Here is a 52,195-nt window from a genome sequence, read left to right on the forward strand (position 1 = left end):
CCGGCACGCGGTGGCGAACAAGCCCGGGCAATCCAGCGAACTCAGAAAGCGTGCCGAACACTATTGGCATCTTGCCCCAGTCCGTTGAGGAGGCGTCCCGCCTCCTCTCTTCCAACCGGGGCGAGACGCCCCGGCAACGGACTGGAGCGAGACGCTCCAGCCACAACCCCACTAAACCCTCCGCAGCACGATCCCCGCGATCATGAACACGATCGCCGCCAGCCCCGCCCATGGCAGCGCGCTGGTGCGAATGCGGACCACCGGAATCCCGTCGCGAGGTGCCGCGAACGCAAAGCTCTCGACCTTCGCCAGCGTCACGTCCGGCTGGCCGGAGAGGCGATACTCGGCCGGATATCCGCGTTCCCAACGCAGCGTCTTCACCTTGCCACGCTCAGGATCGTGCAGACGCAGCGTGAGCCGTGGTGCCTCACCGGGATCGACCCGCACGCGGTAGCGGCCGATGCCGCTCTCCTCGATGCTAACAGGAAACTCCTTGCCCGTGTCATCGAGCGCGTGACCGGTCCATGGCACTGCTGAAAGCGCCCGACCCGCGTCATCGGTGGCGCGGACGTCGATGTCCCACCGCCCACGCTCGCGATGCGAGGCGGTCTCGATGCCCACCCACTCCTCTTTCCGCAGCGCGCCGCGGAAGACCTGAGCCCAGAATTTCCCGCAGCCCTGCCACGCCAGCCACTCGCTGCCCCAGCGCTCGGTCAAGTCGCCGGTGAAGGCGATGCCGGTGCCGAGGCCGAAGCGTCCCACCGCTAGCAGCGGGTCGCCCGACTCGACGGCTAAAAGCACCTGCGCCGTCGGCTTCGGACGCGCCATCACGTAGCCGAGCACCGGTGGGAAGGCGGCGCTTTCGAAGCCCGCCATGATCGGATGCTCGGTGACGCTCGCCGGCTCGTAGAGGTCCTCTTTGATCGCCGAGCGCGAGGCCTGCATCGTCTCGCGAGTGAAGATCTGCGGCACGTTCTCCGGCGTATCGGACTGATAGAAGCGACCGCGACCGGCCTCGGCCATCTGCGAGAGCAATTCGCCGGCCGCGCCCGAACCCATGGCCACGGTCGAGACGGTCATGCCGGAGTCGGACATCTCGCGGCACAGTTCGACGATGTTCATGGGATCGAACTGGCCATCCGTCAGGCCGATCACATGCTTCAGCTTCGCGCTCGCGCCGCGCAGGATGTCGCGGGCCTGCACGATGCCGGGCTGCATGTTGGTGCCGCCGCCCTCCGCGATGGAATCGATCGCCGCGGCGACCTGCGCGCGGTTGGCCGCGGAGGTAAGGTCGAGCACGAGCTGCGGCTGGTCATCGAAGGCGACCACCGCGATCTGGTCCTGATTGCCTAATAACTCCGCCGCGCTTCGTGCCGCCTGCCGGGCCAGGGCGAGCGGCGGGCCGGACATCGAGCCCGACTTGTCAATCACCAGCACCATCGCCAGCGAGGGCTTCTCCTTGTCCTTCTCGAAGCGCGAGACCAGCGGCAGCACTTCTTCCACCGGTGTCTTGAAATAGCCGCCGATGCCGAAGGTATTCTCCGAGCCGGTCATGATCAGGCCACCGCCGAAGTCGGTGACGTAGCGCTTCAGCGAAGCCATCTGCTTCGGCGACACGGCGGTCGCGGGGACGTCGGCCAGCATGATTGCATCGAACGCGAGGATCTCTTCGAAAGAATCCGGCAAGCCGCGGGCACCGCGGGTTTCGAGCGTCACATCCTGCTCGCGCATCAGGCGCTCGAAAGGCCGCATCTGGGCCGGCTTCTCGTGGATCACCAGGATGCGTGGCTTGCCGCGGACCGGCAGCGTCATCGACAGGTGGTTGTTGGCGGGGAACCAGTCGTCATCGGGAACAAGCTCCGCATCCCACACCGTGTCGCCGGAGGTCACCATCCGGACCTCGGCATGACAGGCGGTCTCTTCCTTGGCCGTCAGCTTGATCGATTGTTCAGCAACCGCCACGCCGCGATGGATCAACCGCAGCTTGGCATTCATGTCGCGATTCGACGCGACCTTCACGGTGAAGCGCACCATCTCGCCCTCGAAGGCGAGCGGCGTGCCGGCTTCGATCGAGGTGACGGCCGCCTCCGGCTTGTCGAGCGAGCCGAGCTTCACGAAGCGCAGGTCGGTCTTCTCCGCGCCGAGCCGTTCGGCGGCTTCCGCAACCGGACTCTCTAACAAACCATCCGAAAGCACCACGATGCGCCGCCCGCGATTCGCTGGCAGGTCGAAACGCGCACCAGCCAAGGCACCCGCAAGATCCGTGGAGGAGCGGAACACCGCATCGCCGCGGCCGGCCTCGCATTCGGCGATGAATTTCTCCGCCTGCTCGAAATCAGTGCGCTTCAACTCGCGGGCGAACAGGAATAGCGACCAGGTGTCACCGGCCTTCAGGCCTTCGATCGACTTCTTGATCCCCGCAACACCCCGCCGCATCTCGCCGGGATCGACCGACTCGGAGCCATCTAACAAGAACGCGACGTGCACGTCATCGCTCTTGCGGGTGAAGAAGGGCCGGCACAACGCGAGGATCAGCAGCAGCAGCGCGATGAAGCGGCACGTCGTGGCCGCCAGCTTCATGGCCGGCGGTCGGTCCACCAGCGAGCGCCGGTAGACGAGGAAGAACAGCGGCAAGGCGATCGCCAGGCCGAGCAGGGGCATCCAGGTGAGCAGTTCCATGCGGGATCAGCCGGCTTTGCGGCGATGATAGAGGAGAAATTCGAGAACCAGCAGTGCGATGGCCACGAGCAGCAGCCAGAACGAAATCGGGTAGCCACGCTCGACCGAGGTTCCGCTGTCAGCGGGGCCGGTGCCATCGAGCACGGTCTCCGAGCGCTCGAACAAGGCACCGCCGAACCAGCGCGGGCCGGCGGTGGTCGTCGCGAGATAGTGGCCGAACTTCGCGACCGTGAAATCCCCGGCGGGCACCGGATTGCCGTCGGGCTTGGTCACGGGGCCGCCGGCATTCACTCGCGATCCCGTTGGATGGGCCGAGCGAAGGACCGGCCCGCGACCGCTGAGATCGAGCGCCGCACCGTGGACCAATGCGGGAAAGGCGGGCGAGAAGAAGAACTCGCCCTTCGCTGGATCGAGATTCACCACCAGCGCGTCGCGACCTTCGACCCGCGCTTTCCAGATCAGCGGCTTGCCGGTCTCCGAGGTGGCGAGCACCAGCGCGCCTGCCACCGGTGTGAGATCGCGCGCACCTTCGAAACGCATCGATTCAAGGTCGAGGTGCTTCGTTACCGGGTGACCGGGGATCTTCGATTCGGCGGCGAGAACCTCTATCTCCCCTGCCCCGCCGGTCCAGAACGGCGACTCGCCGGTCGGTGCGAAGATGATCTGCCGCGGGTCGCTGGTCGCGCTGCCTTGGGCGATGGTCACGTCGGCGTCCTTGTCAGCGAGCGCAAGCAGACCACCCGTTAGAGAAAAGGCCTCGACGCAGCGCTGGAAGAATACTGGCTGGGGCGCGACGACCTTCACGGTCACCGGCTTGGGTTCGGCGAGGCCGAGCGCGACGGTGTTGTCGGTGGCCAAGGCATCCGGAAACCTCAGTTCGGCTGTCCAGCGGCCGGCGGTGGCATCGTCGATGTCGAGCGTGTCGCTGGTTTCCTCTCCGGGCTTGAGAGTGACCGGCACCAGACGAGCGAGGCCCATTTCATCGTGGCGGAGCTCGAGTTCGGCACTCGTCTCCTGCTTCACCGAGGAGGCAATGCGGTAGAAGAACACTGCGCCGCGGGTCGTGCCCGGCTTGCGGTCGAGATCGGCGGCGATGAAGCCGGCATTCGGCGCGGACGGCGCGAGGCGCATGATCTCCACGCCGGGATCGAGCCCCTCCCAACCGGGATTGCCGTCGGTGATGAGCAGCACACGGCCCGCACTGCCGGCACCGCGGGCACAGGAATTCAGAGCAGCGACGGTTTGCGTCTCCACCGGCACATCGGCCACTTGCAAGCGCGCGATGGCCTCGGTCAGATCCTTCGGCGAATCGCTGGCGTGGCTGAGGAAATCGAGCTCCCCCGAAGCGGTGGCCAACGCGGCGCGGCGAGTGCCATTCAGCGCGCGGACGATATCGCGGGCGCGTTCCTTTGCGGCTTCGAGACCATCCTTGCCGCCGGTCTTCGCCCGCATCGATGGCGAGGTGTCGATGACAATGAGCAGATCGCGCTTGTCCTGCGAAGCCGGTCGCGGGCCAGCGGCGGCGAGGGCGATGGCCCCGAGCGCGAGCGCCAGCATCAGCAGCGAGAACAAATCGCGCAGCCGCTGGAAGAGCGACGAGGCCTTCTTCTCCTGGAAGATCTTTTCCCAGAGGAAGAGCGCGTTCACCGGGAAGCGACGCGGCCGTACCTTCAGGAAATACGCCGCGGTCAACGGCGCAAGCGCCGCAAGCATCCACAGAAAGCTGGGGGAGATGAAGTTCATGACGCTTGGAGCGCGGAGGCTCCGCCCCGCAGAAGCACGTGGCTGGCGAGATTCGAGAATGCGGATGACCGCGGGCCTTTCGCTGAGGAAGCGAGGGACGGACTGGGCGGGGCGATTGAGCACCCACCTGAAAGCACGCCGCGAGGGACCACTCTGCGGGCCGGGGGCTCCGCGCTCCCAGTGGGGACGCTCACGCTGCGAGCCCCCCTCTCTGCAAGATCGCGCGGATCACCTCATCAAAGGCTTCGCTATCAAGCGTGCGTGTGAAGCCGATGCCACGACGCGCGCATTCGACGCGCAGTTTCTCATTCCAATCCGCCACCGCAGCGGCGTAGGCATCGAGTTCGCGGCTGGTCACCGTCACCTTGCGCCGCTTGCCGGACTCGACGCACTCCAGTTCCAAGTCGCCTTTGCGGTCGCATCTCAAGTCCTCCTCGGACAGTACTTGGATCGCATGCACGTCATGACCGAGACCGGACAAGCGCTTGAGACCTTCTTCAAAGCCGGTGGGGTAGAAGAAGTCGGAGATCACGACCACCAAACCCTTCTTGCGATGCCGCGCCTGCAAGGTCTTCACGCAAGTGGAGAAGTCCGTGTCCTTGCCGAAGCACGGCGCACTTTCCAGCGAGCGCAGGAAGGTAAGCACCTTGCCACGGCCACGCGAGGCTTCGAGAAGTGGCCGCAGCTCATCCGCCATGGCATAGCAGGCGACGCGGTCCTGGCAATTCAACCCGATATAGCCCAGCGCCGCCGCCAGCTTGCGCGCCATCGCCGTCTTCGTCTGCATCGAGCGGCTCATGTCTAACAAGAGGTAAACGGTCGCGTCTTCCTCAAGTTCAAAGAGCTTGATGACGAGCTCGTCGAAACGCGCATAGACCCGCCAGTCGATGGCGCGGTAGTCGTCGCCATGGCGGTACTCCGCGTAGTCCGCGAAGGTAATGCCTGTGCCCTTGCGGGTGCTCTTGCGGTCCGCCTGCATCGACCCGCCGAGCACGCGGCGAACGAGGAGGAAGAGTGTCTCCAGGCGACGAATGAACGCGGCGCCGGTCAGTTCGCCGGGTGGCAGGGATTCGAGGGGTTCGGGCATAAGAGAGAAACTCGAAATGCTTGAGATAAAATCTGGAAATTGGCGGCCGAGGCTCAGTTCAAATCAATCATTCCAGGACCTCTACAAAGCTGATCAATCAATTGCTCTCGCTGAGCTTCAAGCTTTGCGGCTTCTATCCCAACTTCCGCAAATCCTTCTTGGATTCCATCAAACAAGAAATTCAAGGCAGGCCGCGCGAATTCATCACCCCGCGGGATAATGTCGAAAGGTAGAAACAAGCTGAACTCAATCGATCTACTTTTTTTAAATACAGTTGGCCCCCGAACTTCAACACAGTCGATCTCCTGCTTGGCGCTAATGCGGAACATCATGCTCCAGTCGCCTCCAAACTTTCCGATGAATGATTCGGAAGCAGAAATTAGCGGACTGATCTCGTCGGAGATTTGACGTTGAAACCGAAGTGACCACGGAAACTCCACGCCTGGCTCGATGTATATTTGCCCGAAATAAACGTTCATTTCTCAGTAAGCTCCTCGGATCGCCGAGCGGACGAGGTCGGTCGGCTTGATTCCTTCGGCTTCGCCTTCGAAGGACAGGATCAGGCGGTGGCAGAGTGCAGGCGGCGCAACGGTATCGACGTCTTCGCGTGCAACGTGGAAGCGACCGTCTAACAAGGCACGCACCCGAGCGGCGGCAAGCATGGCCTGGGCAGCACGCGGGCTGGCACCGTGGCGGACGTATTTCTTCACCTTCTCCGGCGACTTGTCGTTCTCCGGATGGGTATTGCGGACGACGCGGATGAGGTGATCCTGCACATCCTTCGCCACCGGGATCTCGCGCAGCGTGCGGCCCATGCGGAGGATGTCCTCGCCGTGGGCTACCGGATTGATCTCGGGCGCGCTGTTGCCGCCGGTGCGGTTGAGGATTTCCGCGAATTCCTCGTGGTCGGGGAGGCTAACGTTGAGCTTGAAGAAGAAGCGGTCGAGCTGGGCCTCGGGCAGCGGATAGGTGCCGTCGTTCTCGATCGGGTTCTGAGTGGCGAGCACGAAGAACGGGAGCGAAAGCGGATGGCTGATGCCAGCGACGGTGACGCGCTTCTCCTGCATCGTCTCAAGCAGCGCGCTTTGCGTCTTCGGCGTGGCGCGGTTGATTTCGTCGGCGAGCAGGATGTTGCAGAAGACCGGGCCGGGCTGGAAGACGAGCTCGCGTCGACCATCGCGGTCGGAGAGCACCTGGGTGCCGACGACGTCGCTGGGCAGCAGGTCGGGCGTGAATTGGATGCGGCCGAACTTCAGGTCGAGCGCCTTGGCGAGGGTGTTGACCAGCGCGGTCTTGCCGAGACCGGGAACGCCTTCGAGCAGCACGTGACCGCCGCAGCAGATGGCGGTCAGCACGTGCTCTACGATGTCCTTCTGGCCGACGATGAACTTGCCGACTTCATCGCGAATGCGATTGAAGGTCTCGGCGAACTGAACGGTTTCGGTTTCGAGGGTGGCGGGCATGGGGAAATTGACGATTGGAAATTGTGGATTGAAAATTGCGGGTCTTGGATGCGAATCGCGAAGTGGTCGGGTCAGGCGACCGAGCACCCGAAGCCGCAGAGATCGGATTTCATTCGGTGGGAGCCTCTCCGGTTTCGTGGACACGTTCGAAGTATTCGCGGACGCCGAGCTTGAGCTCTTCCGGGATGTCGTCGCGGCGGACGAGGGATTCCATCTGACGGCGGAATTCGCGCTGTTTGTCCACCCCGGCGCGGCCCGCGATGCCGGTGCCGCTTTCGGCGGACTCGACCGAGTTGGAAGACGGGCCCTCGGCGTTCGGGTTGCCCTTGAGCTGGGCGAGGTTGTTGTTGTCCTTGAGCTCATCGCGCTCGTTGCGGCGGCTTTCGACGCTCCCCTTTCCGGCCCCCTTTCCTCCCGCATCGGGACTCTGCGCCATCGATTGACCGAGACCTAAGGTCTGGCTCTGACCTTGGGCAAACTGGCGGGCCTCGCCCATTCCGGCCCGGAGCTTGCCGAGCTTGTCCTTTGCCTTCTGGCGGGCACCGAGCTGTCCGAGGCGATCTCCCAGCTTGTCCATCTTGCCGCCGAGCTTCATCGCCATCGCCTCGGCATCGGGATCGAATTCGCCCTGCTCCATCTTCGCGCCGAGCTGGCGGGCCTCGGCGTCGATGTCCTCGAGCATTTCCTGCAGCGGCTGTTGGTTGCCCTCGGCCATCTGCGCCTGCTCGCCGTCCATCTTGTCACCGGGCTTGGGAGCCTTGCCAAAGTTCCGCTGGCGCGCGCCATCGGCCATCCGCTTGGCCATCTCCTTGGCCTTGGCTGCGTTCTTCTTGAGCTGCTCCAGTTCCTCCGGCGTCATCTTGTTCTTCGCCTCGGGCTTCATCTCGCCAAGTTCCTGCTTGGCCTTCTCGAAATCCTTCGCGTCGAGCTGCTTGCCAAGCTGGCGGGCATCGGCGAGCGACGACTTCGCAAGCTCTTCCGCGGAAAGCTTCAGCACCGCCTCATCCTGGCGGGCTTCAAGTCCCTGCATCGCTTTGGCGAGTTCCTGCTCGAATTTCGCGATCTGCTTCTCCGCCTCGCGCTGGTCCTTGGTCTCGGCGAGTTGCTTGGCGAGCTCGCGCAGCTTCGCCGGATCGAGCACCTTGCGCTCCTCCTCGCCGAGTTCCTTGATCAATTCCTCCACCGCCTCCTCGACCTGCTTCTTCACCTCCGCGCTGCGCTCGGCCGTCATCTGTTCGCGGGCGAGCTTGTCCCGCACGGCCTGGCTGTGCGGCAGAAAGGCAAGACCACCCGCGATGACGGCCAGCAGTACACCGGTGCCATACGAGCGCTTCGGATGAACCAGCGGCACGCCGGCTGGATCCAGCGAAGAAACCCTGGCCACCAGCATCTTCTCGTGGAGCTGATAGACCTCGCCCTCACTGCCCTTGGCGCGGAAGCCGAGCCACGACAGGAGACCATCTTTCAGGCCAAAGGTTTCATCGGCAGCCACGGCAGCATCCGTCGAGTTCCGGCGGGAAGCCATCAAAGCGATCACAAAGGCAAGCAGGCCGATGCCGCCGGCTATCGCATAGCCAATCCGTGGGGCGGCGTAGCCGAAGATCCGCCACGCCACCGCCCACACCAGACACGCACTGGCAGCCGCGAGCAGACACCGCGCACCGATGCGTGAGGCGACGCCACGGTCGAGCCGGTGGCGAACGGCGTCGAGGAAGGAAGCGAGCGAGGTCATGTGCGTAGGAAAAGTTAGCCGGAACTACGTGAGCGGCGTGGATGAAATGAGTGTGAAACTCGGAAGAATACGGGTGGAGCGGAATTCATACCGCACGCGGGGCGTCGGAGAATCTTCTGCGGAAACAACTCCGCGGTCCCGGTGGCATGGGCTCTCCTTGCTCATTTCTTTGGCTCCGCCTTCTTGATCAGATCCTGCATCCACTTGCGCTCTTTTTCGTCGAGGTCGTCGAGTTTGATCTCCTTGGCGATGGCCGCGGCATCGGCGGTCTTCTTCTGGCGATCGTCGAGGTACTTCGCGCGGTAGGCCCGGGCATAGGCCACCGACTTTGCATCGCCGCTCGCCTTTGCCGCGGCATCGGCGGCATCAAAACCTTTGATGGCATTATCCCGCTCATCGGTGCGCCAGCCAATGATGCCGGCCTTCTCCGTGAGGAACTTCGCCTTCATCGGATGGTCGGCCGGCAGGGCATCCACCACCACGAAAATATCGTCGCGGGTGAAAGCCTTGGAGTCCATCAGCCCGGAAAGGACGGTCGGGTGGGTGATCTCGCGCTTGAGCGTCGCGGGATCCGTCAGCATCGCGGTCAGCAGTTCCCGGCGCGGTTTCTCATACTGCGCATCGCTGAGACAGGACTCGTGGAGGGTGGGAAATGCCTGCGCGATGGTGTGCCCCTTGCGGACAGCGTCGTAGCGCTTGCGCGTATCGGGTGGCAGCCCATCCAACCAGCGGTCGAAGGCCGAGCCGTCACCACCCGCGAGCTGCGACATGATGCCGAGCGCGATCGCGTCGCGCTGCCTCTCCTTCTGATCGAAGCCCAGCAACACCTCGCAGAGCTTCAGGGCTTGCGCGGCGGCCGCCTTCTTCTTGTCGCCTTCCAGTTCATGGATGCGACGAATGAACAGCGTGGCTTGCCAGTCGAAGAAGCGGTCCATCTGCTGGCCGCCGTAGTACTCGTTGTTACCGCCGGAAGTGACCTGGAGCGACTCCACCTGCTTGATGAGACCGGATGCATCCCCGGATTTCTCCAACTGGCACCGGGTGCTGCGGCGAAGCAATGCCTCCATCACCGCCTGCTCCTCCTGGTCGATCGGGTTGCCGCCATTGTTCGAGTTGTTCATCGCCATCACCAGTGCGCCGAGATCGGTTCCCCGGGTGAGCGCCTCGAACTCCCCCTCAAGCTCCGTGGCGGAGAGTGGCTCGACAGAGATGGCGGCGAGAGACTCCATGCGCGACACCCGCGGCTTCGGCGCTTCCGCGGCGAATCGCTTCGCCAGTGCGCCGAGCCGCTCCGGGCGTTTCACGGATGGCGCGGCCGCGTCTTTCGCATCCGGCAGGCATGATAGGAGGCACTCCATGCGGAAGCGCTGTGCAGGATCCTCGACCGTCTTGAGCCACTCGGGCAGGGCCGCTTCGATCTCCTTCGAGAAAGCTGGCGGCTGCAAGTTGCCCGGCTTCTCATCGAGCACCAGTCCCCTCATTCCTTGATGGAATTCACCAGGCCGGGCGAGCAGCAGCTTGGCGGAATCGCCCAATCCGCCCTGCCAGAGCTTCACCGCCAAGTCCAGCCGCCCGCGCACCCCGGTGCCAGCCCGCGCCGCCTTGGCAATGCCCGCTGCATCTCCGGCGCGCAGCGCCAGCGACAGGTTCATCGCCGTGATCGAACCGCGTGCCTTGTCCTGGTCACCACTGCCATTGGCGAAATCGACGCGACTCTTGTCAAAGGCATCCAGCAAACGCTTCCCATCCTCCGGAGTGATGCTTTTCCACCCGGCGAAACGACCGAGGGACGGCACCGAGGAGTGGCTGGCCCACGGGCGATCCGGTGTCAGATAGCTACAGAGGAAATCCGCCATGGCCTTGGCGCAGGCCGGATCGTCGAGTTGCTCGATCGCCTTGTTTTGGAGCAAGTCCGTCATGACGTCGAATCTCAGCTCGGCGGGAATCTTCGGCTCCGTCACGAAAGCGGTGAAGCTTACCCTGAAATCCGCCTTGCCGGCATCGTCAAGCCGGTCCCCGCTTGAGGACAGCACGGCAAGCCTCACCGCATTGGCGTAGGCGGGATCGATCTTCTTCAAGTCACCACCGGTCCACGCGGTCAGCTTCTCACGCCAGCCCGCCGGATAGTTCCACGAGCTCTGGTAGCGCATCCGGGCAATCACCATCACCCCCAGGATCGGGCGCAGCTCGGCGGCGGTTTCCTTGCCAAGCAGGGCGTAGAGACCGGCATCCGGGTGCAGGCCTTCGGGCAACTTGACCTTCTTGATCTCCGCCTCGCGGCGCTTCGCCTCCTCGCGGAAAATACGGTCCGTGTAGTAGTTGAAATTGCCCTCATACTGGCCGAGCCTTGCCGCCGATGGCTGCTTGCTGAAAGCCGCGAGGAAGCCACAGAAATCCGGCAGCGAGGTCCTGCGGTTGAGCAAGAAGTTGATCATCTGCGAGTGGGCGTAGCTCTCCGCCGAGGTCGTGAAGCCGCCGCTGCTGGACGACCAGCCCTGCGAGTTCGCGCGCATCTGATCGAGGCACTTGTCCCACAGCTTGGCCGCCAAATCCGCATTGCCACTGACCAGCCGGCCAATCAGCGGCTGGATCTCGCCATCGGAGGAATAGGGCCGGAGATTCTGCGGCACGCCGTCCTTGAGATATTCCTCGGCCTTCTTCTTCGCCTCACTGTCGCCCTGCTTGAGGTTCTCCGCCAACTGCTTCCGCACCGGGGCGGAAGCTTTTTCCGGCGCCTCGGGCAGCCAGGTGGCGATGAAGCCCCAGAGATTCTCCCGATCGGCGCGCGACCACTTGTCGATGACCGCCTTTTGGCGGTCGAGCTCGGCATAGGCGACCTCGGGTTTGTTCGCGAGCACGGCACCGAAGATGCGCGCCCAGAAGCGGTCCGGCCCTTCGACCTTGACCAGTTCTTCCCCGAGCTTCGCCGATCCATCCCGTTGTTTCAGGCGGGTCAGGCCGTAGTCGAGCAGGCTCTTGCCATTGCCGTCCTTGGGATCGGCGACCGCATCCGGACCCGGGGCGAAGTAGCCTGCATTCAACAGCCGTGACGCCGCCGGATTGCCATTCCCCCCCGGCCCATCGAGGATCTGGTACCAGTTCAGCGAGCCGAGTGACAATTTGTGAGCAGCCACGAATCGCATCGCGCACACCGCGGTCGCCTCGTTGCCATTGAACGCCGAGAATAGATTCTGGAAGGCGTTCTGCCGCTGGTTCGGGCCCGGCAGGTAGATGTTGCTGTTGCGGAGCTCCGCGTAGAGCGGCCACGCTTCTTCCGGGCCCAGGATCTTGATGGCGAGCCGGTGCATCGCGGCGGTGCGGGCCGCCGTGTCCTTCGCCTCGTCCACCGAACGGGCAAGCTCCTGGCTGAAAGACTGCGAGTCATAGATGCCCTGGCGGAGTGCTTCGCACATGAAGTCCTCGATCACCGCGCGCAAGTCATCGCGTTTCGCCGCCGCAGCGGCACGGGAGATCCATTCCAGCTCCAGGGTCGCTTGCTGCGCGCGTTCGGGAGCTTTCTTCTTCCACTCTTCGAATTTCTCCACACCTGGCGCAGCGGCGATCGCCTCGCAGGTTTCGATGGTCTTTGCCCAGTCGCCTCCTTCCTTGGCAAGGCCCAGGAGGAATTCCTTGTTGTAGGGTTCCATCACCTTTCCTTCCGCCGCCCGATGCGTCAGCCACGCCGATGGCATCATCCCTTGCGGCGAGCCGCCGCCGGACGACGAACCATTGCCGCGCACCCACGACCACATGTAATCCCGGCGGTTGGAGTAATGACGCCGGTTCATCGGCGGCGGCTCCAGACGGATCACCGAACGCATGGAAGAGAGAGCGGCAGCATCCAGTTCCTCCGTGGTCGCGCCGAGCACTTCGCGGGTTCCAGACAGCAACACGAATCCTTGCTCGGCCGTCTGGGGATGCCGCACCATCGCGCGGAAGATCCGCTTGCAGAGATCCGCCCGGCGTTGCGAGTGCTCCTTGTGATACTCATTCCCTTCGGCCGCTTTCTTGAAAAGTGGGGTGAGTTGAACCTCCACGTAATCGTCGGAGACAAACTGGGCCATCATGAAGTTCACCCAGGACAGGTTGCGCTCGCTCTTGAAGCTCGGCTCGAGATTTTCGAGTAGTCCCGTCATCGCCTCCAGTCCGTCAAGCCTCCGGCCGATTTTGTCCGCGCCCATCCAGGAGGAGAAGAGCGTGGAAATCATCTCTTCATCGAAGTCTCCCTTCGCCAGCTCCTTCGCCTGAGTGAGCTGGTCCTCGGGCTTGAGCACCGAGTAGAGCGCGGTCTTCACCATCAGGTCATCCGGCTTCTCCTCCGCCAGCTTGCGCAGCCATGGCTCCGCTTCCGACTTCTGCTCCAAGGAAATCAACAGCAACGCGTGATCGCGCCGACGCTTGAAGCTCGCTTCGCCCGCCGGCGCACTGAGCCGCACCATGTCCTTCTCCAGCTTGAGCGACTTCGCGCTCTTCATCAGGCGCTCCGTCTCGTAGCTGGCATTCGGGTTGGTCGCCATCTGGCGCAGGCTGGCAAGCAGGAGGCGTGCGGCAGCATCGCGCTTGCCGTCCTTGACGAGCCGTGCGGCATCCTCGCCGCTCTGGCGGTTGTTGGGATTGTTCCGGTAGCTGCCGTAGCGATTGCGCATCGCGCGGCTGGCAAAGCCGCTGGCCGGGCCGCTCGTGAAGCGTTTCGCTTCTTCCTCCATGCCCAGCGCGGTCAGCCAGCCGGCGACCTGCGACTTGAGCTCCGGATTGAAGGAAGCCGTCTTGCGCATGCGCAAGGCCGCCCGCCGTGCCGGCTCCAGATCCACGTCCTTCGCCTGCGCCTTGGCAAGACTCACGCCGGTGGTCACCAGCTCCTGCTCCACCCGTTCCCGCCACGGTCCGGCATCCCCGGCATCGCGTGCCTTCAACAACAGTGCGTAAGCTTTCTCCGGCGACTTCTTTGCATGGAAGTACGATACCAATAGGAGTTCCTCGGTCCGCGCATCCGGAGCCGCCTCGATCGCCGCGATCTCGCGCTCGACTTCCTTGGCCTTCCCCGCCTGCTCGTAAATGCAGATCCGCTGCAGCCGGTCCTCCACCTTGCCAGCAACGGCAGCCAAGGCTTCCACATCGACCGGCTTCTGCCGTGCTTGGCCGGGGTACCCGGGTTCGGGGTCGCCGAGCAATTTCAGCAGTTGGCGGTGCTTGTCGGTCATGGTTCCGCTGCCGTCGTTCCGGTTCCCACCCAGCAGGCTGTAAACTTGCGGTGCCAGTTCGCCGAGCACCTGCGGATAGCCTTGGCGGTTGCCCATGCCACCCATGTTAAAGCCGTAGTTCATCCGGTAGCGGCTGGCCGCTTGCTGGGCTTTCGCCGGATCGCGCTTCATCTCCGCATTCATGCGGTTCAGCCATTCGATCCCGCGTTCCAGCCGGCCATCTCTCATCCAGCGGCCGGCCAGTTCCATGGCATACCAGTTCCCCGTCAGCCCGCCCGGGATCTTTTCGAGTTGGGCGATGAAAAGCTCCTCCGCCTCCGTCTTCACCTCGGCCGGCACCTTGTCACCGGCGAACGCGATGGTCTGGAGCTGATAGAAATTGTTCTTTTGCTTGTCCTCATCCAGCCGCTTGTAGAACTCCAGCCGCTGGCGCGCACCTTTCTCGCCAACGCCATCGTCACCGTCCAATGGCAAGCGACCGGCCATCCAGAACGCCAGCTCGGGATCATCCTTCGCAACCAGGTCCACGCCGCGCTGGATCACCAGGTTGAAGTCCTTGTCGGGCTTGCCTTGGTTCTGATTCGAAGAGGCAGCCTGGAGATACCAGCGGAAATCGTCCGCCGTCGCCTTGTCGCTCATTACATGGGTCTTCAGCTCCTCCGGCTTGAGGAAAAAGACACGCTTGAACGACTCCAGGTCCTCGAAGTGGCTGGACGAAACCTTCGCGAGGATCGCAGTCCGCTTTTCCTCATCATCCTTGGCGAGCAGGATGAGCTGCGCCAGCGCCATGCGCCGCAGTGCATCCGGCGTCGCCGGCAGCGGCACATCCCCCGGCTGCGTCCCGCCGTAGTAACCGTGGCGGTCCGGATCCTTGAAGCTCAGCACTTGCGATTGATACTGGCTGAACTCCGGCATCGCCTTGCGGGAAACCACCTGCTTCCTGCCAGTGGGATTAACCCCGGAGTGACCGTAGTAATTCATGCCCTGCGCCATCGGTGGCGGCGCGTGCTTCAGCTCGCCATCGGCTTCCAGCAGCCCAGCGAAGCGGGCGATCGCTTCGTCCTTCTTCTCGTTCTCTAACAAAATCACCGCGTGCATGTAGGACAGCCGCCAATCGTCCGGATGCGCGGCCGATTCCCGGGCCAGCACCGTGGCAGCGGCCTCCCATTCCTTTGCCCGGGCCAGGGGCATCACCAGCTTCTCAAGCGTGCGCGGGTCGGAAGACTTTCCGCTCTCCGCCAATTCGCGCAGGCCTCGCTCGGTCTCACCCTGGCGGATCCAGAAGGCGGAAAGCCGGCGCCGTGCCTCCGGCGCTTCCGCCGTGCCGAGCATCCCGCGCAGGATTTCCGCCGAGGCATCCGAGTTGCCCGCCGCCTCCTGCAGGTCGGCCATGCGGAACTTGAGCGCGGCATCGTCCGGCTTGCGGCGGGAGGCCTCGTCCACGCACTTCAACTCGTCATCCGGAAGCTGCCACTCGCGATACATGTCGGCCAGCGCTAGCAACGGCAGCGGCGACGAGGGATTGTCGCGAGCCCGGCGGCGGAAATCAGCGATCAGCTCCTCCTCCTTGCCCTCGGTCTCCGCCATCCGCGCCAGACCGGCGGCCCACTTCAGCTTCGATGCCGGCGACTCCGCCTCATCGTAGAGTGCGGTGAAACTCCGCCACGCCTCCTCCATCATGCCAGCCTCGCGCTGTGCATCCGCGAGCTTCTCGCGCAGCTCTTCCTCGCCACCAAATTTTGCCAGCGCGCGCCGCAATTCGGCCACCGCTTCCGCCGGCCGGCCATCGCCCAGGAGAAGCTCGGCACGCTTGGTCCACGCCGCCTTGTCGCCCGGCGCGAGCTTCAGCCACTCATCGGTCGCCTCCAGCGCCTTCGTCGAATCGCCTCCTCGCTCTAACAGCTCCACCAGCTTCTTCACGTGCGCCGTCTTCATCCCGCCGGGCAGCACCATCATCTCGCGCATTGCCGCGACCGCCGCCTCCATGTCGCCGCGGATCTCGTGCAGGCGCACCCGCTGCGTCGCCGCGAGCAAGCTGTCGTCCGCCGCCATCGCGTCCTTGAGCACCTTCTCCGCCGCGATGCTGTCGCCCAGCGTCTCGTGGATTTCGGAAAGCAGGCAGCGCTCCTGAAGCGTCAGCTCTTGCTTGGCCGCCAGCTCATCCAGCCATTTCTTCGGCTCCTCCGCCCGCGCAATCAAGGAGCTTGCCAGGCGCAGCGCCGTGTCCAGATCGGTCGGCGATTTCGCCTGCTTCACCAGCTCCATCGCCTGCGGAACCGCGGCCTCCGGACTATCGCTGAGCTGTGCCGCCTGGCAGAGCGCTGCGAGCAACAACGGATCATCCGGGAAATCCTTCACCCGCGGTTGAAGCATCGCGAAGGCCTCGCTCGACTTACCGTGCGCGGAAAGGGAGCGCGCGATCCGCAGCAGGCCCTCCCGGTCCGCCGCGGCTGCCATCTCCTTCCACAGCGCCACTGCCTCGTCGCCCTTGTCACGGGCCACCAGGAAGGTCGCCAGCGCTTCACCCGCCTCGCCGCCCTTGCCGTGCTTCACGGTCGCCTCACGCAGTGTTTTCTCCGCGTCGTCGAATTTCTCGAACCGCTCTAACAAACGAGCCCGCGCCACTTGGCCGGCCTCGTCGGCCGGCGTCAGCGAAATCGCCTTGTCCAGGGCGGCCTTCAGGCCCGCATCATCCTTGAGCGCCTTCCTGAGTGCCGCCAGCCGTTCCCACAGCGCGACATCCTCCTTCGCCGTCTCGATCAGGGCGGTCAGCTCTTCCGCCGCTTCCTTGGGACGCTCGGCGCCCTCTAACAGACCAATGAATTCCTCCCGCACCTCACGGTCGCCGGGCATCACCTTCAGCACTTCGCGGAACATCGCGATCGCCTCGTCCTCCTCGCCGGAGGCCAGCATCGCTTTCGCCGCATCCTTCTTCACCGCCACCCGCCGCGGATAGGCTTCGCGCAGGACGCCCAGGAAATCCTTCAGGCCGGCCGAGTCATCTTCGCGGGAGAACAAGGCGCCTGCGCGTGCAAGCACCTCGCGTTCGAGCCACGAACCCTCGGCCGATACGGCGAAGACATCGCGATACTCTTTCAGGGAGTCTTCCTTCTTCCCGGCCTGGGCCAGGATCTCCGCCACCTGCAGGCGCCGCAGCGCTTTCTTGTAAGGATCGTCCGTCTTTTCCGCCAGCTCGCGCGCCGCGGTCACCGCTTCCTCGAGCATCCCTTCGCCGATTTCCAGCTCGACCAAGTCTTCCTTCAGTCCCTCGTCGGCAGGGTTCCCGGCAATGAGTTCCTGCCACGCCTTCACCGCCTCTGCCGGGCGTCCTGCCCGCGCCAGCATCTTGCCGCGCAAGGTCCCGGCTTCGACGCCGAGGGCCTTGTCCTTGGCCGCCACCGCGAGATCCTCCAGCGCGGCGTCGAACCGTAATGCCACACCGAGAGCCTTGCCACGGGCCAGCCGCGTCGCCGCATCGTCGGGTGCCAGCTTCACCGCCTCATCGAGTGCCTTGAGCGCGGCGGCCTCGTCGCCGGAGTGCTCATGATAAACCGCGAGCAAGCGCCAGTCCGCCGCCGCGCCTGCCTTCGCCCGCTCTTCCAGTTCCGGCTTCAGAGCCTCAAGCTCCTTTTCCTCAAGCCAGGCATCGAGCATGCGCCCGAATAGCACCGGGTTCTCCGGCTTCTTGAGCAGCATCGTGTGGTAGCGCTCCGCCTTCTCCGGAATCTCACCGGCGCTCAGGGGGAAGGCGAACGCAGCCAGAATGAGAATAACTTTCCGGTTTATCATGGGCGCAGGTTGAACGGTCGACCGCCTGAGGCAATTCGAATTCTTTATGTCTTTTTGTAGCCGAAAGCGCTTTGGGCGACGGCCCGCAATGCCACCGAACGAAAACGCCACCAACCCCTTCCCACGCCTCCAGAATCCTCGTCTTTACGACGATTTTACCGACCTCCGCCGACACCCGACCTTCCGAGGCTCTTGCGATCCCGTCGCGTCCGCGCTTCACCGGCTACGCTGACCCAGCACAATCCACTACCATGTCTTTACATGGGATACCCGGTGAAGAATCGCCGACCCATTTGTCCCGGATCTTTCATCAACTCTTATCTTTCTCCAGGCGTGTCGCGGGTGCCTCTCGGCAACCCACCGCTCACGACCGCCGGCTCGTCGCCTTCAACTCCAGCAGGGTCGGCTCGTTGCAGTAGGGGCAGCGGAAATGTCCCTTGAATAACACGCCGAATGCCACCGGGAAACGATGGCTGCCCGCCACGCAGCGAGCATTCCGGTGCTTCGAGCAACCCTTCCGGGAAAGCACGGGCATCGCACATAGCGGGCACTTGCCGCCGGAGGCAAAGATCCACTGCAACACCGCCAGCACCGCCGCCGAGGCACCGATCGCCAGGGCAATCTTCGAATACCGGACCTCTCCCGACAACACCGCCGTGATCGACATCGCCACCGCGACCGGAATCAGCAGCCTGCTGAGACAGAGCAGCAGGGCGGCCAATTTCACCTTCACGATCACTTCGGAATGTCTCGGTCGATGCATGTCGAGGTTTGCGGCCCGGTTTATCCGGAGGGCTTCTATCGACTGGGTTCGCTCTTTTCGCAAATCAGAAGATCATGAAAAGTTTTCAAAATGGGGAATTTCCCCATGCCGTTCTCGATTGATGCCCAGGGCAGTTATTACACTTTTCCGAAATACATACGCTCAAGGCCCGATTCCACGGACCGAAATGGTCGTACGGGCGGAACTCACTCGGCCGCCACCGCGTTCACCTGAATCAATGCGACGAAATTCTTCCCGCATGACTCCGGGCTGCCACCCTTCCACTTCTCAAACTTCAGATCCTCCGGGGAACCAGCTGGCATCATCCCGCCCACCGCCATGAAATCCCCGTCATTCACCAAGACCGTCCGCGTCACCTGCCTCACGTCGAAGACCGGCATCTCGATCCGGTTTTCCGAAAGCGTCACCTCACGCGGGAACACGCCCTTGCGCTTGGTTTTGATCGGCGTCCCGTAGTTCACGAAGCCGAGGAACGCACTGCGCTTCAGGTCAAACTCGAGTGCGATCCGCCCGTCCGCCGCCGGTCTCGCCCGGTAGCCCAGCTCGACGCCGAGATCCCTCTTCTCGAACGAGGTTGGCGTCGCCGGTGTCACCGATTGGATCTCGCCGTCCACCACCTTCCCGACCACCGGTGGCCGGTATTCCGTCGGATAGATGAACTCCCGCACCACTTCCACCTCGCGCTTCTCACCGCGCTTTGCGGTCGCGGTCAGCGGGGCATGGTTGACCAGTTCGAAACCGCGCCGCTTGGACAGCGATGCCGCCAGCTTCTCACCGGTCGCCCGCGGATAGACGCCCGCCACGCCCGGCTCAGCTTGGCCTTTCACGAATCCGAAGCCATCCGGTGCGGTGAAAAAATACGCCTTCACCCCCACCGCGCCAGCCGTGCGGCTCACCGGCACACTCATGCGGTCCGCATCCGGCATGCCACACGAAGCCAGTCCGGCAAGGCAGATACCTCCTGCCGCGATCCACTTCAAGTTCCTAACAATAAACGTGCGGGGGCTTTGTGCGGGCATGCCATCACTCCATCTCCACCACTTCCCGGGGTCAAGCCACGAGCCTGGCCCAGTGCCCGCATGGGATGCCGCTCCTCAGAAGCCTTCAGCCAGACGCTTCTCGGAAACCTTCATCTCGACCGTGATGTCGGGAGCGAAGAGTGAGAGACGGAACTCCTCTAACAGCCACCCATATTCCCACAGGCCCGGATCTTCCGGCTTGGCAGTCCACGCGATGAACCACGGCTGCCAGAACTTCCGGACGCGCTCCATCTTCTCGAGATCCTTCACCAGCGGCAGGCTGGTGAGCCGGCCGAGCCGCGAGCGGATGCCGCGCAGATATCGGTCGTGGCTTCTCATCCGGGTGAAGCCGGCGCGCCACGCGAAGCGCGAGCGCAGCAGCCACGCGAGCTCTTCCTCGATGTCGGCGGCGACGGCGGAAAGATTGCGATCCTTCGCGTTCTCGTGAATCCACTGCCGTACCGGACCGATGGCCTCGAAGGTGCCGTCGAGCGACTTGCCGATGAGGTTGGCGGCCTCGAACCACTTGCCCTTCGCGTCCTTCAACTTCGCCGTGAACTCGACCGGCGAAGTAAAGCGTTTGCCACCCAACGCCCCTTCGCCGGCGAGGCCGATGAGGTCATCGAGCGATGTGCCTATCCGCGGCAGCTCGACCTTTGCCATCAGGCCGAGCGGATACTTTTTCTTCAGGTAAGCGACCTGATCCGGCTGTGCGAGCATCAGTAGCCGCACCTGGCCCGCGCGATGCGACTCGGCCGCCTCAGCCTGCCTGGAAAAGGCCCGCACACCGACGCTCGAGCCCTCATCGACCAACGCGGGAAACGCTGGCCCGGCGGTGGTTTCGATGCGCTCCGGCACGTCGCCTTCCGTCCATGCCTTCATCCCGGCACGTTCCCACTCGGCATTGGCCGCGGCTTCGAAGCGGTCTTTGACCACCTTGCCAAGCTTCGCCCGCAGCGCCTTCACATCCTTGCCAAAGGCGAGTTCGTTCTCCTCGTCGTCGCAGACCCAGATCTTGGTCACGAGTTCTTCCGGCAAACGCTCCAGGTCGAAGTTGAGGGGCTCGACGGTGAAGCCGGAGAACTTGGTCAAGTACTGCGCGAGTCGTACTTCGAGCGACGCATCCTTGTCGCGGTAGCGCCATTCATCGGCGAAGCCACGTGCGGCATCCGCGACCGGCTGGCACTCGCGGCGCAGATCCTTCGGCAGCGAGCGGATCAACCACTCCGCGCGCCACTCCAGATCACCCGGCACGCCCCACGATGGCAGCCAGTCGGGAAGATTCGGAAGCTGGTCGATGTGAACACCGAGCGTCACGCCATCATCCCGTTCGCCGGGCGCGGCACGGTAGTAAAGCGCATACTCCTCGCCCTCATGCTCAATCCAATCGGGATGCCCCTCAAGGTCGAGGGACTCGAGATCCTCCAACACCACGTCCTGACGATTGGCGAGGATCTGGTCCTCGTGCTTGCCGCGCCAGTCGTGGAAGGCCTTCGCCGTGCACATGCCCTGCGGCAGGCGGCTCTCATAGAACTCCATCACCGCTTCCTCACTCCACAGGCCGCCGGGGCGACGAAGCTTGTGCTCGATGCCCTCAATCTCCTCCTTCAAGGCAACGAGTCGTTCGGCGGCGCGGGACTTCCCCTTCACGCCGCCTTGCATCAGACCTTCTCTAACAAAAATCTTGCGCGCTCCTTCGGGATCGATGCGGCCGTAGTGGACCCGGCGGCCGGCCACGATGGGCAGCCCACCACAAAGAACCGTCTCCTTCGCATAAACCGCACCATGCTGGTCGTCCCAATGCCCATCGCCATAGCGCTTGGTGCACAGGTGCGGGGCGACCTGCTCGACCCACGCGGGATCGATGCGCGCGATACGCCGCGCCCACAGCCGCGTGGTCTCGACCAGCTCCATCGCCATCACCCAGTCCCAGCGCTTGCCGCCGAACAGACCGGAGCCGGGAAAGACCGCAAAGTGCCCGCCGGAGGCGCTGCGGTAGGCGCGCTCTTCGCGGTCCCACAAACCGAACTGCCGGGGAGCCCCGGCAAGCAACGAGCGATGGAAGACTTCATAAGATGCACCTTTTTCAACGGTCTCCGGTGCCGGCTTCATCTGCCAACGCAGCTCACGCACGACGAGTTCCTTCAGCTCGTCGTGGACGTTCGCCCATTCGGTGACGCGGCGGTAGCTGAGGAAGAAATCGCCGCAGAATTTCCGGAGTTGGTTGCGCTTCCAGCCACGGCCTTCGCGGAATCGCTGCAGGTCGAGCCACAGCCGCAGGATCGCGCGAAAGTCGGAGTCGGCGTCCTTCCAGCGGGCATGCGCGGCATCGGCCTGCTTGAGCTTTTCTGCCGGGCGTTCCTTCGGATCGCTCGATTCCAGCAACGCGACGACCGGCAGGATCTCCGCGAGGCAATGCTCGTGCCGCGCCTCTAACAGCATCCGTGACAACCGTGGATCGACGGGCATGCGCGCCATCGTCCGGCCGGATTCGGTGAGGTTCTTGTCCCTGTCCAGCGCGCCGACTTCCCGCAAAGTACGATAACCCTCGGAGATTGCCTTCGGTGCCGGCGGGTCGAGAAAGGGGAAGTCCTCGATATCCGGCAGCCCGAGCGATTTCATCCGCAGGATCACACCGGCGAGCGAACTGCGGCGGATCTCCGGATCGGTGAAGGGCGCGCGCTCGTAGAGATTCTCCTCCGAGTAAAGCCGGACGCACACGCCCTCGCGCACGCGGCCGCAGCGGCCTTTCCGCTGGCGGGAACTGGCTTGGGAGACTTCCTCGATCTGCAAGCGCTGCACACCGCGCGCCGGACTCCAGCGGCTGACGCGGGCGAGTCCGCTGTCCACCACGCTGACGATGCGCGGGATCGTGAGGGAAGTTTCCGCGACATTCGTGGCGAGGATGATACGGCGCTTCGAACCCGGAGAGAAGATGCGCTGCTGGTCGCCAAGACCAAGGCGGGCGAATAGCGGCAGGATCTCGGTATTGCGGTACCTTCTGCCATCGAGTGCGTCGGCGCATTCGCGGATCTCGCGCTCCCCGGGTAGGAAGACGAGCACGTCACCCATGGGATCGACATCGGTCAGCCAATCGACCGCGCGCGGGACATGGCGGATCAGCTCTTCCTCCTCATCCGGCGGCAGGAAGAATTCCTCCACCCCGAAGGTCCGGCCCTCGGCCTGCAGCACGGGCGCTCCATTGAAGAACGCGGCGAATGAACCGGCATCGAGAGTCGCGGAAGAGATGACCAGCTTGAGATCCTTCCGCCGATCTAGCAGCCGCTTCAGGTAGCCGAGCAGGAAGTCGATGTTGAGCGAGCGCTCGTGCGCTTCGTCGAGAATCAGCGCGTCGTATCGCTTCAGGTCCGGATCACCCTGAGTCTCGGCGAGCAGGATGCCATCCGTCATGAACTTGATCCGGGTCTCCTTCGACGTCTTGTCCTCGAAGCGCACCTGATAGCCCACGAAGCCACCCAGCGGGCCTTTCAGTTCTTCCGCCACGCGTTTCGCGACGCTTGCGGCGGCAATCCGCCGCGGCTGGGTGCAGCCAATGATGCGCCTGCTGCCGGCCAAGGCCTCGGCGACCATTTTCGGAAGCTGCGTCGTCTTTCCCGAGCCGGTCTCGCTGACCACCACGACGACGGGGTGCGCCTGGATCGCGGCCACGATTTCCCGGTGCATGCCGACGACCGGCAGGCTCTCAGGGTAGTTCAGCGGCGGCAGCGCGTCCGTCATCGCGCCGGGGACATAGACGGGACCGCGGCCTGCCACAAGCCCGCTTCCCGGCAGGATGTTTTGACCATGCCCCGGGACGCTCCTATGACTGGCCGGAAACCATGAAGAAAACCTTCATCGCGCTGATCGCACTGGCACTGGTGGCAGCCATCGTCTGGGGATGGGTCCGCTCCCAGCAACTCTCCCCCTATGCGCTCGCTCCCGTGAGCGAGGAGATCCGCCGGCTCGCCTCAAGCGCCAGCGTGCCGGTCATCGACGAGCGGAAGATCAGCGGAGCCTTGCGCGGCTCGAAGGTCAGCGCCTTCGACCGCTGGATTCAGAAGCTTTCGGGCAAGCCGCTCTACAACGATCTGAACGAGTATCGGTTGAAAGACGGCACAGGTGTCGTCCTCGTCAGCGTCTATCATTCGATCGGAAAAGTAGGATTGGTTGAAATCCGTCCAAGCCCCCCGCCCTCGCGCTCAGCCGCATCACTCCAAACCGGGCTGACGGCAGCGTTTCCGAAACTCGACTGCCGCCTCGAGGCTCCTTAGCCGACCAAACGGAACTCAACTTTCCGCGAGAGCAACAATGCGACAAACTCGCGGATGTCCTTTTGTAGCTTCATCGGCGTCGGGGTAGAAAAATGCGCCACGTTCCAGGATCTCCGCGAAAACCTCCAAGGCTAGCTTGGGATCTCGGATCAAGGGTGAGATCCCCTCGGATTCCAAGGTCCGCTTGATGACCACCTTTTCCACCCGAGGAGCATATCATTCCGCCTGCTCTCGTCGAGTGGCAGGACGATCAAAATGCCTCGCCGATGAAGGCAGGTTCAATAGAGCGAGTCACTCACCACTCAGGAAAGGGAGGATGATCGGGACCAGTTCGTCGGCCTTGAGATTCTTGGCGTGCCTCATGGCTAGTTGAGGGTCCGCTCCCGCAGCAAGCAACAGTTTTACGGCAGGGCCATTGCGCTCGTGGATCGCGAACGTCATGGGCGTGCTACCGTCTCCCCACTCCAAGTTTGGGGACGCTCCCTTGTCCAACAGGAAGCGCAATAACCGGCAATTCTTGCGTGTTGCAGCCGTGTGGACATGGGAACTGAACTCCGTCCCATGCGGCCCCGAATTGTAGTCCGAAGCCCCGTCGGGGCTAGCACCGAGCAATAACCAAATCCGCGCCCGAACCATGCTGTCGTCCCGGCAGGCGTCGAACATTTCCTCGTAGAGGATCGACCGCCACTCGGGAGGCCTACGGATCGCCATTACGGTGAAGTAGGCGACAAGGAGGCCCATCGCCGCGCCAAGGAATCTCCAGCCCAGAACCTGAACCCGCCGTGACTTCCGCTGGAACCGGTGATCCAGCCACGATAGCAGCCATAGCACCGCCCAAGCAGAGGAAGCGTAGAACAGAAGATAAAAAAGCCAGAGGATCAGGAACACAGAATATCGCGTGGCTGCATACTCTGCCCTCGAAACAAGGACTCCGGCAATCAGCAGACGCTCCTTCGCGGATAATTCACACGATCTCCTCCGAGCCGGAAGGATGCCAGCGTTCCATCACAAAAGCCTTCTGTCCAAGCTGAGGCCCCCTTCCCCGGCAAGCATGCCTTCCCATCTTCCGGCTAACCCAACCGAACGAAAGGACGACCTGCAGTCCGCGTGAACCGAGGCTTCCGGGAAAGAGGACCCTGTGGCCCAAGACCCACAGCTTGAAAAATCGAAAACACCGCCGCCCACCCGCGGATGCTGGATGGACGGCGGCAGTAGCCCTCAAGGGGCGATCGCGGTGACGGCAATCCGCGCGAACAGTTTTCCACCCGGACCATTGGAGGCCGGGATATTGACCGTCACGTGGTCCGGCGTGGCCTCGGTATCGATCGAGACCGTGACGCCATTGGCATAGGTTCCGCCGGCCGCTTCGATCGGAACATCCGTCCAAGTGATGCCGAGGTCGGTGTTCCATTGGACGAGCAAGGTGGCGGCTCCGAGCGAGGTCTCCTCACGGTCGAACTCAAGCGTGATGCCGCTGGTGGCATCGCCGGTGGCGGCGTAGAGCGCCGAGCTGTCCGATGCCAGCGGATCGCCTCCCAGCACCCACTCCAGGCCATTCGCGATGCCATCGAAATCCGGGTCCGCTTCGAATGCCGGATCCCGTCCATCGATGCCGTCGAGACCGTTGGTGGTCGCCCACGTGACATACGGATTGTCCACCGAGGTCGAAGTGAGCGTCACCTGGGTCGCGCTGTAGTGAATGGTGAAGGTATTGACCCCCGAGTCGACCGGCGAACCTTCCGGCAGGCCGGCGAAGGTCCCGGTCAGTCCGCCCAAGGCATCGACGATCACCACCTGGGTGCCCGACGGGACGACGCCGGCACCGATCTCGCTGAAGGTGAGGTTCGCGCCGGTGATGGTCGTCGCACCGATCGTCTGGAGCTGGTCGGCAGCATCAAGGTCGTTGTCGATCTTCACATGGAACGTCGAACCGCTCGCGAGAACCGCCGAAGGCGCAGCGAAGGTATCGGTGAACAAATCGCCGGGAGCCAGGGTGGCGCCGGACGCGACGGTCAGCGGCGAATTGTCGCTGGTGCGCGCTCCGCCGAGCGTGCCGGCATTGACCTGGGTCGGTCCCCCGTAGGTGTTGAGGCCGGTCAGGGTCAGGGCACCTGTCCCGTTTTTCACCAGACCGCCGGTGCCGTCGATAGCCCCGGAGAGCCGGACCGCATGTGCGGCCGTATCAAAGGTCGTGTCGCCGTTGATATCGGTGAGGGTCATCTCCAACGTCGAGTTCCAGTTATCCGCGGCAATCACGGTGCCGCCGCCGAGGTCGAGCGTATAGAGCTCGGTGGACCCGGTGGCCGTGGTGATGCCTCCGGCACCGATGGTGAGGGTGCCGCTCTCAAGCGTGTAGGTCGCGTCGCCAAAGGCGAGGTTGGCCCCCAGATCAAGCTGGCGCACGAGGACGGAGCCGCCGGTCTGGGTGAAGACGGCGGTGACACCCGCCGCACTTCCCCCGAGGGCGATGCCGAGGCGCTTGTTGCTCATGTCGAGAATGCCTCCCTTCATCTCGTAGGTGGGAGCGGTGCCGGTATTGTTCCCACTGGCACCGATGAAGGCCTCCCCGCGGTTGGACGGATTGTAGGTCACGGTGCCACCGTTCTGGACCACCGACGCCGTGCCACCGTCACGGCCGACGACCCACGCATCGTTGTAGGCGCCGGTGATGTTGATGACGGCACCTGGTTCGATGGTCACCGAGGCATTCGCACCCGCAAGATTGCCAAAGAACAGCACGGCCCCACTGCCGGTGAAGTTCGTGGTTCCGCTGAAGGTGAGGTTTCCACTGCTCGTCGATAGGCCAGTGAAGGTGTTGGTCCCGCTAAAGACACGGTCGCCGAAACCCGAGTCGAGCAGGCTGCCGTTGAAGGCGTTGTTTCCACCCAGGGTGAGGGTACCCGAGCCAGCGCCGAGCACGAGGTTCCCGGAAGCCGTGGATGTCCCGTTCAGGGCGACATCACCGGCGTCGAGGAGGACCGAACTTCCGAACGATGCCGGTGCCGTTAGCGTGAGCGAGGCACTGCCAAGCTTGTGCAGGCCGCCCGAAGAAGCGATCGAGCCCGTCCCACCAAAGGTGTAGTTGTTGGTGGAGTTATCAACGGTGAGCGATGCCGTGGCGACATTGGTCGTCACGTTCACCGCGGGAGCGGCCGATCCATTGTCGTTGAAGGTCACCGGGTCGCCGTCGGCGAAGGCGGTGGCAGCCACGCCGTCGTTCCAATTGTTGGTGGCAAAGTCCCACGCGTTGGTGGTGCCATCACCGACCCAGGTCAGGTTGCGGCGGCTGGTGCCAAAGACCACGTCGGACCAATTTTGACCGAGCCGGATTTCATCGTGCTTTACCGTGCGGCCATTGACGAAAGCGGCGACGGAAAGACCATTGAACGACAGGTCCCCGCCGTTCGTCTTGAGCACCGTGGCCGTCGCCGGCTCGGTGGCAGACAGCGGATTCTGATAGATCCGGATCTCGTCGTCGCCTGCTTTGAAATCGATGCGCACCACGTAGAAGTTCACGCCCGTGCTGCCGGGGCCGATGAATGTAGGGGTGTTGAGAGGAGTCCGCAGGTTGACGACCGCGCCGCCGGTGTCATTGCCGATCCCCGCGATCCGGCCTGGATCCCCGAGGTTGCCCCGGTGAAACTCGAACTCGTAGAAGAAGCTCGTCCCATCCGGCTGCTGCAGGAAGCTCAGATAGAGCGTCTTGCTATCCGCACCGATGTTGCCATTGGTGTCGACGTAGCCGGCGCTGCCAAAGCGGCCTCCAGGAGTCGTATCGAGCAGGCGCCCGTCGCGTTTGTTATTCGGGATGAAGGAGCTGTTGGCCAGCGACTGCGCGTCATAGCCGTTGGGGGCATTGGTGCCGGCCGCCAGGTTGCCGCTCTGGACATTTCCGCCACCTCCGTCGACGGGCGTCCACGCGGCACCCCAACCGAGGCCGCCGGCTTTCCCGTTCATGTTAGACGCTCCGGTATCGTAGTCGAATCCCTCATACGCGAGCAGCCCCGGTGGAGTCGTCAGCACGACCACGGTCCCGTTGCCACTTGGGACCGCCCCTTGCGAATTCGTGGCGACGACGTGGTAGTCGCCCGCATCTCCCGGCTGCACGTTGTTCAAGGTGAGCGTCGAGCTGGTTTGCCCGGAAAGAAGAATCACCCCATGATACCACTGGTAGGTGGGAGGCGGATAAGCATTTGCCACCGCGCTCAAACTGACCGAGCCGCCGGTGAAGACGGTAGTGGATGCCCGCGGCTGGGTAACGAAGACCGCCTGGGCCAGCGTGGGGATGGTGACATCCGTCCAGGTCTGACCGAAGCGGACCTCATCGTGAGCCACGGTGCGCCCGCCGCCGCCGAAGGCCCCGAAGGAAACGCCATTGAACGACATGTCAGCGGCCGCCAGCTTCATCAACGTGGGAGCCGGCTCCGTCGCGGAGGTCGGATTCTGATAGACGTAGACATCGTCGTTGCCCGCCTTGAAGTCGATGCGCACCACGTAGAAATTCACATTGGTGTTTCCCGCTCCGATGAAGGTGTGGGTGCCATTGGGAGCGCGGAGATGTACATTGGCACCGCCCTGGTCATTACCGATGCCACCAATTCGCCCGCCGTCTCCGAGGTTGTCCCGATGGAACTCGAACTCGTAGTACGAGCCAGTCCCATTCGGCCTCTGCATGAAGCTCAGGTAGAGCGTCGTCCCATCGGCTCCGATCCGCCCATTGCCATCGCGGAAACCGCGGGCTCCGAACGGACCGTTGGTGGACGTATTGAGCAAGCGGCCGACCCGCCGGTCATTTGGCAGGAGGCAACTGTTGCCGGTGGAAAGCGCATCGTATCCGGACGGCGAGCTGGCACCTGCGGCCAGACTGGCGGCGACGATGTCGGCACTGCCGTTGTTAACGGTTTGCCAGTTTCCGTTCCAGCCGAAGCCGCCGCTCAGGCCTGTTAGATTACCGGTGCCGGTGGAATAGTCGAATCCCTCGTAGGCCATCTGCGCGGCCTGCGATCCGAGGGGAGCCAACCATCCTGCCAGTATCAGGGCACAATTCCTGAAGATATAGGGGTAGGGTCGTTTCATGGGTTTTATACCTGGGTTCTCGCTTGGGAGAGGTTGAATCGGCTGGGTTGATCCGGAGCGGATCTGCCGTTTTCGCCATTCGAGTAATCCTTGGCTATCCAGTTGCAGGGGATGACAACAACGGCAAAGCCGCGACCTTCGCTCATTCCTGTCTTGTCAGCTTTTGCCAGTGATCATTACCGATTTCAGCCAAGAGGCCGCATTGTCCAACGGCTCGCAGCCGGGCAAACAGCTTGCCCCGATCCGCGTTGTGACCGGGCACGTGAACCGTGACCGTGTTTGCTTGGGTGCTAACGACGACACCATTCGCATAAGTGCCGCCGCTCTGCTGGATCGGCACGTCGATCCATTCGCCGTCGAGTGTCGTAGCCCACTGGACGAACAAGTCGGCATGCGCTGCCGCATCCGCGTTTCGATCAAACGTCAGCGTGAGTCCATCTTCCGCAGTAGCGGACCACGAGGAAGCTTCGTCAAAGGCGAGCGGATCTCCATCAAGGAGCCACTCGAGGCCGTTAGGGATGGCATCGTGATCAGGATCGGCATCGAAGCCCGTGTTGGCTCCACCCGCTCCTGCCAATCCGCTCTCCCTCACCCACGTGACGTAGGGATCTTCGGCGATCACATCGGCCCACGCGGTGCCAATGCGGATCTCGTCATGCATCACGGTGAGACCGTTCACGAAGGCTCCGAACGAGATCCCGTCGAAGGACATGTCCGTCGCGTTTAGGCGGCTCAGCGTCGGCACACCGGGCTCGGTGGCCGAGGTCGGATTGCGGTAGACACGGACGTCGTCGGCACCCGACTTGTAGTCGATCCGCACGACGTAAAAATTCACATTCGCATCTCCCGCCCCGATCACGGTGTGGCTGCTGTTAGGTGCACGAAGGTTGACGTTGTCGCCCGGCTGGTCATTGCCAATGCCTGCGATGCGCCCTGCGTCTCCAGGATCTCCCCGGTGAATCTCGAATTCGTAGAAGTAGCTGGTGCCGTTCGGCTGCTGGAGAAACGAAAGGTAAACGGTACTCCCATCCTTTCCGATGCGACCGTTGGCATCGACCAGGCCGCGAGCCCCGAAGGGTCCGTCGGGACTGGTGTCGAGGAACCGCCCGACACGCCGGTCATTGGGAAGATGGCATTTGTTGCCGGTGGATTCGACATCGAAGCCCGCCGGTGCCCTCGCTCCCGCAGCGAGACTGCCAGCCACCACGTCGGCACTGCCGTTGTTCACCGTCGCCCACGGTGCCGCCCAGCCGTGCCCGCCATCGCGACCACTCAGTGAGGACGAGCCGCTCCCATAGTCAAAGCCCTCGTAAGCCAACGCGCCGGACGGCAGCGGAGGTGCCTCGGTGGACAGCGTCACGTTATCCGCCAGGTACTGCTTCTCCCCATTCATCGCGCTTGCGCTCGCGGAGAGATTTTTCAGGTCGATCACGGCGAAGACCTCCGTCCCCACGTCTTCGATTCCCGGCGTGAACACCGCCGTAAACCTCGCGGGCACCACGCTCGCCAACGACGGCAAGGCAGCATCATCCGCGGTGATCGTGCGCGTGCCCGCCGTCCCTAACAACGTCCCGCCATCACCCGGCACACTACTGGTCACACCCTTGCGGAAGGACACGGTCAGCTCGCCGGCATGTGAGTAGTTCCCCGGCCCATCGGTAATCCTCGCACCGAGATCGGCACCCAGCGTGAAGGTCTTGCCGATGTCCGCGAGCGCGACATGGCCCAACGATTGGAACATGCCGGCGCAATCTTCGATCCCGGCGTTCCTCGCCCTCAAGGAAGCCGCGCCCAGCCCGGTGAAATCGGGAAAGCCAGCAGCCTGGGTGAGAGCATTACCGCTGTCGTCCCAGCGCCCCGCGGCATCCGCCCAATCGCCGAACGTCGTCCAGCCCGGCACCGTGCTGCTAGAAGTACCGCCGATGGGGATGCCGTCTTCAAAACCCGGATTAGTGACCGTCGTCGATAGCGGCGTCTCCGGCGTCCACGAGGACCCCAGCTTCTTCACGGAGAGCGAATGCACCCAGCCTTGTCCTCCCACCGAGTGAATCGACGGCGTCGCGCTGCCGTTGTTCGGATTGAGGTAGTGCGAGCCAAACTTTTCGCCATCGAATACATAACCCTCCAGGCTCAGTCGATCGAGCAGAAGCCGCAGCTTGACCCGGCCAGCCCGGGGCGCGACGGCTCCGTCGACCAGCGTGCTCGCGTTTCCGTTCAGATCGGTAAAGGTCAGCGTGCTGTTAGAGACATTGTAGCGCACGGTCGTGCGGGGCAGATCGATGACGACCTGCGTCGCGGTTCCCGGCTCGAATTCCATCGACAGATCGACAAGATCCAGGCCGCCGATCCCGGCCAGCAGGTTGCTTGAGGTGAGCGGTTGACCGGCGACCTGGTGGGTGGAGGTGACCAGGGAGGAAATCTCGGGAACCGGATTGACGCAGAGTCGCACGCCGTCCGGTGTGGTGCGCAGCGTCAGGTCACAGGGAAACGCCATCTGCTGGTTGAAGGGCACGCCATAGGCGGACGCGGAATTCGGCCCGCCATTCATCCAGCCGACCTGCACCACCCGGCCGTCCGGCGCCTGATTGAAACACTGCGCCGCATAGAAGCTCCCGTGGCTGGCTTTGAAGGGCCCCGCCTCCGTCTCGAACTCGGTGCCATTGAAGCTCCCGATCTCGTAGTCGAAGCTCGCGTCATAGATCACCCACTTCGTCTGCGCGGGATTTCCATCCACCGGCAGCGGGAACATGTCCATGCACTCGAAGGCCCAGCTCCGCAACAGGTCGGACGCGAAGGCCCAGTCCTTCAGATTCGTCGAAGTAAAGAAGCGGACCCGTCCGGGGTTGTTCTGCACCCATAGCACCATCACCCACTTCTGCGACGCCTCGTGCCAGAAGACCTTGGGATCGCGCTCGCCGGAGTCGAAGCCCTGGTTCGGCACCACCGCCCTTCCATAGTCGTGGTAGTCCCAGGTCACGCCGCCATCGGTGCTATGGGCGAGCGCCTGATAGAACGGCTCATGGGCGTAGGTGAAGAAGGCGGCCAGCGTCTTTCGCGAGCTCACCTGCAGGCCGAGGCTGTTGTTGTGATCCACCACCGCACTGCCCGAGTAGATCGTGCCGCTGCGACCCTCGACCTGATAGGGCAGCAGGGCGTGGTCGACCTGCCGCCAGTGGACCATGTCGGTGCTCATCGCGTGACCCCACGTCATGTTCCCCCAGCCGGTGCCGAGGGGATTGTGTTGGAAGAACAGGTGATAGTGCTCTCCATCGAAGACCATCCCGTTCGGGTCGTTCAGCCAGTTGCGGCGCGAGGTGAAGTGAAACTGCGGGCGCAGTGCCTGGTCGTAGCCGATCGCCGGGGAATCGGCGGCGGGAATGCCGGGCGTCAGCCGGAAGCCGGTCGGCGTGGGTTCATCGCTCGCTTGGAAATTGTCGGCATTGATGTGCCCCCACCCGCCGGTCGCCTGGTCGAAGATCACCAGCGTCGCGGTCTTTCCCACCAGTGCTTGGGCGTCGAAGGAAACGGGCGCCATCGACTCGCTGTTGAAGCCGCTCGAGATGGGATAGTCCACGTCCTCGCACACCAGCTTCACGCCGGTGACCCCGGGATGATTTCCACCTCCCATGAGGAAGGTGATGTAGCGCTTCTGGATGGTGAAGGGCTGCGAGGTCAGTGTTCCGGTCGGGCTGTCGCCGCGGGTATTGCCGGGCGCGCCGGTGACCCCGTCGTAGTTCTCGAAGGTGCCGATCCAATAGCTGCCCTGCATGCCGCAAGGCACGTTCCCACGGGCTGCCGTGTTGTCGCCATAGGTCGGCTGGCGGGTGAAGGCCGTACCCGAGGCAGTCCAGTTCGCCAGTGTCCCAGCCTCAAAGTCCGAATTGGGAAACAAGGGCACCGGCTCGGACGCCGCGGCGGACGGGAGTGCGGACAGGAGAAGACAACACAGGACGGTACGACAAATCATCCGATCAAGGCAGGGTTTCCCGTCAAGCAGGCGCGAACTTCGGCCTGCGGCAACCGGCAACCCCTGTTCTGATAGCGATACCTGTCCTGTCAGATCGGTAAGCCATCATGACCACCTTTTCCTCCAATCGCTTGAGCGGGAGCTGTTCACGCGCTCGGGCCCGATTCAAGCCATCTTGAAGCTGGCACCAACGAACCTGCCATGGCAGGTTGTCAGCCGTAGATTGACAGGCTCCCGCCCATCGCCGCTCTTTCTGTCAAACCCAACCCAAACAGGTTCTCAACATGAACACGCGCGCTCCTGCCAAGCATGAGGACATCTCTGCCGAGCTGCGGAAGGAAATTGCGGCCGGCAAATACGGCGAGGAAGGCCGTCTGCCCAGCGATTCAAAGCTCATGGAACGCTTCGGAGTCTCGCGACCGACCGTGGCCCAAGCCATGCGGACCCTCACCGTCGAGGGCCTCGTCATCCGCAAGACCGGCTCCGGCACCTACGCGCGCCCGCCGAGCCAGTCCTCGATGCCCATCTCAACGCATCGGCTGGCCTTGCTGATGCCGCACTTCGGGCACACCGAGATTTTCCAGCTCATCGCCGGCCACTTGGCAAGTTTGGCCCGGCACCATGAATACAGCCTGGTGTGGGGCGGCTCGACCTTGCCCCAGCTCGATGCCGACACCCGCCTCGAGCACGGCGAGGAGCTGTGCCAGCAATTCATCGAGAACCGCGTCGATGGCGTCTTCTTCTCGCCCTACGAATTCGTTAAAGGCGGCTACGAGGCGAACCTACGGATGGTGAAGCGCTTCCGCGACGCGGGCATTCCCGTGGTCCTCGTCGACCACGACATCGTGGCCTACCCCGAACGCAGCGAATTCGATCTGGTCGGCGTGGACAATGCCGGCGGTGGCTTCCTGATGGGCCGCCATCTCATGAAGCTCGGCTGCACCCGCTTCGTCCACGTCGCGCGGCCACTCTCCGCCTCCACCATCGACGCGCGCTACACCGGCCTGTGGAAGGCGGTCAGCCAGTTCGGCGACAGCGAGTGCTTTCTCAAGGCCGAGCGCGGGGAAGCCAGCGATGCCGTCTTCGCCAACAAGATCATGTCCTCACGCCCGGACGCAATCGTCTGCGGCAACGACCACACCGCCGCCCTGCTGGTGCGCACCCTCGCCAAAATCGGCGTGTCGGTGCCGGGGGATGTGCGGGTGACCGGCTTCGACGACGCAAGTTTCGCCAGCCTCGTCTCCCCCCCCCTGACCACCATCCGCCAACCCTGCCAGGAGATCGCCATCTCCGCCTTCCGTGCGATGCTCGACCGCATCCAGGACCCATCGCTCCCCGCCCGCGGCATCCGGCTGAATGGCAGCTTGGTCGTGCGGGAATCGTGCGGCGCGTATGGGAAGTGATTGACGCTCCGGAGCTACAACACAACGCCCGGCACAGGGTGCGTGCCGGGCTTGGTAAAAGGTCAGATGAATCGCGAAGCCCTACTTCTTCTTCCACGCCGAGCATAGCTCGTGCACTTCCAGCGACGTGATCTTCGCCTCGCCGCCGCGGGTCTCTAGGTAGAGGCGGCGGTTCTCACCCTTTGTGTTGAAGGGCAGCGGCAGGAAGCAAAGCCCATCGCTGGCGAAGGCCTCGATCCCAATCCGGTCGCAGAAGATGGTGAGGCGCTGCTTGCCATCAATGAGCGGTGCCGGGGCGCGGTGACCATTCACACTGAGCTCCTGCTTCTTCGCATCGTAGATCACCATGGCGTCGCGAATGTTGAAGACGACCTCGTCGGCATCACCGGGCTCGAACTCCGCTCGCACTTCCACGAGCTCCGCGCGGATCTCATCGAGCGGATTCTTGTCGCCGGGCTTGAGCGAGAGCGGCTGGATGCGATGGGACTTGGCGCGCAGCACTTCGAGTTCCTTCACCGGAGTGAAGGTCATGCGCGGCCCTTCGGCGGTCTTAATAAGGTGCAGGTCCAGCGGAATGGACATCGATTGGTTGAAGGGCATGCCCCGGGTCTCCGTGCGCCACCAGCCGATCAGGATGTGACGGCCATCCGGCTCATTGGTGAAGGCCTGCGCCGCGTAGAAGTCCTTGCCCCGCTGACCCGGCAGCATCGGCGTCTCGGGCGTGAAGGTCTTCCCATCGAAGCTGCCGATGCGGTAGTCGCTGCTCGCGCCCATCAGCACCCACTTCTTGTTAGACTCATCCCCTTCCATCGGCGCCTCGAAGAACTCGGGACATTCGAAAAAGCCATCGGTGCGACTGGCGAATGTCCATTCTTTTAGATTCGGCGAAGTGAAGAACTGCATCGTATTCGCGCGGTCCACCTCGACCCACAGCAACATCACCCACTGTTTCGTCGGCTCATGCCACACGACCTTCGGGTCGCGGTTGCCGGGAGTGATCTCCTTCAGGATCGGATTGCCCTCATACTTTGTGAAGTGACGGCCATCGTTGCTGTAGGCCATGCCCTGCACGGTCGGATTTCCGGAGGCGGTGTAGAACAGCACCATCGGTGGCTTGCCGTCCTTGCCGAAGCCGCTGGTGTTCTTCCAGTCCACGACCGCGCCGCCACTGAACATCGGCCCCATGTCATCCGGCAGCAGCTTCGGCGACAGCTCTTCCCAATGGACCAGGTCCTTGCTCACCGCGTGGCCCCAGTGCATGTTCCCCCAGCCCCATCCATAGGGATTGTGCTGGAAGAACAGGTGATACTCACCGTTGTAGAAGACCATGCCGTTCGGGTCGTTGTTCCAGCCGCGCTTCGGCGAAAAGTGGAACTGTCCGCGCAATGGCTCCTCATAGAGGTTGTCGGAATTCTTGATCTCGTTGGCCGGGTCGATGGCGACGAGCGCCTTCGAGTCCTCGTGCAACTTGTCCACCCGCAACGTGAGCTTCTTGCCCTTCCACTCACTCACATCCATCGGGGCCCACCAGTCGGCCGCTCCGTCAGCCAGCTCGATGTCGTTCCTAACAACCGGCTTGCCATCCACCAGCAACGTGACCACGCGCTTCGGCGCGCCATTCTTGATCGGGATGTTCAGGTAGCGGGTGGTCGCGGCGAACGAACGCTCGGCCCCGCTGACCATGCCCTTCGGCCGGGTGTCGGTCTGGACGATGTGGTCCACGGTGAGATGCCCCCAGCCGCCCTTCGCATCATCGACGATCTTCAGCACCGCCTTCTTCCCGGCAAGATCGGACACATCCCATGAATCTTGCTGGAGTGTTTCGCTGCCACCGGGCTGGTTGTTGGTGCCGGTGGCGCTGCGCACCACCTTGCCATCTACTAACAACTGCAGCGCGAGTGCTTGCTCGTTCTTGCCGCCACCGAGTAGGAAGCCGATGAACTTCCGCTCGATGCGAAACTCAGGCGAAGTCAGCGTGCCGGTCGTGTCGTCGCCATTGGAGAACGTGTTCACCAGACCCTTGCCATGGAAGCCATCGACTCCCATCTGTCCCGGCAGCGCGCCTTGTGCGGGGCCGGGTCCAAAGGCCTCGCCGGTCACCGACCATGGCTCGTAAGTGCTCTTTTCAAAGTCGGCGAGGACGATCTCGGGCGCAGCGAAGGCCCGCGGGCCGAATGTCGCCAGCAGGGCGGTGGTCTTGAGCAAGTGTCTCACGGAATGGATGGTTGGTTTAGGAACTGGGGGGAGCGACGCGACCTTTCCTGGCCGTTGTCTTTGATGGATGCCTGGGCAAGTGCGATGGCACCGCACACGCCCGCATCGTCGTCGAGGACCGGCGGAACAATGAAGTTCCGGATTCCGGGTGCATCGAGATCCGGCGAGGCGATGTAGCCAGCGAGGATCTCGCGAAAGGCAATGCGAAGCTTTTCGAAGAACGCCTCTTCTCCGAGGCGGCCTGCCTTCCGAACGCTGCCGCCGAGGATGATCTTTCGCGGGGAAAGCACACAGGTGAGATTTACCAACGCGTGCGCCATGTAGCGGATTGTTAGATCCCATGCCGGGTGATCCGGCGGCAGGGATTCGGCAGGCATGCCGGTCCGCTTGGCAATGGCCGGCCCGGAGCACAGGCCCTCCCAGCAGCGCCCATGGAACGGACACGCGCCTTCGAAGTCATCGCCATCGATGCACGGCAGCCCCATGTGGCCCATTTCGGGATGCACCAGCCCGTGCAGCAGCCGCCCGCGCGCCATGCCACCGCCACCGATGCCCGTGCCCGCGGTCACATAGATGAAATCCTCCAGCCCGGATGCCGCACCCCAGCGTGATTCGCCGAGCCCCGCTCCATTCACATCGGTATCGAAGCCAGTCGGCACGCCGGGGAACGCCTGACGCAGCGGCCCCAGGATGTCCGCCTGTTGCCAGCCTGGCTTCGGCGTCGTGGTAATGAAGCCATGCGTCGAAGACCGCTCGTCGAGATCCACCGGGCCGAATGTTGCCACGCCGAGTGCCGCCAGCGGACCGTGACCATCCTGCTGCTCTAACAACCAGTCGGTGACCTGGTGCATCAACCGCACCGGATCATCGCCCGTGGAGAAGCGCGTCCGCGCGAAAATGTCTGCGCCCGGTCCACGACCGACCGCACACACGAACTTCGTGCCTCCGGCTTCGATGGCTCCGACGATGGGTGGTTGCAGGGTGCTCATGACGTAGAGTCGATCATGGCGAAGCTTTCACAGCTCGCAGGTAGTCGAGGCCGAACAAGTCGAAGGCGGCGATGGAACGAATCGAGATCATCGGATGCTAAGCTTCTGTTGCATTTCCTCCAGCGGCACACCTTTGGTCTCGGGCACCATCAGCTTCACCCAGATGAGCTGGAGCACCATCATTCCAGTGAAGAACAGGAACACGGTGCCCGGCGCGAGCTTGGCCATCATCAGCGGGAAGACAGTGGTCAACGCAGCGGCAAAGACCCAGTGCGTGGCGCTCCCCAGCGACTGGCCGGCGGCGCGACAACGGTCGGGAAAGATCTCTGAAATGAACACCCAGATCACCGCACCCTGGCCGATGGCATGGGCCGCGATGAAGGCAAAGATGCAGACCAGCACCATCATGCCTCCGGCACCCGCGGCCTTGGAGGAGAGAACCAGTGCGTCATTCGCGGTCGCTTTGACAGCATCGGGAGATGCCTCAGATGAGAATGTCACGGGCTCGGCACCTGACTTCGGCTCGGCGGTCGCGGCAACCAGTGCTTCCTTCTTCTTCTCGAGATCTTCCTCGAGTTTCGCGACGCGGGCCGGGTTCGCTTTGGCCAGGCCATCGACCGCCGCCTTCACATCTACGGCCGCAGAAGCCGCCCGGAATTGAGGAGCCCAGGTGAAGAATGCCACCGCGCACAATCCGAGGGAAAGGATGTAGCCGAAGGAGCCGATGTAGAGGAGCGTGCGCCGGCCAAGGCGATCAATGAGCCACAGGCCGGCGAACGTGAAGATCAGATTGGTGATGCCGATGCCGATCGATTGCCCGAGCGCGTTCTCGCTGCCGGTGAGACCGAAGATGCGCGGTGCGAAGTAGAGGATGGCATTGATTCCCGAGAGTTGGTTGAAGAAGGCGATCAGGAAGGCGAGCACCACCGGGCGACGCAGATCCACACTCCAGAGGCTGGGGCGTCTCGCGTCCTTCTCATGCGGCGTCGAGCGGATGGCTTGCGCGATCTGCCCGATCTCGGCGTCGCTTTTCGTGGGCGAGATCGCTTTCAAGATGACGGTTGCCTCAGCATCGCGGCCGCGCGACATCAGCCACCGCGGGCTTTCCGGCAGGGAGAAGCAGGCCAGCGAGTAGATGAGCGCCGGCAAGGCCTCCGAGCCCATCATCCAGCGCCAGGAATTGTCGCCCACGTTGCTCAGCAGCCAGTTCGTGAGGAAGGCGACGAGGATGCCGAAGACGATGTTGAACTGGAACATGCCGGCGAGCCTGCCGCGCCGGTCAGGCGGCGAGATCTCGGAGATATAGAGCGGTGCGGCCACCGTCGAGACGCCGACACCCAGGCCGCCGATGAAGCGTGCGATGCTGAAAGACCACGGATCAGTAGCCAGCCCCGACCAGATCGCAGACACGAGGTAGAGGATGCCGATCCAAAGCAGTGTCTTCTTCCGCCCCCAGCGATCGGTCGGCCACGCACCGGCGATGGCACCTGCCACCGTGCCGTAGAGGGCCGAGCCCATCACGATGCCATGCATGGCGGGCGACAGGTCCCAAAGTGCCTGGATCGATTTTTCCGCACCGGAGATCACCACGGTGTCGAAGCCGAACAAAAAGCCAGCCAGCGCGGCAACGATACTCCAGAGGACGAGGCGGGATTGCATGAACGTGGGTTTCCGGAACTTGGGTTTACGGCGACGCCCACCGTGGCGGTTCCCATGCGAGACCCGCAATCTCGTCCCGGCAGATCGGTAAACAAAGGTGCTTTTACAGATCCGGCTTCTGTCAGGTCCGTTTTCCTCTCACCTTGTCCCCTCCAAGCACCGCCGGACCAGCGGGAGATAGCTGTTTCCGAAGAGATTCAGATGATTCAGCGCGTGGTAGAGATCGTAGAGCCGGCGGCGGCGAGGATTGGGCGCGGGATCCGGAAGCCCGTAGCCGCTGTAGAAGGCAGCCGGCAGCACCCCGCCGAAAAGCTGGAGCATCGCCAGATCGGTTTCGGCATCCCCGAAATAGGGTGCGGGATCGAAAACGATCGCGTTTCCATCCGGCAGCGCGGCGGCATTTCCCGACCACAGGTCGCCGTGCAGCAGAGACGCCGGCGGGTGATGGTCCGCCAGCAGCTGCTCCGCCGCCTCCAGAATTTCGCGCGCCGGGAGAGGATGGGCACTTGCCAGGCGGAGCTGGGGCTTGAGCCGGCGCTCGATGAAGAACTCGCACCACGACGAAAGCGGACCATTTTCCTGCGGCGTGGCGCCGATGAAGTTGTCGTGGTCGAGCCCGAACATCGGCCGGGTGACCCGATGAAGCGCCGCCAGCGCCCTCCCGAGGTTTTCCCACGAGCGGGAATCCAGCGGGCGAAGATCGAGCCACTCCATGGCCAGCCAGCGGACACCTGCCATGACACCTTGCCCCAGCAATTGCGGCACCCGGATCTGCGGTGCGAGCAGGTCCAAACCCCGTGCCTCAGCCTCAAGCATGGCCGCATCCTCCCCGCCACCGGACTTCACGAAAACGCACCGGCCATCCGCCAGATCCAGCCTCCGCGCCTGATGAATGCAGCCGCCGCCAACCGCACACGACCCACGAACCGTCGAGCCAAGCGCCGCTGCGATGGAGTCATCCACCGGTGCCGCGCCGCTCCTCATGCCGTCGCGCGCCGTGCCTGTTCATCGCTCATCCACGCATAGAGGATGGCCCACAGCGAAAGCGCGAGCGAGAACAGCGGGATCTGCACCGGCTCCGGAAGCAAATAAAGCACGGTCACCACGGGGATCCATACGCCCCACGTCGCAAACAAGGCGGGCACGATGTGGCCTCGGTAGTAGCGCGCGGTGAAGAAATCGCGCGTCATCCGGTAGCCGCGGTTTTTCCAGGCGAAGAGCCAGACGGTGACCGGCGCGGCGAAGAGCGGGTTGTAGAGAAATTGATCCACCAGCACCTGCGGGATCACCACCGAGGCCAACGGCTCGTCGCCGAACCACTGGGCTTGGTAGCGATAGAACACATCGACGACGAAGCCCATCCCGCCCCAGAAAGGCACCGTGAAAAGCAGCTCCTCGAAGTTCTTCTGCATCACCCGGCCACGCTGGTTGATCACGATGCGCAGCAACTCCGGCACCAAGGCCCCCGCCACGGCCGCCGCCAACACACTGTAGCCGAAGCCCCACGCCGCCTTGGTCTCGGCCAGCCGCACGAACACCCCGTGAGACGGCGGATGGAAGTAGTAAAGCACCAGCAGCACCACCATTGCTCCCTGCACGATCAGGCCCGGCACCACGTTGGCCCGCACCGCACGCAGGCCGGCCCGCCACGGGGCTTCGCGCATGATTCCGGTCGGCTCGCTCACGCCGCGGACCCTGCGCGGCGCGGCCGATCTGCCAAGCGGGAAGTTGAGCGCTCCACTCACGCCGACAGGTTGAATGAATCACGCCATCCACTCGTCTCACGGGCATGATCTTCTCGCGTCTCGCACCCTTGTTTCTTGCTGCGCTCGCCCCGCTATCGGCAGCCAATTTCCCGGTCGTGCCGCCGTCCGACCGCGTGCTCACGGTGGAGCAGGTGAAAACCTTCTGGGTCACCCGGCTGCGCTCGCAGCCCTTGCCCGCCAAAGTCACACCACTCCACCCCGAGCGCAACACCGCCCGCCGCGCCGAAATCCAGCGCCGCCGCGGCCTCATGGAGGAAATCCGCGCCGGCCATCACGACCTCGCCGCCCGACTGGTCTGCCTGAGCCACAATGTCGATGCGTGGTCGCGCCTCGGCGATGAACCGAAGTCCGATGCAAGCGAGCAGCGCCTGATCCGGCTGCGCGAGCATGTCGCCAAGCTGGCCACCCTCGAAGCCCAGCGCGAAGCCGCGGTGAAAGTCGGCGAAGCCGCCGATCGCATGGTGGCGAGGGGCGAAGAGATCCAGCGATTAAAAGACCTGCTCGCCCGACAGGACGAGCTTTGTGGGTAAGCTTACTCGCCCCACCCATCGGGAAAGCGCGCCGCAGGGAAGATCTCCCGCGCCTCCGCAAGCAGCGCGGCCCGATCCTCCCGGAGATACCTGCTGGACACATGGATTAGCACCAGCTCCTCCACCCCGGCATCACGGGCCAGCGCGGCCACTTGGTCGGCGGTCATGTGGTAATTCTTCTGCGCCAGCTCCAGATCCACGGCACGATACTGCGACTCGCACACCATGCGACGGCAGCCCGCCAGCCAGCGACGCACCTTTTCCGCAGTCGCCTCGTCCAACAGAAAGTCGGTCAAATACGCCACCGAATCGCCCGGCGTCGGAACCAACAGCTCCGCCCGCAACTCCCCCGCCGACCGCCCCTCGACCATCGCGTCGTCCGGCAAAGCCGCGCGGTCCTTCAGCGTCTTCAACCACGGGCCTGGCTTCAGCCCGAGCGCCGCCAGCCGCTGTGGATCGATGTTCCAGCGGGTCTTCTCCGTGACCTTGTAGGCCATGCTCGCGGTCAGGTGATCGAGCGCCATCGCCTCCACGGTGAAGTCCTCTTCGTCCAAGATCATCAGCCCGTCGCGCACCATGGCGGCTTCCTCGTGTGCGGTTTCAAATGCCTCGGGCAATTCGTAGCGCCACGTCCGGATCTCCATCTCGCCGATGTCCGAGACACGCCAGGTCGCGCCAAGGTTTTCGTGGAGATTCCAAAGGTAGCTGCGGAAGCGGTGATGCAGGATCTTCCCGGTCCCCGGTGGGCCCCAGATCCGGTTGCTGTCGCCCTCGCGGGCGAAATTCATGCGGAAAAACCCGTCGAAGCCCGCCACATGATCCATGTGGAAGTGCGAGAAAAAGACGTGGTCGATCGCCTGCACCTCCCCCGCCGTGAGGGCTGACAGGCAGCCCTCGCCGCAGTCGAAAAGCAGCCGGCGCACGGCATGGCCACTGTCCACCTCCACGTGAAGTGCATTGTCCCGCCCGGCCGCGCCGAGCACCCGGAAGCGGATGGCCATGCCGCAGGCAAGGAAGCCGCCCGCCGCCTGTCAAGTAGCCCTCACGAATCATCGCCCTCCAGTTCCCGCTTTTCCTTTGCCCGCCCCCGACCCGGCCCTCCAAGCTCCGCCCCGTGAGCGCCTACACGTCACTCGAAGCCCTGCTGCACGATGCCTTCTGGGCGGACGAAGGCGAACCGGTCGAGCTCGCCATGCTCGATGAGCTGCTGCGCGGTCACCCCGGCCCCTCGCTTGAGATCGGCTGCGGGTCCGGCCGCCTGCTGCTGCCGCTGTTGCAAAAAGGCCATGTCGTCGAGGGACTCGAACTCTCCCGCGACATGCTCGATCTCTGCCGGAACGCCGCGGAAGCCCTCGGGCTGGCCCCGGTCCTCCACGAGGGCGACATGACCGTTTTCGACCCCGGCAAGACCTATCACTCGCTGCTGCTGCCGGCCTTCACCTTCCAGCTCGCACCCGACCCCGCCGCGGCGCTCGCCCATTTCCATCGGCTGTTGGAGATGGACGGGCTGCTCTACCTCAGCGTCTTCATCCCGATGGCCGAGCTCCATCGCGAGCTGCCGGAGGGCGAGTGGTACGAGGACCATCGTACCAGCCTGCCGGACGGCCGCGCCGCCGCCGTCCACACCCGCCACCGGCTTGATCGCAAGAACCGCGTCCTCGAACGCGAGCACCGCTACGAACTCCTGACCGCCGACGGCAAGGTCGAATCCGAGCACCTTTCCTCGCAGACCCTGCGCTGGTTCACCCCGCGTCAGCTCCGCGGCCTGCTGGAAAAGGCCGGCTTCGAAGCCGTCCACGCCCTCGCCGACTTCGACCCCGAGTTCCCGGTGGATGACGAAGCCCAGATCGTCACCGTCGTCGCGCGCAAGCGCCCACCGGGCACGCTGGGAGCGCGGGCCGCTGGCCCGCCGAAGAAAAAGAAAGGCTGACTCCAGCTAACGGGCCGAAACAAAAAACTCTTCGCCCAAGGACCATTCTGCGGGCCAGCGGCCCGCGCTCCCAGCAACTCCCGCCCTTGCCCCGTCGCCCGAATCCAGCATCTTTCCCTCATGCGCTTTCCCCACGGTCACCTCGCCTACTGCACGAATATCCACCCCGCCGAGGACTGGCCGAGCACCTTTCAGGCCCTCGATACCCACGCGCTGCGCGTCCGCGATCTTGTCTCCCCGGGCCAACCCTACGCCATCGGCCTGCGTCTCTCCGCCAAGGCCGCCGCCGAACTCCTGACAGGCGATTACCTCCCCGGCTTCAAGGACTGGCTCGCTGCGGAAAACGCCTACGTCTGCAGCCTGAACGGCTTCCCCTACGGCGACTTCCGCGCCGGGGCCTTCGTGAAGCGCAATGTCTTCCGCCCCGATTGGACCGATCCGGCCCGGCTGGAATACACCAAGGAACTCTTCACCATCATCTCCGAGCTGGTGCCGGAGGGCGTCGATGGCTCCGTCTCCACCCTGCCGGGCTCCTTCAAGGAATTCGGTGCAGATGAAACGCTGATCCACGCGCAGCTCATCGAACTTGCCGGCTTCCTCGATGCCCTCAGCGACGTCTCCGGCCGCGACCTTCACCTCGGCCTGGAACCCGAACCGCGCGGCCATTTCGAGAACACAGAGGAGACCCTGCGCTTCTTCGACCGCCTGCTCGATGCCTCGCCGGACCACGAACAGATCAAGCGCCGCATCGGCATCAACTACGACTGCTGCCACTTCGCGCTCCAGTACGAGGATGCCCGTACTTCGCTCAATGCCCTGCGCGGCGAAGGCCTGCGCCTGTCGAAGATCCACCTCTCCGCCGCGCTCGCGCTCGACCCGCGGATACCGGAAGCGGTGGAGGCCATCAGCGCCTTCGACGAACCGACCTTCCTCCATCAGGTGCTCGCCCGCCATCCCGACGGCCGCATCGAACGCTTCACCGACCTGCCCGACGGCCTCGCCTCGCTGGACACCGCCGAAGGTCGCGATGCCGAGCAATGGCGCGTCCACTTCCACATCCCGCTCGATGCCGAACCGGCCGGGCCGCTGAAATCCACCCGCCAGCATTCTCGCGATGCCCTGATGCTCGCCGAGGAGGTCCCGGACCTCTGCTCCCACTGGGAGATCGAGACCTACACCTGGGGCGTGCTCCCGGCTGACATGCAACGTCCGGTGGAAGAACAGATCGCCGCCGAATATCGCTGGGTACTCGGCACCAATGCCGCGTAGTCCTCCTGGCATCTGGCAATCAATCTCCCGATCGGAGTCGGTCGCGCCTGCCGACGACCACGGAGAACACCACCACGGCCGTGAACCAGACAAGGGAAAGCACCAGCAGCGGCGCCCATAGCCAGAACAGGAAGACGTCGCTGAATTCGCCCCATGGGGTGCAAATCCAGTAAACGAAGATCAGGGCCGGGATTGTCGCCGCGAGAATGAGGCCATTCGCGGTGCGCATCTCGCCGGGCCGTCGCAGCAGGCGGAAAGCGGCCAGCGGTAGCAGCGCCGGGAGCGAGAACAGGAAGTGGCCGAGGAACGAAAGGAACATGGGCCGCCGGGTTTGGGCCCATGCTGACAGCGGCAGGCTATTGTCACAATTACGGAGTTGGCGGGTCCGAACTCAATGTGACAGATTCGTCGCCCTTCGGATCTTGTCGAACCCGTTCGAAAGGATGGGGAGGGCACCGAACTTTCCTGCCAAGCGCAACATGAATACCGACGACCAGAATCAGCAAACTCCAGCAGCCGACCAGTCCTCACCGGAGGAGGCGAAGTCGCAAATCAAGGAGGCGAAGGCCAAACTGAAGCTCGCCAAGGCCGCGGTGAAGACCGCGAAAAAGGAAGCAGGCCAAGCCAAGAAGGAATTGAAGGGCCTCAAGAAGGATAAGAAGAAGGCCACCAAAAAGGGTAAGAAGTAGCCGGGAGGCATTCGCTGCAATCCGGCAGCGCAGCGGGCCTCCTGACCGTCTTTCGATAGGCCGGAGACCCCGCAGTTCTTTTCGGAAGGCACGCGGCTGGAACTCTTGCGACGGTCATGCACCGCCGCTACAAGGCTCGCGATGTCCCGCCTCCGTCCGCTGTTAGCCACGCTGCGCATCGCCAACGCGCCGAGCGTGGTGAGCAATGTGTGGCTGGGGTTCATCACCGGCTGGTACTTCTGTTTCGGATCCTGGATCCCGCTCGATACGGACATGATCCACTGGCAGAACGTGGTTCTGCTCTGTGCGTCCGGGCTGCTGATCTACTTCGCCGGCAATTTGGCAAACGATTGGCACGACTTGGAGTGGGACAAGGAACGCCGGCCCGAACGGGCCCTGCCATCCGGGGTCTTTCGCCGGTCCAGCTATCTGGGGGCAGCATGCCTCTCGGCCGCCTTGGGGATACTCTGCGCGTTCGTGCAGAACCGCTACTGCGGCATCTGTGCGATCGGCATCCTGATACTGGTCGCGATCTACACGCGCTTCCACAAGCGGGCGATCTGGCCGGTGATCCCCATGGGGCTTTGTCGCGCCGGGCTTTACTTGATGGGCTTCGCCGCGTTCGCACCGGACTTCATCTCTTACTTCGACGCGGGTATCACTTGGCAGTCGATCGCCCAAGGGGCGCTCATCATCCTGACGATGGCCGCCGGGCTATTCGCCTACATCACGGGCCTCTCTCTTTCAGCCCGATATGAGGGAATGGGGGATGCTCCGCCCGGCCCGCGCTTTCTTTCCAAGGTTCTCCTTTTCTTGCCCATGGTGGCGATGCCGTGCTGGTTCGTAAGCCAAGCACCGCACTGGGGGCTGATCTCGATCGCACCGTATGCCGCGTGGCTGACCTTGTGTTTCACCCGCTTCAAGAAGCCGATCCCCCGCTATGTCTCGGCGCTACTCGCCGGAATCCCGTTGGTGGACTCAGCTGCCGCCATCCCCTTGGCGCTGTTGCTCGCCTTCGTCCCGGGAAACGGCGTGGTCAATGTGCCCTTGGCGTGGGGAATCGTGGCCGTGCCGTTTGCGGCCTTCGTCTTGGGCCGCGCGCTGCAAAAGCTGGCACCCGCAACGTGAAGCCCGCTGGGAGCGCGGGCCGCTGGCCCGCTGAAGCACGGGGACTGCCTACATTGAGGCTTCGGACCGAAGCGGTGACCGGAGCCTAGGGACCGTTCAGCGGGCCAGCGGCCCGCGCTCCCAGCGTACTGCATCACACCGCCTCAAATCGTCCCGCCTCGCGATTCTTGCGGACCTTCCCGGCGGGAAAAACAGTCCCGTTCATCGCGAGATAAACCCCGGGCGGAAGCGCCTGCACGGCACCGAGCGCGAGGCCGAGATTGAAAACGGCATCGGTCACGCGGAACCGCGCGGGAGCAAGGGCACCGGTAAGGACGATGGTCTTGCCGGCGAGCCCCGTAAGAGCCTCGGCGGTGAGGCTCATGGTATCGGTGCCGTGGGTGATGAGGATCTTTTCCTCGGGAGCCTCCACACAAGCGCGGCGAATCTCCGCACGGTCGGCATCGGTCATCTCCAGGCTGTCTTTCCGGAGCAGGGGCTCCAGCCGCCACTCAATGGTCACGCCGGATTCGCGGAAGACGTGCGGCACGGTCGGCTCGCCAACCTCATACTCGGAAGAGGCGTCGAAGTAGACCTTGTCGATGGTACCGCCGGTGGTGAGGACGAGGAGCATGGGAAGAGACAAAAGATCGCAAGATTCCAGACACCAGACCGGAGAAGAAGGCTACGCCTTCGGTAGGAAGAACGACCGCTGCTTGTCGGAGACCGGCATGCCGAGTTTTTCCATGGCCTCCATCATGTCCTCCCAGACGGCGCGCTTGTCGCGGACCGAGGTGCTGCGCAGCAGGTAGGAGGGGTGATAGGTGACGCGCACCGGGATCCCATTGAACTCGTACCACTTCCCGCGCATCGCGCTGACCGAACCGGTGAGGCCCAGCAGACCCTCCGCCGCGGTGCCACCGAGGGCGACGATGCAGTGCGGCTTCACGATCTCGACCTCGGCACGGACGAAGGACAGGCAGGACGCCATTTCCTCCAGGGTCGGCTTGCGGTTGTTGGTCGTCTGGCCGGGCGTGGCGGGGCGGAATTTGACGATGTTGGAAATATAAGCCTGCTCGCGGGCCAGCCCCATCGCTTTCAGGATGTCGTTGAGCTTCTGACCGGCGGGGCCGACGAAGGGCTCGCGCTGGAGTTCCTCCTGGTAGCCGGGGGCCTCGCCAACAAGCATGAGGTCCGCCTCCGGACTGCCGGTGGAGAAGACCATGGTGGTGCGCAGCGTACCGAGCTTGCGGGCCGGAGCCCAGTTCTCCGCCTGAGCGGCGAGGGCGGCGATCTTTTCGGCAGCGCTCCCGGCGGCCGGCGCGGAAATCGCCGGGACGAAAGCGGCGACCGGCGGAGCGGCGGCAGAGACCGGGGAAGAGGAAGCAGGTTCTTCAGCGATGGCAGCGACTGGGGCGGACACTGAAGTGGCTCGCGCGGGTGCTTGTTTCGGCGCCCGGGCCCGCCGATGAAGTTCGCGGAGGAGTTCCTTGGCCTGATCGTCGAGGTGGATGTGCGTGACACCGCGAACTTCCTCGCTGCGGAGGAAGTCGAGCAGGGCATCGACCGGACGGCTCACGGGCAGGACGCTAGGCATCCGTCGGCGACGGTGCAATGCCGGTTTGGGTCCAGAAAATGGGACTGCCAAGACGCCAAGTTCGCCAAGTTTTCCGAGGCATTGAAAAGAAACCCGCGTCCCACGACTTGCCCTCGAGATGAGAGCAGCCTGACCTTCCTTGGCGCACTTGGCGTCTTGGCGGTTCCACTTTTCCGCCGGACGCGCGATTCCATTCCCCCGGCAGGCTTGTACTTGCCCCTCCCCCGCCGCTTCACCCATCGTGCGAGTGCGCAGACCGCGCTTCCCGACCATGTTCCGCCGCATTGCCAACCTGTTCAAAGGATTCCTCGGCCTCTTCATCGGGGGAATCGAGAAGAAGAACCCCGAAGCCTTGCTCGACGTGGAGAAGGAAAACCTCCGCAAGCAAATCAGCGAGTTCAACCAAGGTCTCGCCGCGCACGCGGGGCTGGTCGAGCGGCTGATGGGTCAGGTGAAAAAGCTCAACAACGAGGAGACAGAGCTGAAGGCCAAGACCAAGGCCCTCCTCCAGGCCGGCCAGCGCGACGCCGCCGCGGAAACGGCGCTGCGCTACCAGACCGTGGACAAGCAGCACGACGAGCTGAACGCCCAGATGGAGGCCGCCGAGACCCGCTACAAGGAACTGGTCCGCGCCCGCGACGTGGCCATCAAGGCCGCGCGCGACAAGATCGAGTCGCTACGGCGCGGCATTGACGACATGAAAGTCCAGAAAGCCATGGCCGAACTCAATGAAATGGCCGCCGGCATGGTCGGCTCACTCGGTGGCTCCGGCGATACGCTCAACCGTCTCGAAGAAATGGTCGAAGACGAACGCAGCAAGGCCGCCGGCCGCGCCCGCGTCGCCCGCGACAGCGTGGACATGAGCGGCACCGTCTTGAAAGAAGCCGAGCAAAAGGCGATCGCCAACATGGCCCTCGCCGACTTCGCCGCGGCAGAAGGAATCGAACTCGAGCCGAAGCAGGGCACCACCGAAGCCCCGCCAGCACAGGGCACCATGGGACCGGTGAGCCAATGAGCAACTTCTAGCGGCGGTCCACGAAAGCAGCCGCTATATTCTTAAATGAGTTCCGAGCTCCCATCCCGCTACCGCGCCGATCGCTGGTATTCGCCGCAGAACCTGTGGCGGAAGATTTCCCGCTACGCCGTGGTCGCTGGTCGTAAGACCGTGGTCAGCGCGATCACGCTCTACCACTGCCTGCGGGACAAGGACACCCCGCGCTGGGCGAAGGGAGTGATCGTGGGCGCACTCGGCTACTTGATCCTGCCGACGGACTTGGTGCCAGACATCATTCCCGGCGCTGGCTACGGCGACGATTGGGCGGCCCTGGTCGCCGCGCTCGGGACGGTCGCGGCGTATGTGAAGGATGAGCACAAGATCCGCGCGGCAGTGCAGACCGAGAAGATCTTCGGTCTGAAAGGGCATTAGAACAGGCCTCGGGCGAAAAATCCGACATCGCCCGGGAACACCCGGACGTCTGACAAAACTCCTGTTTTGCGAGGAGCGTTTGTTCCCTAAAATTGCTACGGAAACCCTGAGGCACGCCTGCGACCGGCTCCTCTGCCCTGCACTTCATGAAAAGACTGCTACCTGTCCTGCTTGCCCTCTTTTCCGGGCTGTCGGCCGAAGAGAAGCCAAACGTCCTGCTCATCTGCGTGGATGACCTTAAGCCTGCGCTCGGCTGCTATGGCGACAAGCTGGCGAGGACACCGAATCTGGACCGCTTGGCCGCACGGGGCATGCGCTTCGATCTCGCCTACTGCAATCAATCGGTCTGCGCGGCTTCGCGGAACAACCTGCTGCTCGGCTCTCGCTCGACCTCGCTTGGCATCTACGACCTCGGCACGAATTTCCGCAGAGCCGTGCCGGACGCGGTAACGCTGCCTCAGTATTTCATGAAGCACGGCTACCGCGCCGAGGCGGTCGGCAAGATCCTCCACACCGGCCACGGCAATGTCGACGAAGCCGCATCGTGGAGCGTCGCGACGGTGATCCCTAAAGTCGTCGAATACCTCGATCCCAAGAACTCCGCCGATGGCCAGCTCACGCGCGAAGAGGCGTTCTTCACCAATCAGAAGCTCGGAGAAATCGGCAAGCTGCCACGTGGATCCGCCTGGGAGTCGATGGAAGTGAGCGACGAAGGGTACTCCGACGGCCGGACCGCGACGGAGATCATCAAGCGCCTGCAGGCCGCGAAGGAGCGGAAGGACACGCCATTCTTCATCGGCGTCGGCTTCGTGAAACCGCACCTGCCATTCTCGGCGCCCCAGAAGTACTGGGACCTCCATGACCCCGCGAAGTTCCAACTCGCGGCGAATCAGAAATCGCCGGAAGGGGCGCCGCCCTACGCTGGCAAGCACGGCGGAGAGATTTCCAATTTCGATCCCGTGAAGCCGAATGGCGATGTGAACGACGAGGTCGCCCGCAAGTTGATCCATGGCTACTACGCCGCCAGCAGCTACATGGATGCGCAGCTCGGACGCGTGATCGACGAACTCGACCGCCTCGAGCTTTCAAAGAACACCATCATCGTGCTGTGGGGCGATCACGGATGGCATCTCGGCGATCACGGCATCTGGACAAAGCACACGAACTACGAGCAGGCGAACCGCATCCCGCTTTTCATCATCGCACCCGGGATGAAACCCGGGGCAACCCGCCAGCTTGCCGAAACCGTGGACATCTATCCGACGCTGGCAGATCTTGCCGGATTGCCGAAGCCCGCGGTCCCGCAGCCGATCGACGGGTTGAGCCTGGTTCCAGTCCTCAAGGACCCGTCGGTTAGAATCCGCGACAACGCCACCCATGCCTTCCCGCGTGGCGAGGGCCGCATCGGCCGCGCGATCCGCACCGAGCGCTACCGCTTGGTCGAGTGGAAGAGGCCCGGCACGCCATCCGACGACGCGGACTTCGAGCTCTACGACTACGAGTCAGATCCCGCCGAGTCCGAGAACCTTGCCAAGAAGAAGCCGGAGGTGGTGAAAGAACTGCGCGCCATGCTCGCCCGCCAGCCGGAGGCCGAGCCACGCCCGATTAACCTCCGGAAGTAAATGAGCCGAAGCGGCGTCCAGTGGATCGACTCTCCGAAGAAAGCCCGATGACTTTCCCTCCACCGGCTCGTAGCATCCGGTCGTGAAATCGCTGCTCTTGGCTCTGCTTCTCACCGGGTCCGCGGTGGCGGAAGAGAACCCGCTATCGGTGGAGTTGCTCTCGGAGGTGAAAGCCATTGCGCCCGGCGAAACCTTCACGGTGGGGCTGCATCTCAAACCACCTGCGGGATTTCACACCTACTGGAAACACCCTGGCATCGTCGGCGTGGCAACGAGCGTCGAATGGTCGCTGCCGCCCGGCTTTTCTGCAGGCGAAAGCCAGTGGCCCGCTCCACAAACGGTGAAAATGGCTCGATACACCGCCCAAGGATACCGCGGCGAATCCCTTCTCCTGGTGCCAATCACGGCTCCTAAAACAGTTCCCGACCCTCTCGTTACCTTGACCGCCCACGTCTCTTGGATGTGCTGCGGTCCCCAGTGCCACCCCGCAAGCAAGGTTCCGTTCTCCATCACCTTGCCGGTCGCCCCTTCCTCGACTGCAACCGCGACTGCGGATCCCACCACCAAGCCGCTGTTCGATCGCTTTCGCGAGCAAGTCCCGAAAAAGGACGATGCCTGGCGAGTGGAGATCGCGCGTCAATTCGACTCCCTCCTGCTGACCCTCACCTCCAATCAGCCGCAGCTCACCCGTGACGTCGCAGAGCTTGGAACGCTCCGCTTCTTCACCGCGGACGGCCAGATTGATTCGGATAGGGAACAAAAGGTCACCCGCGGACCCGGACAAAAGCTTCGCATCGAATTGCCGCTCTCCAAACAGTCCCACGAAGGCTCCAAGTTGGCCGGCGTAGTTGTCGCCCAGCAAAGTTGGCGAAAAGACGGAACTTCGGTCGCCCTCGAGCTCCCCTGATCTCACCGACAGCTTCCTCCCGTAGCGGAAGGACTTCGTCCTTCCGCCGGGGTGCGGGTGGAGCCGGCGAGGCGCAACGATTTGCCTCCCCGGACCGCCCTCGGCCGGAACGGCTCACCAACAGGAACAGCCCTCGCTGAAAGTGTAAGTAGTCCCGGCTTCAGCCGGACTGAACCTGGGAAAAGAGCCGCCTTTTATTTGCAGCGAGTCCGGCTGAAAACCGGGACGACGTGCACTTTGAATCCCATCGCCGGAATCCCCAGCCGTCCGCGGCAC

33 protein-coding genes are annotated in these 52,195 nt (G+C 63.5%); 11 read left to right on the forward strand and 22 right to left on the reverse strand.

Features of this window, described 5'->3' with window-relative positions; genetic code table 11:
• Window positions 1-171: 171 nt before the first annotated feature.
• From OKA05_RS28340 to hrpA, 10 genes are all read right to left on the reverse strand, one after another.
• Window positions 172-2,679 carry a VWA domain-containing protein gene (locus OKA05_RS28340; protein WP_264490597.1) on the reverse strand — a complete coding sequence of 836 codons (2,508 nt, stop codon included), beginning with the start codon at window positions 2,677-2,679 and terminating at the stop codon, window positions 172-174.
• Window positions 2,680-2,685: 6 nt separating this feature from the next.
• Window positions 2,686-4,422: a vWA domain-containing protein gene (locus OKA05_RS28345; RefSeq protein WP_264490598.1), complete on the reverse strand. Its 1,737-nt coding sequence runs from the start codon at window positions 4,420-4,422 to the stop codon at window positions 2,686-2,688.
• 190 nt (window positions 4,423-4,612) lie between these two features.
• Window positions 4,613-5,509, reverse strand: a complete 897-nt coding sequence (locus OKA05_RS28350) for a DUF58 domain-containing protein (protein WP_264490599.1) — start codon at window positions 5,507-5,509, stop codon at window positions 4,613-4,615.
• A 53-nt stretch (window positions 5,510-5,562) separates the two neighbouring features.
• Entirely contained in the window at window positions 5,563-5,988 is a 426-nt protein-coding gene (locus OKA05_RS28355; protein ID WP_264490600.1) for a hypothetical protein, read from the reverse strand.
• Between the two features lie 3 nt (window positions 5,989-5,991).
• Complete coding sequence (locus tag OKA05_RS28360; protein WP_264490601.1) at window positions 5,992-6,972, reverse strand: AAA family ATPase; 981 nt, start codon at window positions 6,970-6,972, stop codon at window positions 5,992-5,994.
• Window positions 6,973-7,081: 109 nt separating this feature from the next.
• Window positions 7,082-8,704 carry a hypothetical protein gene (locus tag OKA05_RS28365; RefSeq protein WP_264490602.1) on the reverse strand — a complete coding sequence of 541 codons (1,623 nt, stop codon included), beginning with the start codon at window positions 8,702-8,704 and terminating at the stop codon, window positions 7,082-7,084.
• Window positions 8,705-8,865: 161 nt separating this feature from the next.
• Entirely contained in the window at window positions 8,866-17,694 is an 8,829-nt protein-coding gene (locus OKA05_RS28370) for a tetratricopeptide repeat protein (protein ID WP_264490603.1), read from the reverse strand.
• A gap of 364 nt (window positions 17,695-18,058) precedes the next feature.
• A complete protein-coding gene (locus tag OKA05_RS28375) occupies window positions 18,059-18,457 on the reverse strand; it encodes a hypothetical protein (protein ID WP_264490604.1) in 399 nt (132 codons plus the stop codon).
• Window positions 18,458-18,663: 206 nt separating this feature from the next.
• Entirely contained in the window at window positions 18,664-19,497 is an 834-nt protein-coding gene (locus OKA05_RS28380) for a type II and III secretion system protein (protein WP_264490605.1), read from the reverse strand.
• Between the two features lie 75 nt (window positions 19,498-19,572).
• Window positions 19,573-23,235, reverse strand: a complete 3,663-nt coding sequence (gene hrpA, locus OKA05_RS28385; RefSeq protein ID WP_264490606.1) for an ATP-dependent RNA helicase HrpA — start codon at window positions 23,233-23,235, stop codon at window positions 19,573-19,575.
• 101 nt (window positions 23,236-23,336) lie between these two features.
• On the opposite strand from hrpA, the gene OKA05_RS28390 reads away from it, so the two are divergent.
• On the forward strand, window positions 23,337-23,768 hold the full coding sequence (locus tag OKA05_RS28390; RefSeq protein ID WP_264490607.1) for a hypothetical protein: 432 nt from the start codon (window positions 23,337-23,339) through the stop codon (window positions 23,766-23,768).
• A 291-nt stretch (window positions 23,769-24,059) separates the two neighbouring features.
• On the opposite strand, the gene OKA05_RS28395 is transcribed toward OKA05_RS28390, so the two are convergent.
• The 3 genes from OKA05_RS28395 to OKA05_RS28405 form a co-directional block, all read right to left on the reverse strand.
• Window positions 24,060-24,656 carry an ankyrin repeat domain-containing protein gene (locus OKA05_RS28395; protein WP_264490608.1) on the reverse strand — a complete coding sequence of 199 codons (597 nt, stop codon included), beginning with the start codon at window positions 24,654-24,656 and terminating at the stop codon, window positions 24,060-24,062.
• A gap of 330 nt (window positions 24,657-24,986) precedes the next feature.
• Entirely contained in the window at window positions 24,987-28,844 is a 3,858-nt protein-coding gene (locus OKA05_RS28400; protein WP_264490609.1) for a beta strand repeat-containing protein, read from the reverse strand.
• A gap of 142 nt (window positions 28,845-28,986) precedes the next feature.
• On the reverse strand, window positions 28,987-32,811 hold the full coding sequence (locus tag OKA05_RS28405; protein ID WP_264490610.1) for a glycoside hydrolase family 32 protein: 3,825 nt from the start codon (window positions 32,809-32,811) through the stop codon (window positions 28,987-28,989).
• A gap of 284 nt (window positions 32,812-33,095) precedes the next feature.
• On the opposite strand from OKA05_RS28405, the gene OKA05_RS28410 reads away from it, so the two are divergent.
• Window positions 33,096-34,214: a GntR family transcriptional regulator gene (locus OKA05_RS28410; RefSeq protein ID WP_264490611.1), complete on the forward strand. Its 1,119-nt coding sequence runs from the start codon at window positions 33,096-33,098 to the stop codon at window positions 34,212-34,214.
• Between the two features lie 81 nt (window positions 34,215-34,295).
• On the opposite strand, the gene OKA05_RS28415 is transcribed toward OKA05_RS28410, so the two are convergent.
• The 5 genes from OKA05_RS28415 to OKA05_RS28435 all read right to left on the reverse strand — a co-directional run bounded on the left by OKA05_RS28415 (window position 34,296) and on the right by OKA05_RS28435 (window position 40,761).
• Window positions 34,296-36,428, reverse strand: coding sequence for a glycoside hydrolase family 32 protein (locus tag OKA05_RS28415; RefSeq protein ID WP_264490612.1), 2,133 nt, complete (start codon window positions 36,426-36,428; stop codon window positions 34,296-34,298).
• A complete protein-coding gene (locus OKA05_RS28420; RefSeq protein ID WP_264490613.1) occupies window positions 36,425-37,417 on the reverse strand; it encodes an ROK family protein in 993 nt (330 codons plus the stop codon). The genes OKA05_RS28415 and OKA05_RS28420 overlap by 4 nt, the downstream gene beginning before the upstream one ends.
• A gap of 87 nt (window positions 37,418-37,504) precedes the next feature.
• Window positions 37,505-39,076 (reverse strand): sugar porter family MFS transporter, encoded by a 1,572-nt coding sequence (locus tag OKA05_RS28425; RefSeq protein ID WP_264490614.1) that lies wholly within the window; start codon window positions 39,074-39,076, stop codon window positions 37,505-37,507.
• Window positions 39,077-39,214: 138 nt separating this feature from the next.
• On the reverse strand, window positions 39,215-40,060 hold the full coding sequence (locus OKA05_RS28430; protein WP_264490615.1) for a fructosamine kinase family protein: 846 nt from the start codon (window positions 40,058-40,060) through the stop codon (window positions 39,215-39,217).
• Window positions 40,057-40,761, reverse strand: a complete 705-nt coding sequence (locus tag OKA05_RS28435; RefSeq protein ID WP_264490616.1) for a hypothetical protein — start codon at window positions 40,759-40,761, stop codon at window positions 40,057-40,059. The genes OKA05_RS28430 and OKA05_RS28435 overlap by 4 nt, the downstream gene beginning before the upstream one ends.
• Before the next feature lie 104 nt (window positions 40,762-40,865).
• Here OKA05_RS28435 and OKA05_RS28440 point away from each other — a divergent pair, with 104 nt between their 5' ends.
• Window positions 40,866-41,372 carry a hypothetical protein gene (locus OKA05_RS28440; RefSeq protein WP_264490617.1) on the forward strand — a complete coding sequence of 169 codons (507 nt, stop codon included), beginning with the start codon at window positions 40,866-40,868 and terminating at the stop codon, window positions 41,370-41,372.
• A gap of 2 nt (window positions 41,373-41,374) precedes the next feature.
• On the opposite strand, the gene OKA05_RS28445 is transcribed toward OKA05_RS28440, so the two are convergent.
• Window positions 41,375-42,373, reverse strand: coding sequence for an MBL fold metallo-hydrolase (locus OKA05_RS28445; protein WP_264490618.1), 999 nt, complete (start codon window positions 42,371-42,373; stop codon window positions 41,375-41,377).
• A 113-nt stretch (window positions 42,374-42,486) separates the two neighbouring features.
• Between OKA05_RS28445 and OKA05_RS28450 the strand changes: the two genes are divergently transcribed.
• A complete protein-coding gene (locus OKA05_RS28450; RefSeq protein ID WP_264490619.1) occupies window positions 42,487-43,302 on the forward strand; it encodes a class I SAM-dependent methyltransferase in 816 nt (271 codons plus the stop codon).
• A gap of 120 nt (window positions 43,303-43,422) precedes the next feature.
• Window positions 43,423-44,571, forward strand: coding sequence for a metabolite traffic protein EboE (gene eboE / locus OKA05_RS28455; RefSeq protein WP_264490620.1), 1,149 nt, complete (start codon window positions 43,423-43,425; stop codon window positions 44,569-44,571).
• 19 nt (window positions 44,572-44,590) lie between these two features.
• Here the strand turns inward: eboE and OKA05_RS28460 are convergent, their stop codons facing one another.
• A complete protein-coding gene (locus OKA05_RS28460) occupies window positions 44,591-44,890 on the reverse strand; it encodes a hypothetical protein (protein ID WP_264490621.1) in 300 nt (99 codons plus the stop codon).
• Between the two features lie 160 nt (window positions 44,891-45,050).
• On the opposite strand from OKA05_RS28460, the gene OKA05_RS28465 reads away from it, so the two are divergent.
• Window positions 45,051-45,260, forward strand: coding sequence for a hypothetical protein (locus tag OKA05_RS28465; protein WP_264490622.1), 210 nt, complete (start codon window positions 45,051-45,053; stop codon window positions 45,258-45,260).
• A 141-nt stretch (window positions 45,261-45,401) separates the two neighbouring features.
• Entirely contained in the window at window positions 45,402-46,388 is a 987-nt protein-coding gene (locus OKA05_RS28470; RefSeq protein ID WP_264490623.1) for a UbiA family prenyltransferase, read from the forward strand.
• Window positions 46,389-46,521: 133 nt separating this feature from the next.
• On the opposite strand, the gene OKA05_RS28475 is transcribed toward OKA05_RS28470, so the two are convergent.
• On the reverse strand, window positions 46,522-47,001 hold the full coding sequence (locus OKA05_RS28475; protein ID WP_264490624.1) for an asparaginase domain-containing protein: 480 nt from the start codon (window positions 46,999-47,001) through the stop codon (window positions 46,522-46,524).
• Between the two features lie 51 nt (window positions 47,002-47,052).
• Entirely contained in the window at window positions 47,053-47,946 is an 894-nt protein-coding gene (locus OKA05_RS28480) for a uracil-DNA glycosylase (RefSeq protein WP_264490625.1), read from the reverse strand.
• 289 nt (window positions 47,947-48,235) lie between these two features.
• Between OKA05_RS28480 and OKA05_RS28485 the strand changes: the two genes are divergently transcribed.
• From OKA05_RS28485 to OKA05_RS28500, 4 genes are all read left to right on the forward strand, one after another.
• Window positions 48,236-48,979, forward strand: coding sequence for a PspA/IM30 family protein (locus tag OKA05_RS28485; RefSeq protein WP_264490626.1), 744 nt, complete (start codon window positions 48,236-48,238; stop codon window positions 48,977-48,979).
• Window positions 48,980-49,024: 45 nt separating this feature from the next.
• Window positions 49,025-49,390 (forward strand): YkvA family protein, encoded by a 366-nt coding sequence (locus tag OKA05_RS28490; protein WP_264490627.1) that lies wholly within the window; start codon window positions 49,025-49,027, stop codon window positions 49,388-49,390.
• Window positions 49,391-49,536: 146 nt separating this feature from the next.
• Entirely contained in the window at window positions 49,537-51,012 is a 1,476-nt protein-coding gene (locus OKA05_RS28495; RefSeq protein ID WP_264490628.1) for a sulfatase, read from the forward strand.
• Between the two features lie 82 nt (window positions 51,013-51,094).
• Window positions 51,095-51,919, forward strand: coding sequence for a protein-disulfide reductase DsbD domain-containing protein (locus OKA05_RS28500; protein ID WP_264490629.1), 825 nt, complete (start codon window positions 51,095-51,097; stop codon window positions 51,917-51,919).
• Window positions 51,920-52,195 lie beyond the last annotated feature (276 nt).

Source organism: Luteolibacter arcticus (assembly GCF_025950235.1).
Lineage (GTDB): Bacteria > Verrucomicrobiota > Verrucomicrobiia > Verrucomicrobiales > Akkermansiaceae > Haloferula > Haloferula arctica.

Coding starts and splice junctions, on each gene's coding strand:
- OKA05_RS28425 (WP_264490614.1), bottom strand. CDS start 39,076: ATGCAATCCCGCCTCGTCCTCTGGAGTATCGTTGCCGCGCTGGCTGGC.
- hrpA (WP_264490606.1), bottom strand. CDS start 23,235: ATGACGGACGCGCTGCCGCCGCTGAACTACCCTGAGAGCCTGCCGGTC.
- OKA05_RS28470 (WP_264490623.1), top strand. CDS start 45,402: ATGTCCCGCCTCCGTCCGCTGTTAGCCACGCTGCGCATCGCCAACGCG.
- OKA05_RS28405 (WP_264490610.1), bottom strand. CDS start 32,811: ATGATTTGTCGTACCGTCCTGTGTTGTCTTCTCCTGTCCGCACTCCCG.
- OKA05_RS28340 (WP_264490597.1), bottom strand. CDS start 2,679: ATGGAACTGCTCACCTGGATGCCCCTGCTCGGCCTGGCGATCGCCTTG.
- OKA05_RS28360 (WP_264490601.1), bottom strand. CDS start 6,972: ATGCCCGCCACCCTCGAAACCGAAACCGTTCAGTTCGCCGAGACCTTC.
- OKA05_RS28430 (WP_264490615.1), bottom strand. CDS start 40,060: ATGAGGAGCGGCGCGGCACCGGTGGATGACTCCATCGCAGCGGCGCTT.
- OKA05_RS28440 (WP_264490617.1), top strand. CDS start 40,866: ATGATCTTCTCGCGTCTCGCACCCTTGTTTCTTGCTGCGCTCGCCCCG.
- OKA05_RS28420 (WP_264490613.1), bottom strand. CDS start 37,417: ATGAGCACCCTGCAACCACCCATCGTCGGAGCCATCGAAGCCGGAGGC.
- OKA05_RS28475 (WP_264490624.1), bottom strand. CDS start 47,001: ATGCTCCTCGTCCTCACCACCGGCGGTACCATCGACAAGGTCTACTTC.
- OKA05_RS28355 (WP_264490600.1), bottom strand. CDS start 5,988: ATGAACGTTTATTTCGGGCAAATATACATCGAGCCAGGCGTGGAGTTT.
- OKA05_RS28350 (WP_264490599.1), bottom strand. CDS start 5,509: ATGCCCGAACCCCTCGAATCCCTGCCACCCGGCGAACTGACCGGCGCC.
- OKA05_RS28490 (WP_264490627.1), top strand. CDS start 49,025: ATGAGTTCCGAGCTCCCATCCCGCTACCGCGCCGATCGCTGGTATTCG.
- OKA05_RS28460 (WP_264490621.1), bottom strand. CDS start 44,890: ATGTTCCTTTCGTTCCTCGGCCACTTCCTGTTCTCGCTCCCGGCGCTG.
- OKA05_RS28465 (WP_264490622.1), top strand. CDS start 45,051: ATGAATACCGACGACCAGAATCAGCAAACTCCAGCAGCCGACCAGTCC.
- OKA05_RS28485 (WP_264490626.1), top strand. CDS start 48,236: ATGTTCCGCCGCATTGCCAACCTGTTCAAAGGATTCCTCGGCCTCTTC.
- OKA05_RS28380 (WP_264490605.1), bottom strand. CDS start 19,497: ATGCCCGCACAAAGCCCCCGCACGTTTATTGTTAGGAACTTGAAGTGG.
- OKA05_RS28375 (WP_264490604.1), bottom strand. CDS start 18,457: ATGCATCGACCGAGACATTCCGAAGTGATCGTGAAGGTGAAATTGGCC.
- OKA05_RS28345 (WP_264490598.1), bottom strand. CDS start 4,422: ATGAACTTCATCTCCCCCAGCTTTCTGTGGATGCTTGCGGCGCTTGCG.
- OKA05_RS28400 (WP_264490609.1), bottom strand. CDS start 28,844: ATGAAACGACCCTACCCCTATATCTTCAGGAATTGTGCCCTGATACTG.
- OKA05_RS28410 (WP_264490611.1), top strand. CDS start 33,096: ATGAACACGCGCGCTCCTGCCAAGCATGAGGACATCTCTGCCGAGCTG.
- OKA05_RS28495 (WP_264490628.1), top strand. CDS start 49,537: ATGAAAAGACTGCTACCTGTCCTGCTTGCCCTCTTTTCCGGGCTGTCG.
- OKA05_RS28390 (WP_264490607.1), top strand. CDS start 23,337: ATGAAGAAAACCTTCATCGCGCTGATCGCACTGGCACTGGTGGCAGCC.
- OKA05_RS28445 (WP_264490618.1), bottom strand. CDS start 42,373: ATGGCCATCCGCTTCCGGGTGCTCGGCGCGGCCGGGCGGGACAATGCA.
- eboE (WP_264490620.1), top strand. CDS start 43,423: ATGCGCTTTCCCCACGGTCACCTCGCCTACTGCACGAATATCCACCCC.
- OKA05_RS28365 (WP_264490602.1), bottom strand. CDS start 8,704: ATGACCTCGCTCGCTTCCTTCCTCGACGCCGTTCGCCACCGGCTCGAC.
- OKA05_RS28370 (WP_264490603.1), bottom strand. CDS start 17,694: ATGATAAACCGGAAAGTTATTCTCATTCTGGCTGCGTTCGCCTTCCCC.